This is a genomic window from Nocardioides sp. NPDC051685 (assembly GCF_044453405.1).
Lineage (GTDB): Bacteria > Actinomycetota > Actinomycetes > Propionibacteriales > Nocardioidaceae > Nocardioides.
Window position 1 is genome coordinate 800024 of the sequence record NZ_JBITCR010000001.1, and the last position, 57501, is coordinate 857524.

General features: G+C 69.5%; 51 protein-coding genes (2 of these 51 only partly in view). 21 read left to right on the forward strand and 30 right to left on the reverse strand.

Going from position 1 to position 57501, the window contains the following annotated elements; translation table 11 throughout:
- Positions 1 to 226 carry the beginning of a LacI family DNA-binding transcriptional regulator gene (locus ACIA03_RS03890; RefSeq protein WP_160026416.1) on the reverse strand. It extends 812 nt beyond the left edge of the window, so only the first 226 of its 1038 coding nucleotides appear in the window; its start codon is at positions 224 to 226; the stop codon falls past the left edge of the window.
- Between the two features lie 122 nt (positions 227 to 348).
- Between ACIA03_RS03890 and radA the strand changes: the two genes are divergently transcribed.
- Both radA and disA read left to right on the forward strand, forming a co-directional pair.
- Positions 349 to 1734, forward strand: coding sequence for a DNA repair protein RadA (gene radA, locus ACIA03_RS03895; protein WP_396979429.1), 1386 nt, complete (start codon positions 349 to 351; stop codon positions 1732 to 1734).
- A gap of 88 nt (positions 1735 to 1822) precedes the next feature.
- The gene (disA, locus tag ACIA03_RS03900) at positions 1823 to 2905 is read left to right on the forward strand and encodes a DNA integrity scanning diadenylate cyclase DisA (protein ID WP_052693162.1); all 1083 of its coding nucleotides are present in this window, start codon (positions 1823 to 1825) and stop codon (positions 2903 to 2905) included.
- 121 nt (positions 2906 to 3026) lie between these two features.
- Here the strand turns inward: disA and ACIA03_RS03905 are convergent, their stop codons facing one another.
- Positions 3027 to 3749, reverse strand: coding sequence for a hypothetical protein (locus ACIA03_RS03905; protein WP_396979431.1), 723 nt, complete (start codon positions 3747 to 3749; stop codon positions 3027 to 3029).
- 74 nt (positions 3750 to 3823) lie between these two features.
- On the opposite strand from ACIA03_RS03905, the gene ACIA03_RS03910 reads away from it, so the two are divergent.
- Positions 3824 to 4696 (forward strand): A/G-specific adenine glycosylase, encoded by an 873-nt coding sequence (locus ACIA03_RS03910; protein ID WP_396979885.1) that lies wholly within the window; start codon positions 3824 to 3826, stop codon positions 4694 to 4696.
- Between the two features lie 129 nt (positions 4697 to 4825).
- Here the strand turns inward: ACIA03_RS03910 and ACIA03_RS03915 are convergent, their stop codons facing one another.
- The 8 genes from ACIA03_RS03915 to ACIA03_RS03950 form a co-directional block, all read right to left on the reverse strand.
- The gene (locus tag ACIA03_RS03915) at positions 4826 to 7414 is read right to left on the reverse strand and encodes an ATP-dependent Clp protease ATP-binding subunit (protein WP_396979433.1); all 2589 of its coding nucleotides are present in this window, start codon (positions 7412 to 7414) and stop codon (positions 4826 to 4828) included.
- 214 nt (positions 7415 to 7628) lie between these two features.
- Positions 7629 to 7976 (reverse strand): Lsr2 family protein, encoded by a 348-nt coding sequence (locus ACIA03_RS03920; RefSeq protein ID WP_396979435.1) that lies wholly within the window; start codon positions 7974 to 7976, stop codon positions 7629 to 7631.
- Between the two features lie 96 nt (positions 7977 to 8072).
- The gene (locus ACIA03_RS03925) at positions 8073 to 8855 is read right to left on the reverse strand and encodes a type III pantothenate kinase (RefSeq protein ID WP_396979436.1); all 783 of its coding nucleotides are present in this window, start codon (positions 8853 to 8855) and stop codon (positions 8073 to 8075) included.
- An 11-nt stretch (positions 8856 to 8866) separates the two neighbouring features.
- Positions 8867 to 9796, reverse strand: a complete 930-nt coding sequence (gene nadC, locus ACIA03_RS03930; RefSeq protein ID WP_396979438.1) for a carboxylating nicotinate-nucleotide diphosphorylase — start codon at positions 9794 to 9796, stop codon at positions 8867 to 8869.
- Positions 9796 to 11466 (reverse strand): L-aspartate oxidase, encoded by a 1671-nt coding sequence (locus ACIA03_RS03935; RefSeq protein ID WP_396979439.1) that lies wholly within the window; start codon positions 11464 to 11466, stop codon positions 9796 to 9798. The genes nadC and ACIA03_RS03935 overlap by 1 nt, the downstream gene beginning before the upstream one ends.
- Before the next feature lie 9 nt (positions 11467 to 11475).
- Complete coding sequence (gene panD / locus ACIA03_RS03940; RefSeq protein ID WP_396979441.1) at positions 11476 to 11901, reverse strand: aspartate 1-decarboxylase; 426 nt, start codon at positions 11899 to 11901, stop codon at positions 11476 to 11478.
- Positions 11898 to 12764, reverse strand: a complete 867-nt coding sequence (panC, locus tag ACIA03_RS03945; RefSeq protein WP_396979443.1) for a pantoate--beta-alanine ligase — start codon at positions 12762 to 12764, stop codon at positions 11898 to 11900. The genes panD and panC overlap by 4 nt, the downstream gene beginning before the upstream one ends.
- Entirely contained in the window at positions 12764 to 13684 is a 921-nt protein-coding gene (locus tag ACIA03_RS03950) for a Rossmann-like and DUF2520 domain-containing protein (RefSeq protein WP_396979445.1), read from the reverse strand. The genes panC and ACIA03_RS03950 overlap by 1 nt, the downstream gene beginning before the upstream one ends.
- 302 nt (positions 13685 to 13986) lie before the next feature.
- On the opposite strand from ACIA03_RS03950, the gene ACIA03_RS03955 reads away from it, so the two are divergent.
- The 3 genes from ACIA03_RS03955 to ACIA03_RS03965 are packed head-to-tail and all read left to right on the forward strand — an operon-like array spanning position 13987 to position 18103.
- The gene (locus tag ACIA03_RS03955; protein ID WP_396979447.1) at positions 13987 to 15402 is read left to right on the forward strand and encodes an SDR family NAD(P)-dependent oxidoreductase; all 1416 of its coding nucleotides are present in this window, start codon (positions 13987 to 13989) and stop codon (positions 15400 to 15402) included.
- Between the two features lie 4 nt (positions 15403 to 15406).
- The gene (locus ACIA03_RS03960; protein WP_396979449.1) at positions 15407 to 16564 is read left to right on the forward strand and encodes an acyltransferase family protein; all 1158 of its coding nucleotides are present in this window, start codon (positions 15407 to 15409) and stop codon (positions 16562 to 16564) included.
- A 39-nt stretch (positions 16565 to 16603) separates the two neighbouring features.
- Positions 16604 to 18103 carry a class I SAM-dependent methyltransferase gene (locus ACIA03_RS03965; protein ID WP_396979451.1) on the forward strand — a complete coding sequence of 500 codons (1500 nt, stop codon included), beginning with the start codon at positions 16604 to 16606 and terminating at the stop codon, positions 18101 to 18103.
- Here the strand turns inward: ACIA03_RS03965 and ACIA03_RS03970 are convergent, their stop codons facing one another.
- Positions 18104 to 20041: a glycosyltransferase gene (locus tag ACIA03_RS03970; protein WP_396979453.1), complete on the reverse strand. Its 1938-nt coding sequence runs from the start codon at positions 20039 to 20041 to the stop codon at positions 18104 to 18106.
- Between the two features lie 147 nt (positions 20042 to 20188).
- On the opposite strand from ACIA03_RS03970, the gene ACIA03_RS03975 reads away from it, so the two are divergent.
- A complete protein-coding gene (locus ACIA03_RS03975; RefSeq protein ID WP_396979455.1) occupies positions 20189 to 22534 on the forward strand; it encodes a hypothetical protein in 2346 nt (781 codons plus the stop codon).
- Positions 22535 to 22616: 82 nt separating this feature from the next.
- Here the strand turns inward: ACIA03_RS03975 and ACIA03_RS03980 are convergent, their stop codons facing one another.
- The 6 genes from ACIA03_RS03980 to ACIA03_RS04005 form a co-directional block, all read right to left on the reverse strand.
- Positions 22617 to 26171: a CDP-glycerol glycerophosphotransferase family protein gene (locus ACIA03_RS03980; protein WP_396979457.1), complete on the reverse strand. Its 3555-nt coding sequence runs from the start codon at positions 26169 to 26171 to the stop codon at positions 22617 to 22619.
- Positions 26172 to 26237: 66 nt separating this feature from the next.
- A complete protein-coding gene (locus ACIA03_RS03985) occupies positions 26238 to 26639 on the reverse strand; it encodes a hypothetical protein (RefSeq protein ID WP_396979459.1) in 402 nt (133 codons plus the stop codon).
- On the reverse strand, positions 26639 to 27385 hold the full coding sequence (locus ACIA03_RS03990; protein WP_396979461.1) for an SDR family NAD(P)-dependent oxidoreductase: 747 nt from the start codon (positions 27383 to 27385) through the stop codon (positions 26639 to 26641). The genes ACIA03_RS03985 and ACIA03_RS03990 overlap by 1 nt, the downstream gene beginning before the upstream one ends.
- Entirely contained in the window at positions 27378 to 28601 is a 1224-nt protein-coding gene (locus ACIA03_RS03995) for an AMP-binding protein (protein WP_396979463.1), read from the reverse strand. The genes ACIA03_RS03990 and ACIA03_RS03995 overlap by 8 nt, the downstream gene beginning before the upstream one ends.
- On the reverse strand, positions 28598 to 28849 hold the full coding sequence (locus ACIA03_RS04000; RefSeq protein WP_396979465.1) for a phosphopantetheine-binding protein: 252 nt from the start codon (positions 28847 to 28849) through the stop codon (positions 28598 to 28600). Before ACIA03_RS04000 ends, ACIA03_RS03995 begins: the two co-directional genes overlap by 4 nt.
- Positions 28850 to 29365: 516 nt before the next feature.
- Positions 29366 to 30118 (reverse strand): hypothetical protein, encoded by a 753-nt coding sequence (locus tag ACIA03_RS04005; protein ID WP_396979467.1) that lies wholly within the window; start codon positions 30116 to 30118, stop codon positions 29366 to 29368.
- A 34-nt stretch (positions 30119 to 30152) separates the two neighbouring features.
- On the opposite strand from ACIA03_RS04005, the gene ACIA03_RS04010 reads away from it, so the two are divergent.
- The 3 genes from ACIA03_RS04010 to pseI all read left to right on the forward strand — a co-directional run bounded on the left by ACIA03_RS04010 (position 30153) and on the right by pseI (position 32538).
- Complete coding sequence (locus ACIA03_RS04010; RefSeq protein WP_396979469.1) at positions 30153 to 30737, forward strand: HNH endonuclease signature motif containing protein; 585 nt, start codon at positions 30153 to 30155, stop codon at positions 30735 to 30737.
- Between the two features lie 126 nt (positions 30738 to 30863).
- Positions 30864 to 31400 (forward strand): GNAT family N-acetyltransferase, encoded by a 537-nt coding sequence (locus ACIA03_RS04015; RefSeq protein ID WP_396979471.1) that lies wholly within the window; start codon positions 30864 to 30866, stop codon positions 31398 to 31400.
- Between the two features lie 82 nt (positions 31401 to 31482).
- A complete protein-coding gene (gene pseI / locus ACIA03_RS04020) occupies positions 31483 to 32538 on the forward strand; it encodes a pseudaminic acid synthase (RefSeq protein ID WP_396979473.1) in 1056 nt (351 codons plus the stop codon).
- 6 nt (positions 32539 to 32544) lie between these two features.
- On the opposite strand, the gene ACIA03_RS04025 is transcribed toward pseI, so the two are convergent.
- Positions 32545 to 33609 carry a PseG/SpsG family protein gene (locus tag ACIA03_RS04025; protein ID WP_396979475.1) on the reverse strand — a complete coding sequence of 355 codons (1065 nt, stop codon included), beginning with the start codon at positions 33607 to 33609 and terminating at the stop codon, positions 32545 to 32547.
- Positions 33610 to 33717: 108 nt separating this feature from the next.
- Between ACIA03_RS04025 and pseB the strand changes: the two genes are divergently transcribed.
- The 4 genes from pseB (at position 33718) to ACIA03_RS04045 (ending at position 37808) form a co-directional block, all read left to right on the forward strand.
- Complete coding sequence (pseB, locus tag ACIA03_RS04030; protein ID WP_396979477.1) at positions 33718 to 34746, forward strand: UDP-N-acetylglucosamine 4,6-dehydratase (inverting); 1029 nt, start codon at positions 33718 to 33720, stop codon at positions 34744 to 34746.
- A 2-nt stretch (positions 34747 to 34748) separates the two neighbouring features.
- On the forward strand, positions 34749 to 35870 hold the full coding sequence (gene pseC, locus ACIA03_RS04035) for a UDP-4-amino-4,6-dideoxy-N-acetyl-beta-L-altrosamine transaminase (RefSeq protein ID WP_396979479.1): 1122 nt from the start codon (positions 34749 to 34751) through the stop codon (positions 35868 to 35870).
- Positions 35867 to 36589, forward strand: a complete 723-nt coding sequence (locus ACIA03_RS04040) for a cytidylyltransferase domain-containing protein (protein ID WP_396979481.1) — start codon at positions 35867 to 35869, stop codon at positions 36587 to 36589. The genes pseC and ACIA03_RS04040 overlap by 4 nt, the downstream gene beginning before the upstream one ends.
- A gap of 76 nt (positions 36590 to 36665) precedes the next feature.
- Positions 36666 to 37808, forward strand: a complete 1143-nt coding sequence (locus ACIA03_RS04045; protein ID WP_396979483.1) for a hypothetical protein — start codon at positions 36666 to 36668, stop codon at positions 37806 to 37808.
- 15 nt (positions 37809 to 37823) lie between these two features.
- On the opposite strand, the gene ACIA03_RS04050 is transcribed toward ACIA03_RS04045, so the two are convergent.
- A complete protein-coding gene (locus tag ACIA03_RS04050; RefSeq protein WP_396979485.1) occupies positions 37824 to 40127 on the reverse strand; it encodes a hypothetical protein in 2304 nt (767 codons plus the stop codon).
- Positions 40128 to 40200: 73 nt separating this feature from the next.
- Between ACIA03_RS04050 and ACIA03_RS04055 the strand changes: the two genes are divergently transcribed.
- From ACIA03_RS04055 to ACIA03_RS04075, 5 genes are read left to right on the forward strand one after another with little or no spacing between them, the layout of a single operon-like run.
- Positions 40201 to 41199: a glycosyltransferase gene (locus tag ACIA03_RS04055; protein WP_396979487.1), complete on the forward strand. Its 999-nt coding sequence runs from the start codon at positions 40201 to 40203 to the stop codon at positions 41197 to 41199.
- On the forward strand, positions 41196 to 42200 hold the full coding sequence (locus ACIA03_RS04060; RefSeq protein ID WP_396979489.1) for an NAD-dependent epimerase/dehydratase family protein: 1005 nt from the start codon (positions 41196 to 41198) through the stop codon (positions 42198 to 42200). Before ACIA03_RS04055 ends, ACIA03_RS04060 begins: the two co-directional genes overlap by 4 nt.
- Positions 42197 to 42982: a class I SAM-dependent methyltransferase gene (locus ACIA03_RS04065; protein ID WP_396979491.1), complete on the forward strand. Its 786-nt coding sequence runs from the start codon at positions 42197 to 42199 to the stop codon at positions 42980 to 42982. Before ACIA03_RS04060 ends, ACIA03_RS04065 begins: the two co-directional genes overlap by 4 nt.
- Positions 42983 to 42985: 3 nt before the next feature.
- The gene (locus ACIA03_RS04070; RefSeq protein WP_396979493.1) at positions 42986 to 43825 is read left to right on the forward strand and encodes a hypothetical protein; all 840 of its coding nucleotides are present in this window, start codon (positions 42986 to 42988) and stop codon (positions 43823 to 43825) included.
- Positions 43822 to 45456 carry a hypothetical protein gene (locus tag ACIA03_RS04075; RefSeq protein WP_396979495.1) on the forward strand — a complete coding sequence of 545 codons (1635 nt, stop codon included), beginning with the start codon at positions 43822 to 43824 and terminating at the stop codon, positions 45454 to 45456. The genes ACIA03_RS04070 and ACIA03_RS04075 overlap by 4 nt, the downstream gene beginning before the upstream one ends.
- Positions 45457 to 45470: 14 nt before the next feature.
- Here the strand turns inward: ACIA03_RS04075 and ACIA03_RS04080 are convergent, their stop codons facing one another.
- The 8 genes from ACIA03_RS04080 to folP form a co-directional block, all read right to left on the reverse strand.
- Positions 45471 to 47777, reverse strand: coding sequence for a glycosyltransferase (locus ACIA03_RS04080; RefSeq protein WP_396979497.1), 2307 nt, complete (start codon positions 47775 to 47777; stop codon positions 45471 to 45473).
- A complete protein-coding gene (locus tag ACIA03_RS04085; RefSeq protein WP_396979499.1) occupies positions 47770 to 48144 on the reverse strand; it encodes a hypothetical protein in 375 nt (124 codons plus the stop codon). Before ACIA03_RS04085 ends, ACIA03_RS04080 begins: the two co-directional genes overlap by 8 nt.
- Complete coding sequence (locus tag ACIA03_RS04090; RefSeq protein ID WP_396979500.1) at positions 48135 to 48815, reverse strand: hypothetical protein; 681 nt, start codon at positions 48813 to 48815, stop codon at positions 48135 to 48137. The genes ACIA03_RS04085 and ACIA03_RS04090 overlap by 10 nt, the downstream gene beginning before the upstream one ends.
- A gap of 225 nt (positions 48816 to 49040) precedes the next feature.
- The gene (locus ACIA03_RS04095; protein ID WP_141796021.1) at positions 49041 to 49634 is read right to left on the reverse strand and encodes a hypothetical protein; all 594 of its coding nucleotides are present in this window, start codon (positions 49632 to 49634) and stop codon (positions 49041 to 49043) included.
- Between the two features lie 15 nt (positions 49635 to 49649).
- Positions 49650 to 50087 carry a DUF3180 domain-containing protein gene (locus ACIA03_RS04100; RefSeq protein ID WP_396979502.1) on the reverse strand — a complete coding sequence of 146 codons (438 nt, stop codon included), beginning with the start codon at positions 50085 to 50087 and terminating at the stop codon, positions 49650 to 49652.
- An 82-nt stretch (positions 50088 to 50169) separates the two neighbouring features.
- A complete protein-coding gene (gene folK, locus ACIA03_RS04105) occupies positions 50170 to 50736 on the reverse strand; it encodes a 2-amino-4-hydroxy-6-hydroxymethyldihydropteridine diphosphokinase (protein ID WP_396979504.1) in 567 nt (188 codons plus the stop codon).
- Positions 50733 to 51113, reverse strand: coding sequence for a dihydroneopterin aldolase (gene folB / locus ACIA03_RS04110; protein ID WP_396979506.1), 381 nt, complete (start codon positions 51111 to 51113; stop codon positions 50733 to 50735). Before folB ends, folK begins: the two co-directional genes overlap by 4 nt.
- Complete coding sequence (gene folP, locus ACIA03_RS04115; protein ID WP_396979508.1) at positions 51110 to 51916, reverse strand: dihydropteroate synthase; 807 nt, start codon at positions 51914 to 51916, stop codon at positions 51110 to 51112. The genes folB and folP overlap by 4 nt, the downstream gene beginning before the upstream one ends.
- 75 nt (positions 51917 to 51991) lie before the next feature.
- Between folP and ACIA03_RS04120 the strand changes: the two genes are divergently transcribed.
- Positions 51992 to 53515, forward strand: coding sequence for a polysaccharide pyruvyl transferase family protein (locus tag ACIA03_RS04120; protein ID WP_396979509.1), 1524 nt, complete (start codon positions 51992 to 51994; stop codon positions 53513 to 53515).
- Positions 53516 to 53528: 13 nt separating this feature from the next.
- On the opposite strand, the gene folE is transcribed toward ACIA03_RS04120, so the two are convergent.
- Both folE and ftsH read right to left on the reverse strand, forming a co-directional pair.
- The gene (gene folE / locus ACIA03_RS04125) at positions 53529 to 54167 is read right to left on the reverse strand and encodes a GTP cyclohydrolase I FolE (RefSeq protein WP_396979511.1); all 639 of its coding nucleotides are present in this window, start codon (positions 54165 to 54167) and stop codon (positions 53529 to 53531) included.
- A 12-nt stretch (positions 54168 to 54179) separates the two neighbouring features.
- On the reverse strand, positions 54180 to 56231 hold the full coding sequence (gene ftsH, locus ACIA03_RS04130; RefSeq protein WP_396979513.1) for an ATP-dependent zinc metalloprotease FtsH: 2052 nt from the start codon (positions 56229 to 56231) through the stop codon (positions 54180 to 54182).
- Between the two features lie 168 nt (positions 56232 to 56399).
- On the opposite strand from ftsH, the gene ACIA03_RS04135 reads away from it, so the two are divergent.
- Positions 56400 to 57203 carry a hypothetical protein gene (locus ACIA03_RS04135; RefSeq protein ID WP_396979515.1) on the forward strand — a complete coding sequence of 268 codons (804 nt, stop codon included), beginning with the start codon at positions 56400 to 56402 and terminating at the stop codon, positions 57201 to 57203.
- A gap of 33 nt (positions 57204 to 57236) precedes the next feature.
- On the opposite strand, the gene hpt is transcribed toward ACIA03_RS04135, so the two are convergent.
- Positions 57237 to 57501, reverse strand: partial view of a hypoxanthine phosphoribosyltransferase gene (hpt, locus tag ACIA03_RS04140; protein ID WP_328528386.1) — the 3' end only. 287 nt of this gene lie beyond the right edge of the window; the window shows 265 of its 552 coding nt (coding positions 288–552); its start codon lies off the right edge, out of view; it ends in the stop codon at positions 57237 to 57239.

Below are 57501 nucleotides of genomic sequence, written 5' to 3' on the forward strand. Positions count from 1 at the left end.
CGATCAGGTGGCTCGCTCTGGTCCGCAGGCTCCGGGCGGCGCGGTTGGGCTGGTAGCCGAGCTTGTCGATCGCATCCTGCACCCGGGCCAAGGTGTCGGCACGCAGCAGATCGGGGTTGTTGACCGCGTTGGACACCGTCTGCCGGGACACGCCGGCCAGCTCCGCGACGTCCGCCAGGGTCGGCGGAGCGGCCGAGATATGACCGCCGGAACGCGGCACCGCCACGCTCTGCCTCCCTTGATGCCGATGTGGAACTCTGGATCGTTCCAAGCCATGGTAACCAAGCATGACCCGTCGCGATCCTATCGGTCCCAGAACTGTCGGTGCTGTGCTCTAGGTTGCTGACCATGGCTACCGCTCGTTCGTCCAAACGCGCCACCTACCGCTGCTCCGAGTGTGGGTGGGAGACCGCGAAGTGGGTCGGCCGCTGCGGCGAGTGCCAGGCCTGGGGGTCGGTCGCCGAGACGGCAGCCCCGATCGGACGTACGCAGGCTGCCCCCGTCTCCACCGCGGCGGTGCCGATCGGCAAGGTGTCGGTGACCGAGTCGGAGCGGCGTACGTCGGGGGTGCCGGAGCTCGATCGCGTCCTCGGCGGCGGGCTGGTGCCCGGGGCCGCGATCCTGCTGGCCGGCGAGCCGGGCGTCGGGAAGTCGACGTTGCTGCTCGAGGTGGCGGCGCAGACGGCGCGCTACGGGCGCCGGGCGCTGTATGTGACCGGTGAGGAGTCGGCCTCGCAGGTGCGCCTGCGGGCCGACCGGACCAACGCGATCCAGGACGAGCTCTACCTCGCCGCCGAGACCGACCTCGGGGCGGTGCTGACCCACATCGAGGAGAGCCGGCCCGAGCTCATCGTCGTCGACTCCGTGCAGACCATCGGCGCCTCCGGCGTCGAGGGGGTTCCCGGCGGGGTCACCCAGGTGCGCGAGGTGGCGGCGGCGCTGATCAGGGTGGCCAAGACCCGCAACATCACCACCGTCGTGGTCGGGCACGTGACCAAGGACGGCGCGATCGCCGGGCCGCGGGTGCTCGAGCACCTGGTCGACGTGGTCCTCCACTTCGAGGGTGCCCGCGACTCCCGTTTCCGGATGGTGCGGGCGATGAAGAACCGCTTCGGCCCGGTCGACGAGGTGGGCTGCTTCGACCTGTCCTCGGAGGGCATCGTGGCGGTCACCGATCCGTCGGGCCTCTTCGTCGAGACCCATCACGTCTCGGTCCCCGGCACGTGCGTCACCGTCACGATGGAGGGCCGCCGGCCGCTGCTCGCCGAGATCCAGGCGCTGACCGTGCTCGGTGCGGAGGAGCGGGCGAAGCGTACGACCTCGGGGTTGGACGGCTCCCGGCTCGCGATGATCCTCGCCGTGCTGCAGCGCCACGCGCGGGTCGGCCTCTCCGGTCGCGACGTCTTCGCCTCGACCGTCGGCGGGGCCCGGATCAGCGACCCGGCCGCCGACCTGGCGATGGCGCTCTCGGTGGCGTCGAGCCACACCGGCACGCCGACGCCACGCGGGGTGGTGGCGCTCGGCGAGATCGGCCTCGCCGGCGAGCTGCGGCGGGTGCGCGATCTCGACCAGCGGCTCTCCGAAGCGGCGCGGCTCGGGTTCACGGTCGCGGTCGTTCCCGCCGACCCCGGGGCGCCGGTGCCCAACCGCCCCAACGAGCGCGAAGTCGACGGGATGCGTGTCTTTGAGGTGCACAGCATCAGTGCTGCGCTGGAATTCCTGCGCTTGGTGTGATCGGCTTGGTGACTCGTGGCCGAACGTTCTCGGCATTACGGTTGGATCCACGGTTAGAATCACCTCATCCCACTCCGAAAGGATTCTCGTGCCCGCCGACCGCACCGCGGACTCCATCCGACTGCGCGAGACGCTTGCTCTGATCGCGCCCGGGACGCCGCTGCGTGACGGGCTCGAGCGCATCCTTCGCGGCCGGACCGGCGCGCTGATCGTGCTCGGCCACGACAAGATGGTCGACGGCATCTCGACCGGTGGCTTCACCCTCGACGTCCCGTTCACCTCCACCGGCCTGCGCGAGCTTGCCAAGATGGATGGGGCGATCATCGTCGACGACTCGCTGAGCCGCATCGTGCAGGCCGCCGTCCACCTGATGCCCGACCACACCATCCCCTCGACCGAGACCGGCACCCGGCACCGCACCGCCGACCGGGTCGCGAAGCAGACCGGTCACCCGGTGATCTCGGTGTCCCAGTCGATGCAGATCATCGCTGCGTACGTCGGGGAGACCCGCCACGTCCTCGAGGACTCCGGCCAGATCCTCTCCCGCGCCAACCAGGCGCTGGCGACCCTGGAGCGCTACAAGCTGCGGCTCGACGAGGTGGCCTCGACCCTGTCGGCGCTGGAGATCGAGGATCTGGTGACCGTGCGCGACGTGGCCGTCGTGGCCCAGCGCCTGGAGATGGTCACCCGTATCGCCCGCGAGATCGAGGACTACGTGCTCGAGCTCGGCACCGACGGCCGGCTGCTGTCCCTCCAGCTGGAGGAGCTCATCACCGGCGTCGACGCTGAGCGCGAGATGGTCATCCGCGACTACCTCCCCCGCGGCCGGCGCGCGCGTTCGCCCGAAGAGCTGCTCGCCGAGCTCGAGGCGCTCAACTCCGCCGAGCTCGTCGACCCCGCCGCCACCGCCCGGGTCCTTGGCCTGACCACCTCCGACGCCCTGGACGGCGCCGTAGCCCCGCGCGGCTACCGCCTCCTCGCCAAGGTCCCCCGCCTCCCACCCGCCGTCGTCGACCGCCTCGTCGACCACTTCGGCACCCTCCAGAAGCTCCTCTCCGCCAGCGTCGACGACCTCCAGGCCGTCGAGGGCGTCGGCGAGCTCCGCGCCCGCTCCGTACGCGAAGGCCTCTCCCGCCTCGCCGAGTCCACCATCCTCGAGCGCTACGTCTGACCCCCCCCTGCCGAGACGTCACTTACGTCGGCCGAGACGTCACTTACGTCGGTCGAGTTGGCACGAGCTGCCAACTCGACCGTCCTAGTTGACGTCTCGGCCGTCCTAGTTGACGTCTCGGCTATCTGGTGACCGGAGAGTCGGGTTCCGTACGCGACAGGGCGGTGCCGGGCTTGTAGAGGCCGAAGGTGGCCGAGGCAGGTTCGCCACCGAGGGCGGCGGCGACGATCACGAAGAAGTTCGGCTTCACCCACGGGCCGTGACCGGTGCACTCGCCGGCGACGACGCGGCGGCCGGTCCAGGTGAGGGGCAGGGTGGTGACCACGTCGCGGCGTACGACGATCTCCTTGGTCGGCACCGCCTTGGGACAGTCGACCGTGGACCAGACCAGGTCACCGCCCTTCTGCGAGATCCGCACCTGAAGGGCGTCGGCGGACAGCTTCCACGTGCACGCCGACGCCTTCACCGTGCGCAGTTGCAGCGGGATGGTGACGTTGTCGTAGGAGTAGCCGTCGGAGACGGCGGGCTCGACGACGATGTCGGAAGGCGAGCATTCGCCGGCCGGCTCCGGCGGCGCGCTGCTCTTCGGCTTCTTGGGCTTTCCCGCGTTGCCCGCGTTGCCCGCCTTCTTCGACGGCGTCGCGCTGGGCGTCGGCGTGACCGTCACGGTCGCCGTCGGCTCGTCGGCCACAGGCTTGGCAGTGTCGTCGACCCCGTCGGAACCGCTGAGGAAGAAACGTGAGATCCCGACGATCAGGAGCAGGACGATGCCGAGCACCGCCAGCCGTCGGCGCCAGTAGACCGAGGCCGGCAGTCGTCCTCCAGTCCTTCTCGCACGGGCCATAGGCGACACCGTAATGACCTCGCGCGCAGGTTTCGGGGTGCCACTCCGTGACAATACCTGTCGCACGGCACAATCTGGGTGTGACCGATCTGCACGACGCCGTTCTGGACTGGTACGACGCCAACGCCCGCGACCTCCCCTGGCGCTCCGCGACCGCGACACCGTGGTCGGTGATGGTCAGCGAGTTCATGCTCCAGCAGACCCCGGTCTCCCGCGTGCTCCCGGTCCACGAGGCCTGGCTGGAACGCTGGCCGACCCCCGCCGACCTGGCCGCGGAGCCGACCGGCGAGGCCGTCCGCGCCTGGGGGCGCCTCGGCTATCCCCGTCGAGCGCTGCGGCTGCACGCGGCCGCCACCGCGATCGTCGAACACCACGGCGGCGAGGTCCCCGACTCCTATGACGAGCTCATCGCACTCCCCGGCGTGGGCGACTACACCGCGGCGGCGATCGCCACCTTCGCCTACGGCAAGCGCCACGTGGTCCTCGACACAAACGTACGCCGGGTCTTCGCCAGGACGCTCAGCGGCGTCGAGTTCCCCGCGCAGTCGGTGAACAAAGCCGAGCGCGAGCTGGCCGCCGCCGTGCTCCCCCAGGACGAGCCCACCGCCGCCACCTGGTCCGTCGCCGTCATGGAGCTCGGTGCCCTCATCTGCACGGCCGCCAACCCGTCCTGCGCCCGCTGCCCCGTCGCGAACCTGTGCGCTTGGCGCGCCGCCGGCCACCCGGCGTACGACGGCCCTCCCCGCAAGGTCCAGACCTGGGCCGGCACCGACCGCCAGTGCCGAGGCCGCCTGCTGGCCGTTCTCCGCGACGCCGACTCCCCCGTCCACCGCAGCCGTCTCGACGTCGTCTGGTCCGACGAGACCCAACGCAAACGAGCCCTGGAGGGCCTCCTGAAGGACAATCTGGCCACCGAGGTAGAACCAGACTTCTTCGCCCTCCCCTAACCCCGCCGAGAAGTCAGTTTCTGACCGCGAAAGGTCACTTTCTGGCGTACGACAAAAGAAGCAACGCCGAGTGGCCAGAATTTCTGACCACTCGGCGTCGATAACTGACTTCTCGACGTCAGAAAGTGACTACTCGCCTTCGGTGGGCTTCGGCTTCTCGATGTTGATCGGCTCGTCCTGGTCGGGGAGCTCGATATCGGCCACCGTCGCGCCCTCGAGAGGGGGAACGTCCGGGATGGAGGAGCGCTTCTGACCCTCGAAGGTGAACTTCGCGGCAGCACCCTCACCCTCGACGCCCACGAGGACGATCGAGCCGGGGCCGATGTCGCCGTAGAGCATCTTCTCGGCGAGCACGTCCTCGATCTCGCGCTGCACCGTGCGGCGCAGCGGGCGAGCGCCCAGGACCGGGTCGAAGCCTCGCGTGGCGAGCAGCTCCTTCGCGGCCGTGGTGAGCTCGATGCCCATGTCGCGGTCCTTGAGGCGGATCTCGACGGAAGCGATCATGTTGTCGACCATCGAGATGATCTGCTCCTTCGACAGCGGCGGGAACACGATCACCTCGTCGACACGGTTGAGGAACTCCGGACGGAAGTGCTGCTTGAGCTCGTCGGAGACCTTCGACTTCATCTTCTCGTAGGAGCCCGCGACGTCGCTGGCCTGGGAGAAGCCCAGGTTGACCGACTTCGCGATGTCCCGGGTGCCGAGGTTGGTGGTCATGATGATGACGGTGTTCTTGAAGTCGACCACGCGGCCCTGGGAGTCGGTCAGGCGACCTTCCTCCAGGATCTGCAGCAGCGAGTTGAAGATGTCCGGGTGGGCCTTCTCGACCTCGTCGAAGAGAACCACGGAGAACGGCTTGCGGCGCACCTTCTCGGTGAGCTGGCCACCCTCCTCGTAGCCGACGTAGCCCGGAGGCGAACCGAAGAGCCGCGAGACGGTGTGCTTCTCGCCGAACTCCGACATGTCGAGCTGGATCAGCGCGTCCTCGTCGCCGAAGAGGAACTCGGCGAGCGTCTTGGACAGCCAGGTCTTACCGACACCGGAGGGACCGGCGAAGATGAACGAACCGCCGGGGCGCTTCGGGTCCTTCAGACCGGCACGCGTACGCCGGATGGCACGGGACAGGGCCTTGACCGCCTGGTCCTGGCCGATGACGCGCTTGTGGAGCTCCTCCTCCATGCGGAGCAGTCGCGCGGACTCCTCCTCGTTGACCTGCACGATCGGGATGCCGGTCGCCACGGCGAGAACCTCGGCGATCAGCTCCTCGTCGACCTCGGCGACCTCGTCCATGTCGCCGGCACGCCAGGCCTTCTCACGCTCGGCCTTCTTGGCGATGAGCTGCTTCTCCTCATCGCGCAGACGGGCTGCCGCCTCGAAGTCCTGGCCGTCGATCGCGGCCTCCTTGCGCTGACGGACGTCGGCGATCTTGTCGTCGTACTCCCGCAGGTCGGCGGGGGCCGTCATCCGGCGGATCCGCAGGCGCGAGCCGGCCTCGTCGATCAGGTCGATCGCCTTGTCCGGCAGGAAGCGGTCGGAGATGTAACGGTCAGCCATGGTGACCGCCGAGACCAGGGCCTCGTCGGTGATCGTCACCCGGTGGTGGGCCTCGTAGCGGTCGCGGATGCCCTTGAGCATCTCGATCGCGACCGCGATCGACGGCTCGGGCACCTGGATCGGCTGGAAACGACGCTCGAGAGCGGCGTCCTTCTCCAGGTATTTCCGGTATTCGTCGAGCGTGGTCGCACCGATGGTCTGCAGCTCACCGCGGGCCAGCATCGGCTTCAGGATGCTCGCCGCGTCGATGGCGCCCTCGGCCGCACCGGCACCGACGAGGGTGTGGATCTCGTCGATGAACAGCACGATGTCGCCGCGGGTCTTGATCTCCTTGAGCACCTTCTTGAGACGCTCCTCGAAGTCACCGCGGTAGCGCGAACCGGCCACCAGCGCACCCAGGTCGAGCGTGTAGATCTGCTTGTCCTTGAGCGTCTCGGGGACGTTGCCCTTGACGATGTCCTGGGCCAGCCCCTCGACGATCGACGTCTTGCCGACGCCGGGCTCACCGATGAGGACCGGGTTGTTCTTCGTACGCCGCGACAGCACCTGCATCACGCGCTCGATCTGGGCCTCGCGACCGATGATCGGGTCGAGCTTGCCCTCGCGGGCGTCCTGGGTCAGGTTGCGGCCGAACTGGTCGAGCACGAGGCTGGACGAAGGAGCCTCGGTCGAGGTGGTGCCGGTCGACGCGGTGGCACCGGAGGTGCCGGACTGGCCCTCCTTGCCCTGGAAGCCCGAGAGCAGCTGGATGACCTGCTGGCGGACCCGGTTGAGGTCGGCGCCGAGCTTCTGCAGCACCTGGGCGGCGACGCCCTCACCCTCACGGATCAGGCCGAGCAGGATGTGCTCGGTGCCGATGTAGGAGTGGCCGAGCTGCAGCGCCTCGCGCAGGGACAGCTCGAGCACCTTCTTGGCACGCGGCGTGAACGGGATGTGCCCGGACGGCGCCTGCTGGCCCTGGCCGATGATCTCCTCGACCTGGTTGCGCACCGCCTCGAGCGAGATGTCGAGGGACTCGAGGGCCTTGGCAGCAACGCCCTCGCCCTCGTGGATCAGGCCGAGCAGGATGTGCTCGGTCCCGATGTAGTTGTGGGAGAGCATGCGGGCCTCTTCCTGGGCCAGCACGACCACCCGGCGGGCTCGGTCAGTGAACCGCTCGAACATGTACGCATCTCTCCTAAGAATTCTGGGGCGTCACCAAGATTCAACCCCGAAGACAGCCTACGCGTTCCCGACAACACAACGCGATCCGTGCGCTGAGAGCGAACACGCGTTCCGTAGGCCGGACAGCGCCGCCGGCGGCGGACCACACACAAAGGCGGCTGCCGCGCCCCGGAGGGCGCGGCAGCCGCTCGTTCGCTGCGGTGAGACCCGCTGGTCAGTGAGCCGCTTCGAAAGCCGCCCTGACGTCGGCCGGAATGCGACCGCGGTCGGGGACGGTGTAGCCGTTGGCCTTGCCCCACTCACGCATGACCTTCGGGGTCGACCCACCGGCGGCGGGTGCCTTCTTGGCGCTCCCACGACGACCGCTCACCTTCTGCGCGTGGCCGACGAAGAGAGCGAGAGAGTCACGAAGCTTTGCCGCATTGGCATCGCTGAGATCAATCTCGTAGGACGTGCCGTCCAGGGCAAAAGACACCGTCTCTGCAGCTTCCGAGCCGTCGATGTCATCCTCGAGGATGATCTGAACCTTCTTAGCCATGTTCCTACCTTCACTGCTCTTCACCCGGAAACGGGCCGAATATAGCCATCGCCGTTAAGCGAGATGCCCATAGCATTACATACGATCCAGATGAATCAACAGGGCGCCATACTGAAAATACTAACGAAGGACATTTCGCTGGAATATGAGCTCCAGCCCTTGCATCGTCAGCCACGGAGAATGCGTCGAGAAACATTTACTCTCGCCCAGAACGAACTCCGCGAGATAGCCGGTCGCAATCACCGTCACCTCATCGGCGGAGACATCCAGCTCCGCGATGATCCGGGCGACCAGACCCTCGACCTGCGCGGCGACTCCGAAGACCATTCCGGACTGCAGCGCCTCGACCGTGTTCTTGGCGATCACCGACCGCGGACGGGCGAGCTCGACCTTCCGGAGCTGGGCTCCTCGCCGCCCCAGAGCCTCCAGCGACAGCTCGATCCCGGGCAGGATCGCACCACCTACGTACTGGCCGGCGGTGTTGACGACGTCGAAGGTCGTCGCCGTCCCGCCGAAGTCGACCACGATCGCGGGGCCGCCGTGGAGCGTCACAGCCGCGACCGCGTTGGCGATCCGGTCGGTGCCGACCTCGCGCGGGTTGTCCATGAGGATCGGGATGCCGGAGCGTACGCCCGGCTCCACCACCACGCTCTCGACCGAGCCCAGGTGGCGGGCGATCATCTCGCGCCACTCGTGCAGCACCGAGGGCACGGTCGCGCAGATCACGATCCCGGAGATGCCCGCCACCAGCGAGTCGCCCATGGTCCCCCGCAGCAACGCCCACCACTCGTCGGCGGTGCGGTGCTCGAGCGTGGAGACCCGCCAGTCCGCGGACACGACGCTATCGGCGATCAGCCCGAGAACCGTGTGGCTGTTGCCGATGTTGACCGCGAGCAGGGACATGGCGGGACGCCTCAGCCCTCGGACAGGTCGAAGCCGATGTCGAAGACCTTCACCGAGTGGGTCAGCGCACCGACGGAGAGATAGTCGACACCGGTCTCGGCGACCTCGCGGGCACGGTCCAGCGTCAGCCCGCCGGAGGCCTCGAGCACCGCACGGCCGGCGGTGATCTCGACGGCCTCCTTCATCATCGCGGTCGACATGTTGTCGAGCATGATCCGGCCGCAACCGGCTTCGAGGAGGGCGGTGAGCTCCTCGAGCGTGGTCACCTCGACCTCGATCGGCACGTCCGGATAGGCGAACTTCACGGCCTCGTAGGCCTGCACCGCGCCGCCCGCGGCGACGATGTGGTTGTCCTTGACCAGCGCCATGTCGGAGAGCGACATCCGATGGTTGGCGCCGCCGCCGCAACGGACGGCGTACTTCTCCAGCGCCCGGAAGCCCGGCAGGGTCTTGCGGGTGTCGAGGACCTGAGCGCCGGTGCCCTCCAGAGCCTCGGTCCACGCCGCGACGCCGGTGGCGACACCGGATAGGTGGGAGGCGTAGTTGAGAGCCGTACGCTCCGCGGTCAGCAGCCCGCGGGTCGGCCCGGCGATCCGCATGATGACGTCGCCGGCCTCCACCTTGGACCCGTCCTTGACGCGGTCGGTGACGGTGACGTGATCACCCATGACGTACGCGAAGACGAGCTCGGCCACGCCGAGGCCGGCCACCACGCCGTCCTCCCGGGCGGCGAAGACGCCGATCCCGGTCGAGTCGGGGGCGATCGTGGCCACGGAGGTCACGTCCTCACTGGGCATGTCACCTGGAGCGGCCGAGGGCAGGTCCTCGTCGAGAGCGAGCTCGACGGCGTCGTAGACCTCGCCGGCGTCCAGGCCGGCGTTGGTCAGCTCGTCGCGCAGCGGCTGCGGGATCTCGTCGAAGGGCACGCGTCGGATGGTCATCAGGCTCCTGCCATGGTGGACTGCGTTGAATTTTTCTGGGTCGGGTCGGTCGCTGGGGCCGGGGTGAAGCTGACGACAGTCTCGCCGTCCCGGAGCCGAACGTCGAAGTGGCCGGCGAACCCGGCGTCGTCGCGCTCGGCGAAGTCCTCGCGCCAGTGGGACCCGCGGGTCTCCTCACGCAGCAGCGCCGCCTTCGCCAGCGCGAGCGAGACGGTCAGCAGGTTGGTCGCCTCCCAGGCCGCCGGGTCGATCTCGGCCGCCGGGGTGCGCCCGAGCTGCTCGAGCTCGTCGACCGCCTCGGCGAGACCGGTCGCGTTGCGGAGCACGCCGACCTTGGTCGTCATCGTCTCCTGCAGCTGCTTGAGCGCGTCGCCGGGGACGAGCACCCGACCGGCGCCAGGGGCAGGATCCTCGAGCTGACGCAGCTCGCCGGGCAGCACCTCGGCGATCCGGCGCGAGAAGACCAGCCCCTCGAGCAGCGAGTTGGAGGCGAGCCGGTTGGCGCCGTGGACGCCGCTGCAGGCGACCTCACCGGTGGCGTAGAGCCCGGGGACGTTCGAACGTCCCCACAGGTCGGTGCGTACGCCGCCCGAGGCGTAGTGGCACGCCGGCGCGACGGGGATCAGGTCGGTGGACGGGTCGACGCCGTGCTGCTCGCAGGAGGCGAGAATGTTGGGGAAGCGCTTCTCCCAGAACTCGCGGCCGAGGTGACGGGCGTCGAGCCACATGTTGGGGTGGCCGGTCTCGAGCATCCGCTTCATGATCGCCTTGGAGACGATGTCACGCGGCGCGAGGTCGCCGAGCTCGTGCACGCCCTCCATGAGCCGGTCGCCGTCCCAGTCCACCAGGAAGGCGCCCTCGCCGCGTACGGCCTCGGAGATCAGCGGCTGCTGACCGCGGGAGTCCTCACCGAGATACATCACGGTCGGGTGGAACTGGACGAACTCGAGGTCGCGCAGCGTCGCACCGGCCCGCAGCGCGATCGCCATCCCGTCGGCGGTGGCGACGGCGGGGTTGGTGGTCTGGGAGAAGACCTGGCCGAGGCCACCGGAGGCCAGCACGACGGCCCGGGTACGCACGATCCCGACGCCGTCGGCATCGCCCTCGCCCATCACGTGGATGGTCAGCCCGGCCACGCCACCGTCGGCGGCGGTCAGCAGGTCGACGACCATGGCGTGCTCGAAGACCAGGATCTCGGGAGCGCGCCGGACCGCCTCCATCAGCGCGCGCTGGATCTCGGCGCCGGTCGCGTCGCCGTCGGCGTGCGCGATCCGGTCGCGGCGATGCCCGCCCTCGCGGGTCAGCGACAGGTTGCCGTCAGGGTCCTTGTCGAAGTCGGCACCCCACTCGATCAGCTCACGGACCGCCTCGGCGCCCTCACCGACCAGGACGCGTACGGCCTCCAGATCGCACGCCCCGGCGCCGGCCACGAGCGTGTCCGCCTCGTGCTGAGCAGGGGTGTCACCCTCGCCGAGGGCCGCCGCGATGCCGCCCTGGGCCCACTGCGTCGAGCCGGCCTGGAGGACGTCCTTGGTGACGACCGCGACCCGCTCGACCTGGTCCTTCAGCCGTAGCGCCGCGGTCAGACCGGCGATCCCCGAGCCCACCACGATCACGTCCGCCCACTCGGTCCAGCCCGGGTCGCGGGCGGAGAGCAGCTCGATATTCATAACGGCACGCTACTGCGTGAGAACGAGCGGCCCACGCATCTGGTCGGTCCCTGGAACCGGCTCGCTCCTGTCCGAGCCGAGCGCGACGACGTGGTTGGCCTCGTCGACGTGCACGACATGCGGCTCGAAGGCGCGAGCCTCCTCGGTGGTCATCTGCGCGTACGCGATGAGGATGACCAGGTCGCCGGGGTGGACCAGGTGGGCGGCGGCGCCGTTGATACCGAGTACGCCGCTGCCGCGCTCGCCTGCGATCGTGTAGGTCTCCAGCCGGGCACCGTTGGTGATGTCGACGATGGAGACCAGCTCGCCGGGGAGGATGTCCGCGGCGTCGAGGAGGTCGGCGTCGACGGTGACCGAGCCGACGTAGTGGAGGTCTGCCTGGGTGACCGTGGCGCGGTGGATCTTGCCGGTCATCATGGTGCGCAGACGAGTCATCGGGATGCTCCGATCGTGAGGCTCATGTTGTCGATGAGTCGGGTCGTGCCGACCCGGGCGGCGATGAGGATCCGGGCTTCGGTGGCCGGCTCCGGGTTGGTGGGCAGTGCAGCCAGAGCAGGGTCGGTGACCACGAGGTAATCGACGTCGACCCCCTTCGCCCGGCGCAGCTCGGCGCGGGCCGCGTGGAGCGCGGCGTCGACACCGTGCTCGGCCTCGCGCTGCGCGGCGTAGAGCGCCCGCGACAGCGTCGTCGCCTCCTCCCGCTGCTCGGGCGAGAGGTAGCGGTTGCGCGAGGAGAGGGCCAGGCCGTCGGGGTCCCGCTGCGTCGGTGCGCCGATCACGTCGACGCCGAGGCACAGGTCGGCCGACATCCGGCGGATCAGCGCGAGCTGCTGGTAGTCCTTCTCACCGAAGACGGCGACGTCGGCCTTGACCAGCCCGAACAGCTTCGCGACGACGGTGAGCACACCGCCGAAGTGGCCCGGCCGGGTCTTGCCCTCGAGCACGTCGGCGAGCGGTCCGGGGGCCACGGTGACCTGCGGATCACCACCCGGGTAGACCTCGTCCACCGACGGCGCGAAGACGACGTCGACGCCCTCCCGCTCGCAGACCTCGAGGTCCGCCTCGAGCGTGCGCGGGTAGCGGTCGAGGTCCTCGCCCGCGCCGAACTGCAGCGGGTTGACGAAGATCGACACCACGACAGGGCCGCCGCCGACCCGCTCGCGGGCTACGCGCATCAGCGAGGCGTGGCCCTCGTGGAGTGCGCCCATCGTGGGCACGAACCCGACGGGGGTGCCTTCGCGGCGGGCGGAGTCGAGGAGCTTCGCGAGCTCCTCGCGGGTGGAGGCGAGAACGGTCATCACTGGTTCCAGAGGTGGGCGGGCCGCGGCAGCGGCTGCACGGCAGCACGGTCCGCCTCGTCGAGCAGGTTCTTGATCTTGAGCGCCCGGATGGGCAGCAGCCGCCCGTCGGAGACGGCGCGGTCGAGCGTGGCCCGCGCCATGGAGACGTACGACGCCAGGGTCTGCGGAGCGTTGGTGCGGATGTCGTCGAGGTGGGCGGCCACCGTGCCGACGTCGCCGCGGACGATCGGGCCGGTCAGCGCCGCGTCGCCGTGGTCCAGGGCGTTGTCGAGGGCGGCGGTCAGCAGCGGACGCAGCGTGCCGGCGGGGTCGGTCGCGCCGGCGGCGGCGAGGATCTCCATCGCCTCGGTGACCAGGGTGACCAGATGGTTCGCGCCGTGGGCGAGACCGGCGTGGTAGAGCGTCCGCATCTCCTCGGGCACCCACATCGGCTTGCCACCGAGGTCGTGGACCAGCGCCTCGGCGAAGGCCCGGTCGGCAGGCGTGGCGGCGGTCAGGCCGAAGACGCAGCCGGACAGACGGCCGAGGTCGACCGACGTGCCGGAGAACGTCATCGCCGGGTGGACGGCCATCACGTGGGCGCCGATCGCGGCGGCCGGCTCGAGGATCGCCAGGCCGTGGCGGCCGGAGGTGTGGGCGACGTACATCCCCGGTCGGATCGCACCGGCATCGACCATCGTCCGGACGACGTTGCCGAGCATGTCGTCGGGGACGGTGAGAAGAAGGAGGTCGCAGGCGCGGGCGACGGCGGTCGGCTTCTCGACCGGGACACCCGGGAGAAGCGAGGCGATGCGTGCGCGAGAGGCGTCGGACTCTCCGGCGACCGCGACGATCTCATGGCCGGCGGACCGAAGTGCTGCTGCAAGGACGGCCCCGACGCGACCCGCGCCGACGACGCCCACCCTGAGTGGGTTCATGGTTGTAGACCTTTCGTTCCAGTCCCTCCGACCACTCCCCCGTGTGAGCGGAGCCGGGATGGGTACCAGACGTTGTGCCTGCCTGCTCAGCCACCGTGACCGAGCCGAAACAAAGGTACGCCGCCGGTCACCCTTCCGAAACATCAAGCTGGCGTGACTGCCATCACACCGGCGGCGGCCATGCCGCGGATCACACGCTGAACCAACGGCTGGGTATCACCTCTCCCCCAGCATTGGAGTCATCCGCGAGCATCGTGGAAGAATCCACCCCTCCTCGTCATCTACCTAGGGGTTAGAGTTCAGTGCTTCGTAACGTTGCCGTGCTGCTTGCCGGCGGTGTGGGCTCCCGTGTGGGTCTCGACATCCCGAAGCAGCTCATCAAGATCGCAGGGATGCCGATCATGGAGCACACCCTCGGCGTGCTCGACCGCCACCCGGAGATCGACGAGATCATCATCCTGATGGCCCCCGGCCACCTCGACGCCGTGCACGCGATGACCCGAGACGGCCGCTACCCGAAGGTCTCCAAGATCCTCGAGGGTGCCGAGACCCGCAACGAGACGACCAAGCGCGCCCTGGCCGCCCTCCCCGAGGGCGAGGACTGCAACGTACTCCTCCACGACGCCGTGCGTCCGCTGCTCAGCGAGGACGTGATCACCGACTGCTTCAAGGCGCTGGTGACCTACCAGGCCGTCGACGTGGCGATCCCGTCCGCGGACACGATCATCGAGCTCAACGACGACAACACCATCGCGCAGATCCCGGACCGCTCGCGGCTGCGCCGCGGCCAGACCCCGCAGGCCTTCCTCGCCTCGACCCTGAAGCGGGCCTACGAGATCGCCGACCAGGACCCGAAGTTCAAGGCGACCGACGACTGCAGCGTCGTGCTGAAATACCTGCCCGACACCAAGATCTGGGTGGTCGACGGCCACGAGCAGAACATGAAGGTCACCGAGCCGATCGACGTCTACATCGCCGACAAGCTCTTCCAGCTCACCGCTCACCAGCAGTTCCCGCAGAAGGCCGAGGCCGACTACCGGGCCGCCCTCGAGGGCAAGAACATGGTCGTCTTCGGCGGCAGCTACGGCATCGGCGCCGACATCGCGGAGCTGGCCGAGTCCTTCGGCGCCAACGTCGCCTCCTACAGCCGCTCGGCCACCAACACCGACGTCGCCAAGCGGGCCGACATCGTCGCCGCGGCGGCCGACGCCGGCAAGCGCTTCGGCTCGATCGACTTCGTGGTCAACACGGCCGGTGTGCTGCCGCGTGGCGAGCTCGCCACCGTGTCCGAGGAGACGATCTACAACGCGACCGAGATCAACTACATCGCGCCGGTCCTGATCGCCCAGGAGTTCTTCCCCTACCTCGCCCGCGCGAAGGGGTCGCTGCTCTTCTTCACCTCGAGCTCCTACACCCGCGGTCGCCGCGGCTACGCGCTCTACTCCTCCGCCAAGGCGGCCACCGTCAACCTGACCCAGGCGCTCGCCGACGAGTGGGCCGACCAGGGCGTACGCGTCAACGCGATCAACCCCGAGCGCACCGCGACCCCGATGCGCACCAAGGCGTTCGGTCAGGAGCCGTCGCACACGCTCCTGGAGTCGAAGGCGGTCGCCCGGGCGTCGCTGGAGACCCTGATCGCGTCGAGCACCGGCCACGTCATCGACCTGCGCCGCATCGACCCGATCCAGGAGGCCCTGGACGCCGCGGCGGGGAACTGACCAGATGACCAGCGCCCCGACCAGCGCCCCGGCCAGCGCCTCGACCGCCCCCGCGGACACCGCCCCCGCCGCCTCCGAAACAGCTCCCGCACCCAAGAAGGCCGTACGCCGCTCCCGGCTCGGCGCGCTCGACGCGCTCCGGTTCCTCGCGGCAGCCGTCGTCGTGGGCTACCACCTGACCGGGATCTCGACCCCCTACTGGGGCGTCGACCCCCGCGAGGTCTTCCCGACCCTCAACCACGTCACCCGCTACGGCTACCTCGGCGTGGAGCTCTTCTTCATCATCAGCGGCTTCGTCATCCTGATGACCGCGTGGGGACGGGACCTGCCCCGCTTCGTCTCCTCCCGCGTCGCCCGGCTGTTCCCGGCCTACTGGGTCGCGGTGATCATCACGCTGATCCTCCAGGCCTACTGGAAGGGCGGGCGCGACCAGGGCTTCGTGGGCGGCCTGATCAACATGACGATGACCCAGGACGCCTGGGACGTACTCAGTGCCCAGGGTGCGTTCTGGACGCTCTGGATCGAGCTCAAGTTCTACCTGCTGATCGGGATCTTCCTGCTCCTGGGGATCACCAAGCAGCGGGTCATCGCGGTCGTCTTCCTGTGGCCGCTGATCGCCCAGATCGCCCGTGCGACCGACTCCGGTGTGCTCAACTCGCTGCTCTTCGCCGAGTACGCGCCGTTCTTCGCGATGGGCATGGCGCTGTTCCTGATCTACCGGTTCGGCAACTCGTTCATCGCCTGGCTCGCGGTGGCCTACAACGTGATCCTCGGCATCCGCCAGGCGACGGACTACGCCGACCGGGCGACGGAGCTCGTCGGCGCCACCGTCTCGCCGGCGGTCACCGGCTGGGCGATCGTGGCGTTCGCGGCGCTCGTCTGGCTCGTCTCGGCCGGCCCGTTGGGCCGGGTGGAGGCGCGCTTCCTGACGACGCTCGGGGCGTTGACGTACCCGCTCTACCTGATCCACGCGCAGTTCGCGTTCTGGGTGATCGACACGTTCCACGGCCGCTACGACGAGTACGTCGTCCTGGCCGCCGCGGTGTCGACCGCCCTCGTGCTGGCCATCGCGCTCCACTACCTCGTCGAGCGCCGCCTGCACGATCCGGTGCGCGACGCCGTCTTGCGCGGATTACGAGAGACGCCGCTTCAACAGCGCTAATGTCGCTCCATGCGGCCCCGACGCGTCAATCCTTCCCGAGTGCGACTGCGCCAGGAGATGGCGCGTTTCGCCCGAGGCACCAAGCGTGGCATGCGCGTCCTCGACGCCGGGGCCGGCCGTTCCCCTTACCGCGGGCTGTTCAAGCACGCCCGCTACGAGGCCGCTGACTTCGCACAGCTGAGCTCGGCGTACGCACCCCTGGACTACGTCTGCGACATCACCGACATCCCCGTCGACGACGGGACGTTCGACCGGGTGATCTGCAACCAGGTCCTCGAGCACGTGCCCGAGCCGGAGAAGGCCGTCGCCGAGCTCTACCGGGTGCTCAAGCCCGGTGGCCGGATCTTCCTCTCCGCGCCGCTCTTCTTCGCCGAGCACCAGAAGCCCTACGACTTCTTCCGCTACACCCAGTTCTCATTGCGGAAGATGTTCGAGGACACGGGGTTCGAGATCGCCCGGATGAACTGGCTCGAGGGCTACTTCGGGACGGTCGCCTACAGCTATCAGCTGATGGCGAAGAACCTCCCCGAGAGCATCGACGAGCTCCGTGGTCGGGGACTGCGCTGGAGGCTCGCCTACATCGCCCCGATCGTGCTCCTCAACCGGAAGCTCGCCGTCCGGCTCAGCCGCCTCTATGCGCGGCTGGAGGTCTCTGGCGCGCGCTTCGAGCGGGGGATGCCGAAGAACTACGTCGTGGTCGCACGCAAACCCTTCACGGAGACGCCCACCGCATCGACCCAGCCGGAGACCCAGCCGGAGGTCGAGCAGAAGGCCGCCCGGACGGCCGCCGACCTCGAGGCCGAGGTCGAGCGGCTGAGGGCGGAGACCATCCGCACCCGGGAGTCGGTACGCGACCCGCTGGCCGACCTCCCGCTCCCCGCCGAGGTCCGCACCGTCCTCGACGGGGTCCGCGCCGAGCACCTCACCTACCTCAAGCCCGAGAACCTGCAGGTGCTCGCGCGCCAGGTGCTGGACGCCGACCTGCAGGACCGGCCGGGACTCATCATCGAGACCGGGGCGGCGCTCGGTGGCTCTGCGATCGTGATGGCGGCGGCGAAGGACCCGAAGCGGCCGATGAAGGTCTACGACGTGTTCGGGATGATCCCGGAGCCGTCCGAGCGCGACGGCCAGGACGTGCACCAGCGCTATCGGACGATCGTCAGCGGCGCCTCGAAGGGGATCGGCGGGGAGACCTACTACGGCTACCGCGACAACCTCTACGACGAGGTCAGCGAGTCGTTCGCCCGCCACGGGATCAAGCCGGCGGAGCACAACGTCGAGCTGGTGCAGGGCCTGTTCCAGGACACGCTGCGGATCGACGAGCCGGTCGCCTTCGCCCACCTCGACGGCGACTGGTACGAGTCGACGATGACCTGCCTGGAGCGGATCGTCCCTCACCTGGTCGTGGGCGGCCGGATCGTCCTGGACGACTACTTCCACTACAGCGGGTGCCGCGACGCGGTCGACGAGTACTTCCAGGACCGGTCAGGGTTCAGGCTGGAGCGGCGGATGAAGCTGCATGTCGTCCGCACCGGCTGATCAGCGTCGCTGCAGGTGAAGCACGTCGTTCGGACCGAACGACACCTCGAAGTTCGGCCGTACGTCACGGGGCCGGCCGAGCCGGGTCTGCCAGTTCCAGTTGTGGACGGTGAACCGGAGCCGCAGGTCCAGGTTCCGGGAGTCCGCGGAGAACTCCTCGAAGACCTCCGCCAGGTCGAACCGGGAGGCGAGCCGGAAGGCGCCCCGGCCCTCGGGCGACACCTCGAGCGGCAGCGAGGCGACCTCGCCGGTCTCGTTGCAGACGGCGTCGAGGGTGACGATGCGGTCGGCCATCACGCCCTTGGGCCACTCGCCCATCACGTGGAGCGTGGCGTCGAACCGGAGCGTACGGGAGTCACGGAAGGCGGCCGAGCTCGCCTGGGTGCGTCCCAGCCGGCTGGCCGGACCCGGGAGGCGGGTGGCGACGCCCTCGGGCATCGGCCGCGCCCAGCCGAGGGCGTGGACGTCGAGCCGGGCACGTGCCTTCTCGATCCGGCCCGGCCGCTGCGCGACCGCGCCCTCGAAGGCGACCCGCCAGTCCTCGAGGAAGGCGCGCCAGGTGTGCTTGCTCGCCTTCTCCAGCGCCTTGCGGGACATCTCGGCCACCATCTCGGGGGCGTCGATCATCCGGATGCAGCGGTCGGCGACGGCGTCGATGTCCTCGGCCTCGACGATGAAGCCGTCGACACCGTCGCTGATCTGCTCGCGCGGACCGTAGTTGATGTCGTAGCTGATCACCGGGCAGCCGAAGGAGAGCGACTCGAGGGTGGCGAGGGGGTAGCCCTCGTTGACGCTGGTCATGATGAAGCCGGTGGCGTGCAGCAGCGCTTCCTTGGCCCGCGGGTCGTGACCCATGAGCTGGACGTTCTTGCCGACGTCGAGGGTCTCGATCAGGTCGGCGAGCGGCTTGTAGAGCTTGCCGTCGCCGTAGATGTGGAACTTGGCCTCGGGCCGCTTCTCGATCACCTTCGCGAAGGCCCTGATGGCGTGCTCGAGGCGCTTCTGCGGCTCGAGCCGGGAGACCGCGACGAACGTGGCCGGCTCCCGCTGGGGCATCGTCTCGGGCAGCTCCGGCAGCTCGACCGGGTTGGGTACGACGAACCGGTGCGAGGTCGAGCCGTAGCGCATCGCGATGTGCTCGGACTGACGATGGGTCAGGTTGACCAGGGCGTCGTACTCGTGGATGTTGTCGAGCAGCGGCGCGTACTTGCCCGAGAGCTGGGAGTTCCAGCGCCGCTCCTTCACGACATGGTTGTTGTGCATGAGGTGGAGGAAGTAGAAGCGGTCGTCCTGGCGGGGCATGACGTCACGCAGCGCGAACCGGGAGTCGGTCACGAAGAAGACCCGCTCGGCGTCGCCGGCGAGCAGCTCGAACCAGTGCCACAACCAGCCGCCGACGGTCTCCCAGGACCGGATCGGAAGCCCCTCGGCGTCGGTGATGATGTAGGGCACCCGGGACGCGACCGGGGCACCCGGCCCGGGCGCGCGCAGGTAGATCGACCCGTCGGCGCGACGGTAGTCGCGCGCCAGGTCCTTCCCCGACTGCGAGTGAGCGGTGTAGTAGACCGTGCCGTCCGGGTGGAGTACGTCCGAGGTGGTCGTGCCGGGCACCTCGGCCAGACGCCCGCCGAGCGCGGCGACGGACTCGTCGGGCTCGTCGGTGGGGGTGTGCTGGCGATACCACTCGTAGAGGTTGAGCAACTCCATGCCCTCGATCAGCTGGCCCGACTGGCGCAGCACCTCGCGAACCTCGTCGTAGACGGGCTTCGACTCGGTGGTCAGCAGCGTGGTCGGGATCCCGGTGTGCTGGGTGATCAGGCGGTTGCGCATGATCATCGCCCGGGTCTGCCCACCGAACTTTGTCGCGATCTCGTTGCACATCGTGAGGTAGCGGCCCTCGGGGAGCGCGACCTGCTCGTGGGAGTTGGGGATCGGCATGCGCAGAGGTTAGTCGGCGTCTTTGGGGATTGCCGATTCTTCGGGCAGGATATCCGGTCTGGATCATAGGGGGGACCGTGTGAACGGACCGCGAACAACGCGGCTCCGCCCAACGACAATGCGTCGAACCATCAATGAAGGAGTCCCATGGCCAGCCCAGCTCGACGACTCGCTCGCCAGCTGCTTCCCGAGCGCCTGCGTCAGAGCCTGACCGCCCGGGTCCCGTCCATCTCGGAGGGCGCACCGCAGCCGGAGAAGCCGGCACCGATCTCGATCGAGGTCGGGCCGCTCGTCGTCGCCGCTGACCTCGACGGTGCGGTCAACGCCGCCGGTGGTGGCTTCTACGAGCGCGCCTGGGCCCTTTTCCAGGGCGTCCCGGTGGAGGCGTGGGCCGTCGCGGCCGCCGACGAGTACGTCATGTCCGGCCTCCACGTCGACCCCGACGCCACCCGCGCGACCCTGCGCGACCTCGCCGAGTCCGGCGCTGCGTACGTTCCGGGGCGCGCGTGGCTCGCGATGACCAGCCGCGTCTTCGGCTTCGGCGACCAGGAGCTGGCCCGCAGTCTCTACGCCCGGCTCGACGAGGCCGTCGGCGACGGCACCAAGGGCGACACCAAGTGGGTCGTCGAGAGCCGTGACTGGCTGCGCTCGTGGGTGGCGGCCGACAACGACGAGCCCGACGGCCCCGACGTGCCGGAGGGCACCGTCTCCTACGCCGTCGTCGACTACGGCCACCCCGGCCGCTCCCGCGCCTCGGCCAACATCGGCGACCACGTCCAGACCGTCGCCTCCCTCGGTCACGTGGTGCGCCACAAGGACCTGGAGTTCACCGGCGAGTCCGAGCTCGACGACCTCGCCAACCGGCTGCGCGACCGGGTCCGCCCCGAGCGCGTCCGCGAGGGCCTCTCCGCCAAGGTCCAGCTGATGACCCTGCAGCGCGACGCGTCGATGTACCAGCCGGTCCCGAAGGACACCTGGATGCTCGGCTTCGGGTGGTACATGCACCCCATCTTCGAGATGCGCTACGGGATGCCGTTCCACAAGAACCTGCGCCCGATCTTCGTCTCGTTCCACTGCAGCACCCGCGCCATGATGACCGACGAGACGATCGAGTACCTCAAGAAGTACGCCCCGATCGGCTGCCGCGACTGGACGACCGTCGACATCCTGCTCTCCGTCGGCGTGCCCGCCTTCTTCTCCGGCTGCCTCACCACCACGGTCTCGACGGTCTTCCCCGACGCGGAGGAGCTGCCCGGGCCCGACGCTCCGGTCGGCTACGTCGACGTCTTCGACGGCTCCATCCCCGAGGGCGCCCCGACCTACGCCCAGGGCGGCCTCGACGAGGTCCGGTTCCGCCCGTTCGTGCAGAACATCGACGACGCGATCACGATGCTCGAGGGCTACCGTCGCGACCACCGGAAGCTGGTCACCAGCCGCCTGCACTGCTACCTGCCCGGTCGCAGCATCGGCATCGACATCGACTTCCGCCCGAAGAACCTCTCCGACCCGCGCTTCGCCGGCCTCAACCCGCTCACGCCGGACGAGTTCGACGGCATCCGGGAGAGCATGAACGACCGGCTCGAGAAGATCCTCACCAAGATCTTCTCCGGCGCGAGCGTCGAGGAGGTCTACGCGCAGTGGCGCGAGATGAACGCCGCCGAGGTCGAGATCGCCCGCGAGCGCCGGGCCGGCGCCCGCAAGGTCGGTGAGCTGGTCAGCTCGATCGCCGAGGACGTACGCAGCAACCCGGTCAACACCCCGGAGCAGGTCCCGGCCGACGCCATCCACGTCGCCGTCTCGGCCCGCCCCAAGCAGCGCCCGAAGCTGCGCCGGCTGATCAAGTCCATCGCCGCCTACTCGTCCCGTCCGGTCCACCTGTGGGTCCAGACCGGTGGCGCCGACCTGCGGCTCGACGAGCTCGCCCGGCCGGGGATCACGCTCAGCGCGCTGGACGTGTCCGGCTTCGACGGCATCAAGCAGCCCGACGGCAGCACGCTCCCGATCGGCCAGGTCGAGCGGCTCGTGGTCGCCGACCTGCTCCCCGACGTCGACAAGCTCGTCATCCTCCCGGTCTCGGCCGTGCTGACCGAGGACATCGCCGGCCTGGCCGACACCGACCTGGAGGGCAACCTGCTGGCTGCCACCGACGTCGTCGGCACCCGCGCGGTCAGCGGCTTCCAGCAGATCCACGCCGCCGCCAACAAGCAGGCCGAGCGCACCACCGAGGCGGCCGAGCTGCGTCGGGACGGCCACCAGCGGCACGCCTTCGACTTCGACGCCTTCGACATCGAGGTGCTCGTGCTCGACGCCGCTCAGTGGCGTGACAAGGGCCTGCTCGCCTCGCTGGCGCCCTACGTCGAGACGTACGGGATGACCTACCGCAACGTGCTCCTCCTCGAGGTCGGCCCGCACCGCGCGGTCCTGCCCGAGCGCTGGAACGCGATCCCCAACAAGACCTCTGTGAACAAGCCGGCTCTGGCCCGGCTGCCGTGATCCTGGGCTGAGCCCTAAAGAGCAGCGATGGCGCGGTCCCCGCAAGGGGCCGCGCCATCGCTGTCTCTGTCCGAGGCCGGCCTCAGGGCTTGTCGAAGAACCTCTCGACGACCCGCTCGGTCGCCTTGCCGTCCTGGGTGTACTGGTACTTGGCGTTGAACGCGGCGATCCGGTCGCGGTGCTCGGCCTCGAGCTTGTCCAGGTCGGACAGGGCCGCGACGACCTCCTCGGCGGTGTCGAGCATCGGCCCGGGGGCGGTGTCGGCGTAGTCGTAGAGGAAGCCGCGGATGCCGCCGGTGTAGTCGGACAGATCCGGCACCAGGAACACCATCGGCCGCCCGGTGAGGGCGAAGTCGAAACGCAGGCTGGAGTAGTCGAGCACCGCGGCGTCGGAGGCCAGGATCAGGTCGTTGATCTCCGGGTAGTCGGTGACGTCGATGATCCGGGCGGTGCGCTCGCTGCGCTCGCTCCCCTTGGAGTTGAACCGGTGACCGCGCAGCAGGATGACGTACTCGTCGCCCAGCGCCTCGCTGGCCGCGACCACGTCGAGGTGCTCGACCATCTTCGCCGAGCGGTAGTTGAGCGCCAGGTGGTCCCGCCAGGTCGGGGCGTAGAGGATCACCTTCTGGTCGGAGCCGATGCCGAGCAGGTTGCGGGTCCGCTCGCGGTCCTCCTCCGCCGAGGGGCCGACCAGCGCGTCGTCGCGCGGGTAGCCCTCGCTGTGGATCGGGCCGTCGTAGGCGTACTCCTCGCGGTAGTAGCGGTCCATCTCCGGCGTCGGGGTGAGGATCAGGTCCCACCCAGCGGTCGTGCGGTCGAGCTCGGCCTCGCAGCGCAGCGGCGAGAACATCTTCGCGCGCCACATCCGCAGACCCATCGACTTGGCCGGGTAGCCGTGGAAGGTCTGCAGGAACCGCTGCCCCTCCCGCTTGTGCCACCAGCGGTCGAAGTCGATGTTCTGGACGAGGTATTTCGCGGTGCCGATGACCCGGTACCACTCCGGGCTCTGCAGCACGACCGGGACGCCGCCCTCGGGCACCCGGGACGCGTGGTCGGCGACGCCCCAGTAGAGGGTCAGGTCGGGCCGGGTGCGCCGCAGGTGCTCGTGGATCGCGAGCTGGGAGTCGGTGGCGGTCGAGCCGGCGTAGGTCGAGAGGTAGACCGCGGACTCGTCGATCGGCTCCTCGGCCGCCAGAACGCGCTCGCGGGCGAGGTTGTGGGCGTAGCTGCCGGCGTGGTCGACGGGGATCGGCGGCTGCAGCGAGACGCCGGGGCCGCTGCCGTTGACCGGACGCAGCCGGACCTCGTCACTGGTCTGGAACTCGGCCTGGTGCTCGAGGAACGCGGTGGTGTGGCGTACGTTGCCGCTGCGCTTGGCTCCGCAGGTGAGCTGGAACTGGTAGACGCCGCTGGGCAGGACGGACTCGCCCAGGCCCCACTCGTCCCAGCGCAGCGTGAAGACGACCTCGAACTCGGGGGCGCCGGTGTCGATCTTGACGGTCTCGCTGTGCCGCGAGCCGGAGAGGGTCAGGCGGGCGTGCTTCGGGACCGAGCTGAGCCAGTGGCCGCGCACCGTGATGCGGCCCTCGCCGAGCTCGACCCGGTCGAGCGCGACGGTGTCGGCCACCTCGATGATCTGGGCGTAGCCGCGGCCGTCTCGCGAGGCCAGCACGCTGCCACCGCGTTCGCCGGTCCACGGCTCACCGAGCGGGTCGGGCCAGACGATCCGGCCGGAGGTCCCGTCGTGGAGCGTCTCCAGCCGCCAGGCGGCGGGTGCCCCGGGCTCGACGGCGCCGTGGGCGGGGAGGGTGAGCGTGACCTTGCCGTCGTGGACGGGCGCCTCGACGCGTACGCCGCCACCGATCGCCCGCACGGCCTGCGGAAGCTCACCGGCGAGCGTCAGGGAGACGGTGCGGCCGTCGACCTGCGTCTGCTCCAGCAAGGTGGCCGGCGTCGGGACGGCGCGGAAGCTGAGCTGGTCGGCGTAGCGGTCGGCGGCCACCGACAGGCCGACGGAGGTGTGGACGCGGGGCCGGTAGCGCGTCGCCAGGTTGCCCGCCGGGCCGCGGGTGTCGATCTGGACCTCGCTGGTGGTGCGGACGACACCGTCGACACCGATGGTGACCTCGAGGTGCCAGCGGCCGGCGGTGAGCCGGGTGAGGTCGATCTCGGTGCGGCACCCGCCCGGGCGGTAGTCCTGGTATTTGTGACCGATGGTCATGTTGGCCTGCGCGTCGTAGCGCGGCGTCACGGTCAGCTCGATCGGGTCGGGGAGCACGGTGTCGGGATCGCTGGCGAAGCCGTCCTCGTCGTCCATGTCGACCAGATCCGGCACCAGCCGGGCGGTGAGGAACGGGGTCGTCTCGGCGAGGTCGACGAGCTCGATCCGCGCCACCAGGTCGACCACGACCCGGTCGGAGTCGAGGGGACGTACGTCGCGCACCAGCACCCGCGCCGGGGTCTCGTGCTCGTTGAGCGTGGTCACGGCCGCGGGCAGATCCGTGTCGGGGAAGATCCCGTGGACCTGGCCGCCGGCGACCCGCGTGCGCAGGTTGCCCCGCTCGAACCAGCGGGACGCGACGAACGCGGTGAGCTCCTCGCGCTGGTCGGCGAGGAGGTAGGTCAGCCGGGCCCGCACCTCGACCGGCAGCTTGAGCCACACCTCGGGCGAGACGTCACGCTCGATCTCGACGACGAGGTCGCGCAGGCCGGTCCACTGCTCGGCGCTCATCCGCTCGACGTCGCCGAGGATGGTGTTGGCACGGCCGGCAAGGCCGCCGAGGGCCCAGTGGTCGCGCAGGCCGGAGCCCATCTCGCCGATCGCGACCCACGTCGACCGGGTCTGCTCGATCCACTCCTCCATCCCGAGGGTCTGGTCGTGGAGCTGCTCGACCGGGGTGCCGTCGGCGCGGTCCATGTCCACGCACACCGGCGCGGTGACCACGTCGAAGCGGCTGGCCTTCAGGTAGCCGTCGAAACCCACCGCGTCGGCACCGCCCCGGCCACCGAAGCTGAAGCCCTGCCGGCGCCAGAACGAGGTGCGGAAGAGCCGGTTGCTCACGCCGACATCGCTCAGCGCCACCGGGAACTCGTCCAGGGTGAGTCCGGATCGGTTCTCCGCGTGCACGAGGTCGTAGGCCGGGACCACCGGCGGGGAGAGGCGCTGGCGGCTCTCGATGCGACCGACCGCGAGATCGGAGCCGCTGGCCTCCAGCGAGGTCACCAGCGTACGAATCGCGTTCTGGGTGAGGAGGTCGGCAGCGAGCAGGAAGCAGACATAGGTTCCCCGGGCCACCCGACCGCCACGGTCGCGGGCCTCGGCCTGCGTCGAGGAGCTGTCCAGCAGTCGCAGGCGGTAGTCGTCGGGGAGGTCGGCGAGGATCTGGTCGCTCACCACGCTGGCCTGGCCGTAGGGCGCGATGAGGATCTCGAGCGTCGTATGGGTCTGCTCGCGCACGGAGAGCAGCGATTCGGCGAGGTACTGCTTGTCCTGGTCGGTCACCGTCACCACGACCGAGACGAGCGGGCCGCGCTCGTGGCCGAGAACGCGATGCCCGGCGTCACGAGCCAGTCGACGGACGCCCTGGGGCATCCTTCGTTCGGCGCGACGAAGGACGTCGACGATTCCCTGACCCATGCACATTCCCTCTCGGTTCGGGGGCGACCCGGATGACGCACCCACGAATCTGATCGAACCCAGAGGTTACAGGCGAACGAACAGTCTCCCGCACTCCGGCCGATACCCCGAGGGGCTCCCTGACCGCTCGAGCGTGCCGATCGACACCACGATGCCGCCCGGCAGACGTACGGTGCTCAGGTGCACGCCCGCGCCGGGGTCGTCGGCCATCAGGTCCACCAGGTCGAGGACCCCGCGGCCGGTGAGCTTCGCGACGCACTCCGCCCGGGTCCATCGTTCCCAGAACCCCTCGGTGCCGAACCGCCGCGCGAGAGCCGCCGGGACCGTACGCTCCACCTCGGCGTCGACCGCCACCGGGACGTCGTGGGAGCCCGTCCAGGCGACCACCCGGCCGTCGTGGAGGTGGCTGCGGGCGCGATATCCGGCGAGCTCGGCATCGCTGCCGACGCGGAGTCGGCCTTCCGGCATCAGATCGAGCCGCCGCCGTCGATGACGATCGACTGACCGTTGATGTTGGTCTGCTCGAGCAGCAGCATCCGCACGGTCGGCACGACGTCCTCGGGCGTGGTCATCGCGCCCGAGGGCGTACGCCGCGCGATCGACTCGAGCTGGTTGGCGCCGAGCACCGCGGACATCTCCGAGGCGAAGAACCCGGGCGCGACCGCATTGGCCAGCACCCGGCCACCGAGCTCACGGGCCAGCGAGCGGGTCGCCGCGTCCAGACCTCCCTTGGTGGCCGAGTAGGCCACCAGGCCCTGATAGCCGCGCTGGCCACAGATCGAGGTCACGTTGACGACCCGGCCTTTCAGGCCCTTGCCGATCAGCCGCCGCAGCACGAACCGGGTCAGCACCAGCGGCGCGGTCAGGTTGGTCTCGATGATCTGCGCGATCCGGTCAGAGGAGGTGTGCACGTGCAGCGAGTCCTGCCCGATCGCGGCGTTGTTGACCAGCCCGTCGATGACGCCGAGCTTCGCCTCGACCTCCTTGACGAACGCCTGAGCCGCCTTCTCGTCGGTCACGTCGACCGGGCCGACGTGGGTGGCGTCGGGGAACTTCTCGGCGAGCGCCTCCATCTCCTGGGTCACCGTGCGAGCGAAGGCGGCGACCTTCACGCCACGCTCGAGCAGGTCGGTGACGATCGCGAGACCGAGACCGCGCGAGGCGCCGGAGACCAGCACGACGGAGGAGGGCGGGATGGGTTCGAAGTCAGACATCGCTCTTCAGCGTCTCCTTGGCCGGGATCTCGGCGAGCATCTTGATGCGCCGCGGGACGGCGTACTCGGGCAGCCGCTCGGCCGCCCAACGGATCAGGTCGTCGGGGGTCAGGTCCGCATCCTCGCCGGCGACCACGTCGGCGACGACCATGGTGCCGACCAGAGGCGCCTTGCGGCCACGCACCGCCGCCCAGGCGACGGACGGGTGGGACTGCAGCAGGTCACGGACGGCGCCGGCGGACACCTTGGAGCCACCGACGTTGAGCTCGTCGCGGTCCAGGCGACCGGTGACCAGCACCCGGCCGTCCTCGATGCGGGCGGCGTCGCCGGTGCGTACGGCGCCGGCCATCTCCGCCCCCGAGGCGTCGGTGCCGTGGTGCGGTGAGGTGATCACCAGCTCGCCGTCGACCACCGACAGCCGCGGGCGGCCGGGTACGTCGCGGTCCAGCCACTCCACCGGGAACCCGGCGCGGCCGTCGTGGACGACGATCGAGGCGCCCACCTCGGAGGAGGCGTAGATCCAGGACACCCGCGCGTCCGGGAAGGCCTCGCCGAGCTGCGTCAGCACGGCCTGGTCGACGGGTTCACCACCGAGCGTGACCTGCTCGAGCGGCAGCTTCTGCAGCTCGGCGCCGTGGCGCATCAACGTACGCCGCCAGAAGGTCGGGGTCCCGGAGACGGCGGTGACGCCGTGCTCGAGCGCGGGCGTCACCCAGTCGTCCAGGTCGGCCGGGTCGACCAGCACCAGGTCCTGACCAGGCACGCCGAGCCCGAGGGTGATCACCTGCCACCAGGCGTAGGTGCCGGGCGAGTAGGGGCACAGCCAGGTGCGCGGCGCCAGCTCACCGGTCACGGTCGAGAGCGACGCCAGGGTGTGACCGACCCGCTTGGGCCGTCCGGTCGACCCGGAGGTGAGCAGCCAGACCCGGCCGTCCTCGGCCGTGCGGGGACCGGTCGCCTCCTGGATGTCGTCGCCGGCGACGAGGTCGAACCCGGCCCCACGCAGCTCCTCGGCGAGGGACTCGTCGAGCCGTCCGGCGGCGACGACCAGCAGCTCGCCGCCGTCCTTCAGCCCGGCGACCGCCGGCAGGGCGTCGACGCTGTGCTCCACCACGTGGGCCGTCGGCGCCGGCCGCGGGGCGGCCTGCTGGACGAGCTCGCCCCAGGTCGTACGCCGCCCCGTCCGGGCATCGACGACGAGGTTGTCGGCGATCACTGCCCCTGGATCTCCACGAGCAGGTCGAGCACGTCCCCGATCGTCTCGATCGCGCGGAGTCCGGCCGCCTCGAAGTTGAGCTCGTCACCGATCTCGTCCTCGACCCGGAGCGCGAGCTCGGAGAAGTCGAGGGAGCGGAAACCGATGTCCGCCAGCTTCGCGGTGTCGTCGTCCGGAAGGGTCTTCCCCTGCACGGCCAACACCTCGGCCATGAGCTTGCGGACCGCCGGTCGGTCAAGAGTCTCCATGGCCTCGGACCATATCGTGACGGGCTGCTGTGGGGCCTCGCCGCTGAGGTGTTTCGGGGCGCATCGGCGGTCGCGCCGGGTCCTCGTCGGTCGAGCCGCGAGGCCGTTCGCGGCCGAGCGTGTCGAGACCGACACGGTCGCTTGTCGTGCTCCGATGTGCCTGTGCGGGGTTCGGATCTGGTCTGGGGTCGCTTGTTGGGCTGGTGTGTTCTTCGCTGCCGCGGTGTTTGGCCGCCGACCCTTATAGGAGGGTCTTCGAGGTGGCGTCCGGCGTCAAGGACGCCCTTCGGGCGCCGGCTTCGCCGGCCGCCTTCGGCGGTCCTGGACCCCGGACGCCACCTCGAAAAAATTTGGCTGGCTGTCGGGTCGACGGCCAGCCCTGTCGGGCTTTGGCTTGGGTTGGGAGCCGGCCATCAGCAGTGCCGGCTGGTCGCCTTCGGAAGGGCTGGCGCGATGCGCCAAACAGAGCTTTGAATTTGGCGTGAATATGCCACTTGACCTGCGGAAATACTGTTCTCAAGAAGCGCTGGATTTGGTAAAATATCGGGCATGGAAGCACTCCTCGACCCCGACGACACCAGCGGCGATCTGCTGGCCGCGGTGCGTACGTCTCGGGCGGTCGCGGAACAGGCTGACCGGGACGTGTTGATCGCTGCCGCGCGGTTCGCGGCGCTGCACTCGGTCCAGGATCACGGAGAGTCGGCGCGGTTGGACGGGGACAGGTTCGGGGACCGGATGCTGCCCCTCGCCGGGCCTGGGGCACCACTCGTTTCCGAAGCCGCCGCCGTCGAGTTCGCCGCGGTGTTGGGCCGCTCCACGCAGGCGGGGAAGAAGTTCCTCGGGGACGCAGTCGAACTGCGCTACCGGCTCAAGCATGTGTGGGCACGGATCCTGGACGGATCCCTCCTCGCCTGGCGGGCACGGCGGATCGCCGACCTGACCCGAGGGCTCGATCCCGATGCCGCCGCGTGGGTCGACCAGCAGATCGGACCGTATGCCCACCAGGTCGGCACCCGGCAGCTGGAACGGATGATCACCCAGGCCGCCGCCCTGTTCGAGCCCGACGTCGCTGCTGCGGTCGCCGAGCAGGATGCGGTCGAGCACCGGACGGTCACCATCCGCACCAGCGACCTGCCCTTCACCCCGGCCGGCACCGAACAAGGACAAGCCGTGCTCGCACTCGGCTACCTCGACGGGGTCCTCGACGCCGCTGACGCCCTCGACCTCGAGCAAGCCGTCGCGGCGATCGCCCACGGGCTCCTCGACCACGACGACTACGCCGACGCGAGCCTGGACGTGCGACGTGCGACGTGCGGCCGCGCTCGGAGTCCTCGGGCGGGCGTACAACTCCGGCACCCTCGACGGCGTCCCCGGGATCGCCCGGGTGGTCGAGCTCGTGATCCACACCGACACCCGCGACCTGGCCGGCACCGGGCTGGTCCGCCTCGCCAACACCCGAGGCCTGGCCAGCATCGAACGCATCGAGCAGTGGGCCACCACCCCCGGCACCGTCGTCAAGCCGATCGTCGTGGTCGACCTGGCCGAAGACATCGAAGCCACCGGCTACGTCCCGACAGCCCGACAGCGCCGCCAGGCCGCGTTGATCCACGAGAAGTGCTCCTTCCCCTACTGCCAGGCCCGCGCCGAGCACTGCGACCTCGACCACCGAGTCGCTCACGCCGACGGTGGCCCGACCAGCAGCCAGAACCTCACCCCGCTGTGTCGGCGACACCACCGGATGAAAACCCACCACGGCTGGCGCTACCACCGCCTCCGAGCAGGGGTCTACCGATGGCGAAGCCCCCACGGCTACCAATACATCGTCACCCCGACCGGCACGGTCGATGTCAGCAACGACCTCGACCCACCGTACGAACTCGCCGCCTGACGACCATCCCACGCCGGTTCAGCTCAGATCCACCGATCTCGGTTGAACGCGGAGGCGAGAGATCGCGCGAGTACGGCCACCTCTGAGTAACGTGTGCGCGTATTCCGATGACGTCTGAGGAGACCGATGTTGCGACGGGCGACCGCCGACGACCTGCCAAACATGCTCGTGTGGCGCAACCAGGACGCCAACCGGTCGGTGAGCATCAACCAGCACCTGATCACCGCCGAGGAGCACGCCGCCTGGTGGTCCCGGGTCACCCAGGACCCGTCGCGGCGGGTGCTGATGTTCGAGTACGCCGCCCGCCCCCTCGGCGTGGTGACCTTCTTCGACCACGACCCCGTCGCCAGGTCGGCGTCCTGGGGCTTCTACCTCGACCACGACGGCACCGCCGCCGACGGCACCGCGCTGCTGGCGTGGACCAATATCATGCGTGAGGCCGTGGCGTACGCCTTCGCCCCCGAGCCGGACGGGCTCGACGTCGACGTGCTCGAGGGCGAGGTCCTCCCCCACAACGAGTCGGTGCGGGCGATGAACCGCCGGTTGGGATTCACCGAGGGCGAGCCCTACGAACAGACCGTCGACGGCGGCTCGGTGACAGCGATCCCGGTCCGTCTGCACCGCGACGACCGACCCACCCGACGTTCCGGCAAGGAGCAGTAATGAGCGAGCGTCAGCGAGCGACAATCAGATCTTTCATCGGGCCGCGTCCGTATTCTGGCGCTCGCGCTACGGAGGTGGCCCGATGACCACCCACGAGATCGCCGTCGGCGACCGGCTGATCGGCCCCGGCCACGAGCCGTTCGTGATCGCGGAGATGTCCGGCAACCACGGCGGCGACCTGGAGCGGGCGCTCGACATCGTCCGCGCCGCGGGCGAGGCCGGCGCGCACGCGCTCAAGATCCAGACCTACACCGCCGACACCATCACCCTCGACGTCGACACCCCCGCCTTCCGGCTCTCGGCGGACCACCCGCTGTGGCCCAACCGCCGCCTCCACGAGCTCTACGAGGAGGCGCACACGCCGTGGCAGTGGCACGAGCCGATCTTCGCGCTGGCCTCCGAGCTGGGCATGATCCCGTTCTCCGCCGCCTTCGACCCGACCGCGGTCGACTTCCTGGTCGGGCTCGGCGTCCCGATGCTGAAGTCGGCCTCGTCCGAGATCACCGACCTGCCGCTGGTCCGGGCGATCGCCGAGACCGGGCTGCCGACGATCATCTCCACCGGCACGGCGACCCTCGCCGAGATCGACGCGGCGGTGCGTACGGCCCGGGCGACCGGCAACGAGGACCTCGTCGTGCTGGCCTGCACCGCGTCCTACCCGGCTCCGCCGGAGGCCTCCAACCTCCGCGGGATCCCGGTGCTGCGTGACGGGCTCGACGTCGCGGTCGGCCTCTCCGACCACACCCTCGGTATCGGTGCCTCGGTCGCGGCCGTCGCTCTCGGCGCGTGCGTGATCGAGAAGCACATCACGCTCTCGCGCGCGGACGGTGCCGTCGACTCCGACTTCTCCCTGGAGCCGGACGAGTTCGCCTCGCTGGTCCGCGAGACCAGGATCGCCTGGCAGGCGCTCGGCGAGGCCCGGATCGGCCCGAAGTCCGCCGAGCGCGAGGGCCTGCGGTTCCGTCGCTCGCTCTTCGTCACCCGCGACGTACGTGCAGGGGAGAAGGTCGGGCCGGACAACGTACGCTCCGTCCGCCCTGCCGACGGGCTGCCGCCGGGCGACGTCGACATCGTCTTCGGCCGCACCTTCACCCAGGACGTCCCGGCCGGCACCCCGCTCAGCTGGGATCTCGTCTAGAGCGGTCTACACAGGGTCGCGGTCGAGGGCCAGGAGCGCGTCGGCGACGCGCGCCGGTCCTCGGCCGTCGACCGTGGCCCAGCAGGCGGCGCGCAACCGCTCCCGCAGACGTACGTCCCCCAGGAGCGCGCGCAGTCGGGCCACAGCAGCCTCGGGGTCGCCGTCGAGCTCGGCGAGGGTGGCGATCCCGACGGCCAGCCCGTCCTGGTCCATCCGGACGTACGCGTCCTGCTGGTTGTCGGCGACGCAGACGAACCCGACCGCCGCACCGAGGCAGAAGAGCTCCCAGGCCGAGGTCCCGGCGGCACTGAGCACCACGTCCGCGTCGGCGACGAGCTCGGCCAGGGTGTCGGTCGGCCCGATCACGTGGACGGCCTGTCCGGGGACCGGCACGATGCCGGCGATCTCCTCGGCCAGCTCCGGGGTGGCGGCGATGGCGGTCAGCTCCACGGCGATCCCCGTGCGTACGACCAGACGCACGATCCCCGGTGAGACCCCGAAGGCGTCCGTGCCGCCGAAGAACGCCAGCACCCGCAGGGGCGTGTGCTCGTCGGCGGCGGCCTTGGGCGCGTCCGGCCGTTGCCGGGCGATGTCACGCCGCTGCTGGGCGTAGGCAAGACCGCCGAGATGCCGGGACCCCTCGGGGAGGGCCCAGGCGGCGGTCTCGGCGCCGAGGTTCTGGTCCAGGTAGAGGTCGGCGACCCGGTCGCCGGGGTCGCCGTCGGTGAGCGCCAGCAGCGGCCAGCGTTCCCGCAGGTCGGCGTAGACGGATGTCGGGAGACGGTAGGAGTCCACCACCACCGACGACGGCTCGATGCGGGCGAGGACATCGAGGACGTCGCGGGGATCGCCCGGTCCCGGTGACGCGATCTCGATCCCCCGGCGCCGCACCTGCTCGGCCGCCCAGGGCACCCGGTCCAGGTCCGCGACCATCACCACCCGCGCTCCGCGGGCGACGAGCTCCTCCCCGAGCGCCAGGCAGCGCATGACGTGGCCGATCCCGACCTCGGGACCGGCGTCGCACACCATCGCCACCAGGCGACGCTCGTCCTCGGGCGATCCCATGGACATGACTGCGCAACCTCCCGGATCCGGCCGTTTATGACTAACGGCACATGTCACCTTTTCCGCGCCGTATCGTTGGCGCAGCAGATGAGGCCCACACTAGAGAGCACCCCTGTGACCCTGCCGAATTCGGAAGTCAGAGAGTCCCCCGCCAACCACCCTCTCGATGGGGCAAGCGTCCTGGTCACCGGCGGGACCGGCTCGTTCGGGAAGGCGTTCATCCGCCACGTACTCGACAACCTCAACCCGAGGCGCGTGATCATCTTCTCGCGCGACGAGCTGAAGCAGTACGAGTGCCGCCAGCTGTTCGGCGACGACCCGAGGCTGCGCTGGTTCATCGGCGACGTCCGCGATCGCGACCGACTGCACCGGGCGCTCCACGACGTCGACTACGTCGTCCACGCCGCGGCGCTCAAGCAGGTCGACACCGGGGAGTACAACCCCTTCGAGTTCATCAAGACCAACGTCCTGGGCTCCCAGAACGTCGTCGAGGCCTCCATCGACGCCGGCGTCAAGAAGGTGGTCGCCCTCTCGACGGACAAGGCCTCCTCGCCGATCAACCTCTACGGCGCGACCAAGCTGACCGCCGACAAGATCTTCATCCTCGGCAACAACTACGCCGCCTCCTACGACACCCGGTTCTCCGTGGTGCGCTACGGCAACGTGACCGGCTCGCGCGGGTCGATCATCCCGAAGTGGAAGGCGATGGCCGAGCGCGGCGAGCCGCTCGGGATCACCGACATGCGGTGCACCCGGTTCCTGATCACGCTGCCGCAGGCGGTGCAGATGGTGCTCGACACCTTCGAGCTCATGCAGGGCGGCGAGCTGCTCGTCCCGCACATCCCCTCCCACAAGGTCGTCGACCTGGCGAAGGCGGTCGCCCCCGACGCCACCTTCGTCGACATCGGCCTGCGCCCCGGCGAGAAGCTCCACGAGGAGATGATCAGCCCGGAGGAGGGCCGCCGCGCGGTCAGCATCCGCGACGGGAAGTACTACGTGATCGAGCCGGAGAACCCCCAGTGGGGCTACAAGCCGATCATGGACGCCGTGCCGGTCCCCGACGGCTTCCACTGCGCCTCGGACAAGAACGACATCTGGTACGACGCCGACGACCTCCGCGCGGTTCTGGAGTCGGGGATCTGAGCATGCTGCCCTACGGCCGCCAGTCGGTCTCCGAGGAAGACATCGAGGCAGTCACGGCGATCCTGCGTGGCGACTGGCTCACCACGGGGCCCACGGTCGCCGCGTTCGAGCAGGCGCTCTCCGACCTGGTCGGTGGGCACCGGGCGGTCTCGTGCACCTCTGGCACCGCTGCCCTCCACATCGCCTACGCCGCCGCCGGGGTGGGCCCCGGCGACGAGGTCGTCACCACGCCGATGACGTTCGTCGCGACCGCGTCGGGAGCCTCGCTGCTCGGCGCGAAGGTCGTCTTCGCCGACGTCGAGGAGGACACCGCCCTCATCGACCCGGCCGCGGTCGACGCGCTCGTGACCGACCGCACCAAGGTCGTCGCCGCGGTCGACTACGCAGGCCACCCGGCCGACTACGCCGCGCTGCAGCCGATCGCCGACCGGGTCGGCGCGCTGACCCTCGGCGACGCGGCCCACTCGATCGGCGGCTTCGCCGGCGGCCGCCCGGTCGGCGACCTGGCCGACCTGACCACGCTGTCGTTCTTCCCGACCAAGAACCTCACCACCGGCGAGGGCGGCGCGGTCGTCGCCAAGGACGCCGCCATCGCGCAGCGGGCCCACGAGTTCCACTTCGTGGGGCTGGTGCGTGACCCCGACCGGTTCCGGATCGAGGACGAGGGACCGTGGCACCAGGAGGTCCACGAGTTCGGGCTCAACTACCGGCTCACCGACCTGCAGTGCGCCTTCGGCCTCTCCCAGCTCGCCCGGCTGGCCGGGTTCAAGCAGCGGCGCGCGGAGATCACCGCCCGCTACAACAGCGCGCTCGCCGACGTCGACGGGCTGCGGCTGCCGGTCCAGCGTGAGGGCGTCGACCCGGCGTGGCACCTCTACCCGGTGCGGATCCTCGAGGACCGGCGGCGCGAGGTCTTCGAGAAGATGCGGGCAGCCGGCATCGGCGTACAGGTCAACTACATCCCGGTCTACTGGCACCCGGTCTACGCGGACCTGGGCTACCGGCGCGGGATGTGCCCGAACGCGGAGGCGTTCTACGCCGAGGAGATCTCCCTGCCGCTGTTCCCCGACCTGACCGACGACCAGGTCGACCAGGTCATCGAGACGCTGGTCGGAGTCCTGTGAAGACCGCGGTCATCACCCAGGCACGCATGACCAGCACCCGCCTCCCGGGCAAGGTGCTTCTCGAGGCGGCGGGTGTCACGATGCTCGAGCACCACCTCGCCCGGCTCACCGCGGCCGGACTCCCGGTGATCGTCGCGACGACGACCAACGTCGACGACGACCCGGTCGCCGTCCTGGCCGACAAGCTCGGTGCCGGGGTGGTCCGCGGCAGCGAGCACGACGTGCTGTCGCGCTTCGCGCTGGCGGTGCGGGAGTTCCAGCCCGATGTCGTCGTCCGGGTGACCAGCGACTGCCCCTTGATCGACGGCGAGGTCGTACGCCGCGGCATCGACGCCTGGGTCGCCGCCGGCGATCCCGCGCTCTATGCCAGCAACGCCCTGGAGCGCACCTACCCACGGGGGCTCGACTTCGAGGTCTTCTCCGCGGCGGCGCTGCTGGAGGCCGACAGGCTCGCGACCGAGACGCCGCACCGCGAGCACGTCACCCCGTGGCTCTACACCGACAGCACCCGGCCCAAGCTCAACCTGCCGTGGGAACGGGATGCCTCGGCGTACCGGATCACTCTGGACACCCCGGAGGACCTCCGGCTCCTGCAGATCCTCATCGAGGACCACGACGCCCACCGTCTCGACACCCGTGGTCTCGTCGCCCTCCTGGAGGACCGTCCCGAGCTGGTCGCGATCAATGCTCAGATCGAGCAGAAGAAGCTCGGCCAATAAGCCCCTGCCGGTAATATTCGGGCAAGGCGGGACGTCGCGCCGCTCTCCATCCCAGCAGCGACATTTGGAGAGCTACATGCAGAAGACTCTGATCGTCCATTCCGGCACCTTCAAGACCGGGAGCACGGCGATCCAGACCTTCCTTGCCCGCGCAAGCCGCGAGGGGAAGCTCCCGGGCGAGGTGGCCTATCCCACGATCGGCCGGGGCACGCACAGCGTCCAGCACCAGAACCTCTACTCCCAGCTCCTCGGCGAGGTCCTCTTCTCGCCCGCCCTCGGCACCTGGGAGCAGCTCGTCGAGTCGATCGCCTCGGGCAGCGCCGAGACCACGGTGATCTCGTGCGAGTCGTTCTCGCTGCTCAAGCCCGAGCACATCAGCGCGATCGGCGACTACGCGCGCCAGGCGGGCGCGAAGGTCATGTGGGTCCACTACGTCCGCGACCAGGCGACCTTCTACAACGCCTTCTACGTCGAGCGGCTGATGGTGATGAGACCCGAGCACGCCGAGCTGGTCGACCTCCCCTTCGAGGACTTCCGCGAGTGGTCGCCGCTCGACATGAGCTTCCTCCACTACGGGCAGTTCGCGGACACCATCACCAGCGCCATCCCGGACGTCGACCTCCGCCTGCGCCCCTTCGTCCGCAAGGAGCTCCGCGACGGGAACGCCGTGGCCGACTTCCTCAGCACGTGCGAGCTCCCGATCCAGGGCACCGGGGCCACCTCGACCAACGTCGGGTCCGGCTGGCGGACCGTCGAGACCGCGCGCCACCTGGCCCCGATCGTGGCGGCGGCACCGATGCGGGGCCGGCTCCGAGGCGTCGACTCCTGGAAGGCCACCCGGCTGCGGTGGATCCAGATCCTCCGTGGCGAGTTCGTCACCAGGGCCACCCAGCTCGGCTGGAACGACACCAGCGCGGTCTACATGACCCCCGAGTTCCGCCAGGAGCTCCTCGACGACTATCGCGAGGACAACCTCCTCATCGGCAAGCTCGGCGGCTTCTCCTTCACCGACATGATCGAGAACAGCACCTTCCCCGACTACAACATCGGCGACTACGCCGATATCCCGGGCGACGAGGTGATGCAGGTCGTGAAGCTGGTCATGCAGGGTCTGCACACGATCCCGGAGGAGATCCAGCAGGAGGTCGAGGACGCGCGCGCCCGTCGCAGGGAAGCGGAGGCCCAGCGGGGGCGGCTCCGTCGCCTCCTGCGCCGGTGACCGAGGCGTGATCGATCAGCGCAGGTCGAACACGGAGTACAGCCCGCGCTTGAAGCGCGGCTGACCAAGCTCGCGGCGCAGGCCCGGCAGGTCGGCCCGATAGCGACGGTCGACGACGATCCAGTCGACCCCGTGCTCGTCGCGCAGCGTGGCGATCGTGGCCGGTGACGGGTGTGTGATCGCGGCATCGTTGGCCTCGAGCAGCTGCGGGTCCCAGAACGGCAGGTACGCCGAGTTGTTGAGGTCCGTGGACGGCAGCCCGACCACGAGCGGATCGATGTAGGCCCAGCCCTCCACCAGGACCCGGCGCTCGGCGTACGCCGCGATCCAGAAGTTCCGGCGGTCGCAGTCGGGCACGGGCAGCCCGATGCAGTGGGCGTTGGTCGCGATCAGGGCGTCCGGGTGCGAGCGGTCACGGACGAACCGGGCGGCGGCGACTCCACCCGGGCCGATGATGTCGGTGGCGGCACCTCGGGGAACCGAGTCGCCAGCCACCGCGAGAGCGACGGTCTGCGGAGCGCCGGCGACCACGACGCCCAGCATCAACGCTGCGACGGCCGGGAGCGCAGCGATCGCCGAGCGCCTGGCGTAGACGAGCACGATGACGACGGCGACGGCGAGCACCAACAGCCCGACGACGAGCTGGGTCAGCAACGTCGAGGTGAAGACCGAGCCGGTCGCCGGCATGTCATCGCCCACCAACAGTCTCGCCGCCACGAGCGCGAGCCAGCCGAGCGCCGCGCAGCCGACGATCCGGACGCCATCGCGCCACGACATGACGCCGGGGTTGATGTCCGACAGCGCGACAGCCGTCGCGACGGCGAAGAACCCGCTGGCTCCCAGGAGGAAGTAGGCCTGGCTCAGCGCCGGATGGCTCAGGACCATGAACGCGCCGGCACCGGCGGCCCACGGGCCGGCCAGGAACACGAACTCGGGCCGTCGCCAGCCGCCGCGCACCAAGCCGACGATCACCGGCACTGTGACCAGGACGAACCCGATGGTGAAGCAGATCCAGATCGTCACCGGCGCGGAGGCGGGGAGGATCTCGCCCTCCGGCAGCATCAGGATTCCCAACCGCTGGACGGTGCTCCCGTTCAGGTCGATGCCAGTCGCCCGGGTGCCGCCGCCGTAGAACACCTGCTGCGCGACCAGGAAGACGCCGACGGCCGAGCCGAGCAGAGCGCCCAGGGTGAGAACCGTCTGCTTGCGGCGCAGCACAGCCGAGATCACGAGTGCCAGGAGCAGGCCCGCGATGATCGTCGGCAGGGCGGACGACTTCGCCCCGGCCACAGCGATCATGACGACGATCATCAGCGGCCACACCTGCCATCGCCGCTGCTCGCCCCGGATCACCTCGACGACCAGCACCATCAGGACCATCTGGAGCGGCATCACGAACGCGTGCGTCGGACTGTTGAACATGCGGACGACGGAGTCGAAGCCCAGCTGCGCAGGACTGACCAGGCTCGTCCAGCCGAAGAAGTCCGGGGTCGCTCCCATGATGAGGACGAGCGCAGCGACGAAGCCGGGCCATGCCCGTCCGGTGAGACGTGTGGCCGCTGCGTACGCTCCGGCGACCGCGAGCACGACCAGCAGTGCCGTCGACAGGCTGCGCAGGAGCACGACGAGCTCGAGGTGGGTGACCGTCGCCGCCGACGCGAGGTGCACGTAGACCAGCCAGTGGTAGAAGAGCGGGGTGCCGTCCACCCACGGCATCTGGGCCGGAAAGTGGTGCAGCAGGTCGCCGGCGATCGCGAGGTGGAAGGGCTCGTCGACGTAGGGCGACCGCACCGCGTCGATCGGCCGGTGGGACCACACCCGCTTCGCGACCAGCAGGAGCTGTACGCACACCACCGCCGCGCCGGCCCACGACCACAGACTCGCCCGACCGATCACCACGGGCGCGATCCGCCGGCGCCGCCAGACGACGACCGTCACACCGACGAGCACCGCGACCGGGTAGGCGTAGATCAGCTGGGTGAGATCGAAGAGCCGCAGCAGAAGATAGAGCGGCAGCTCGAGGACGAGCCCGAGGATGGTGCCGAGCACCAGGTCGTTGCCGATCGTCGGTCCCGGTCTCGCGACCGCACGCCACACCACGGTCCCTGGGAAGGTGAGGAACGCCAGGACGTACCCGGTGAAGAGCAGCGCGCCACCGAGGTCGACTCCCGCGACACGAATCGCGAGGACGAGCGTCACGCCCACGACCAGCGCGCCCGGGAGGAGTCCCGACCAGGAACCACCGGAGATCGAGAACATGCGGTCCGAGGAAGGCTTCGCGGCAGGCGCGACGCCCACGGTTGCCGGGTCTGCAGTCACCCGGGAGATCATGCCAACAAAACGCCTACACGGAGTACACCGAAGGCCCTCCGAATGCGCTATTTTCCTAGCAATGTCCCCCACCCACACCGTCTCCGTCGTCATCCCGGTCTACCGCGGTGCCGAGACGCTTCCGGACGTGGTGAGCGAGGTCGTCGACCTCGCTGAACCGTTCGTCACCCCGAACGGGCACCAGGGACGCATCACCGAGATCCTCCTGGTCCACGACCACGGCCCGGACACGTCCGATGTCGCCATGCGCCAGCTCGCCGAGAAGTACGACATCGTTCGCCCGATCTGGCTGAGCCGCAACTTCGGGCAGCACGCCGCGACCCTCGCCGGCCTGGCGTCGTCGGGATCTGACTGGATCGTCACGATGGACGAGGACGGCCAGCACGACCCGGCCCACATCCTGCCGATGCTCGACACCGCGCTCCGGGAGCGGGCCGCCCTCGTCTACGCCCGCCCCACCAACGCGGCACCCCACGGCCCGCTGCGCAACCTGACCTCGCGCGGCTCGAAGGTGGTCGTCGACCGTCTCATGCCCGGCGGGAGCGCCCGGCAGTTCAACAGCTTCCGGCTGATCCTGGGCGAGTACGGCCGCAGCGTGTCCGCCTACGCCGCCAACGGGGTCTACCTCGACGTCGCGCTGAGCTGGGTGATCTCGGACGTGGCGACGTGCCCGGTGGAGCTGCGCGAGGAGGGCGAGCGGCCCTCCGGCTACAACTACCGCTCCCTGATGTCGCACTTCTGGCGGATGGTGCTCACCGGCGGCACCCGTCTGCTGCGGGCGGTCAGCATCTGCGGCGCCCTGCTCGCCGCCTCCGGCATCGTGCTCGCGGTCGTGCTGGTCGTCGCTCGCCTCGCCGGCGGAGTCCCGGTGCAGGGCTGGACCTCGTTGATGGCGGCCGTCCTGGTCTGCTCCGGCGCCATCATGCTCACCCTCGGAGTGATCGCCGAATACCTCGGTGTCTCCGTCAACATGGCCATGGGCAAGCCGCTCTACGTCATCGTCAGCGACCCCGCGAACGGCCCGCTTCGCGACGACCCCGCGCCCGGCCGCCCGGAGTGAGCGACACCCCGCGCCCCGGCAGACCGCCCACGCTCGTGGTCGGTGGTGGTGGCCTGCTCGGCCGCCACGTACGGACCGCGTTCGAGCGCAGCGGGGCGTCCGTGCGGACCGTCAGCGTGCCCTGGCACGACCCGGTCGCCGCCCGCGCCGTGCTGCGATCCGAGCTCACGTCCTTCGTCGACTCCTCGCCGGACGACCGTCTCAACATCGCCTGGTGCGCCGGTGCGGGCGTCGTGGCCACCCCGGCGGACGAGCTCGAGGCCGAGGTGGCGCTCTTCCGCGACGTGCTCGCCGACCTGCGGCCGGCGCTCCGGCCCACCACCCGGCTTGCCTTCTTCTTCGCCTCCTCCGCCGGCGGCGTCTACGCCGGCTCGGCCGATCCCCCCTTCACCGAGCTCTCCGAGCCTCGGCCGCTGGTGGCGTACGGCAGGGCCAAGCTGGCCATGGAGGAGTCCCTGACCGCGTTCTGCGCCGAGACCGGGTCCGTGGCGCTCCTCGGCCGGATCACCAACCTCTACGGGCCCGGCCAGAAGCTCTCCAAGCCCCAGGGCCTCGTCTCTCAGCTGTGCCTGGCGCAGCTGCGTGGCACGCCGCTGCCGGTCTGGGTCTCGTTCGACACAATCCGGGACTATCTCTATGTCGGCGACTGCGCCGAGATGATCGTCGACGCTCTCGACGGGCTCCACGAGCACGTCGAGCGTGCCGGATCGAACGCCGTCGTCAAGATCTTGGCCACCGGCACCGGGGTGACCCTCTCGGCCGTCATCGGAGAGACCAACCGGGTCTTCCGACGACGGGCGAGGCTGCGTATCCCGGGAGCCGGCTCGCCCGGCCAGGCACGCGACCTGCGCGTCCGCAGCGTCGTGTGGCCGGAGCTCGACCGACGGACGCAGACGCCCTTCTCGGTCGGCGTGCGTCGCATCGCCGATGAGATCGGGCTGGCCTACGCTGCTGGTACCTCCGCACTTCCGACCCACGTGAGCGAGATCTCCATCCGATGACCGAAACGGGCATGCTGCTGGGCGCCAGGACCGGCGGCTCTCCCTCGATCGCCCAGAGCGACTACTGGTGGTACCGGGCGCGCACCCGCATCCTCGAGACCGTCATGAAGCCGTACGTCGGGGCACCACGCCGCCTCCTCGACGTCGGCAGCGCCGACGGACCGAGCGTCACCTGGCTGCGGGGCACCGCCGAGCACCACGTCTCGCTGGACGTCGACCCGCGTGGCCTGGCCGACGGCGGGGTGTGCGGCTCCGCGACCGGGCTCCCCTTCGCGGACGGCTCCTTCGACGTGGTCGCGGCCTTCGACGTCATCGAGCACTGCGATCCCGAGGCCACAGCCCTGGCCGAGATCGAGCGGGTTCTCGCCCCCGGCGGCCGCCTCCTCATGTCCGTGCCTGCCTACACCTGGGCCTGGACGGGCCACGACGACCTCAATCACCACTATCGGCGCTACACCCGGCGGCGGGCGGTGGAAGCGGTCAGGGCGGCCGGGCTCTCGCCCGTCCGTGCGACGTACGGCTTCGCGGGCACGTTTCCGATGTTCGCCGCGCAACGCCTGGTCACGCGGTTCAAGGAGCGCGGTCCGGCCGGTGCCCAGCAGCTCGCCGACGGCGGCGTCGCACCGCTCCCCGAGGTCTCACCTGCGGTCGAGAAGGTGCTGCTCGGCGCCACGCGCATCGACGAGCGCCTGTTGACCCGGCTCGACCTGCCGTTCGGCTCCTCGGTGCTGCTGGTCGCGGTCAAGACCGATCGAACCCGTTCGCTAGTTCTCGGAGACTGAGACTTGGACACGAGCAATCACTGGTATGGACACGCCCACATCCTCTCGGAGTACTGCGGCCTCTCCTTCGAGGAGCCCCGCACGATCTGGGGCGTGCTCCAGCACGGCTGGAACCTGCTGCACGGGTTCGGCCCGGGCCACGAGCCGCCCTACGGCTTCCCCAAGTTCGTCTGGTCCCACGCGAACCTGCGCCGGGGCCAGTCGGTCGGCTGGCGTGACTATGCCGTGATCGGTGCTCCGTGGAACTACCTGCTCGAGCTCAAGAAGGAGGTCGAGCCCGTTCCCGCGGCCGATGAGCGCGAGGGCACGATCTTCTACCCGTTCCACACCTGGGACCACGGCCAGGTCAGCGGCGATCACGACCGTCTGATCGCGGAGATCCGGGACACCGAGGACGGCCCGGTGACCGTGTGCCTCTACTGGATCGAATACGACATGCCCGAGATCCGGCGCCGCTACGAGGACGCCGGCTTCCGGGTCATCTGCCACGGCAAGCGAGGCACGTTGCGCCAGGGCACGGACATCCGCTTCCTGCACAAGCAGTACGCCGAGCAGATCCGCCACCGTCGGGTCGCCTCCAACCGCCTGACCACGGCGATCTTCTACGGCGCGTCGGTCGGTGCCGAGGTCGCGGTCTACGGCGACCCGATGGTCTTCGCCGACGTCAGGGACGCCAGCGTCCGGGACGGGAACGAGCAGGCCAAGCGGCTGTTCCCCGAGTTCCACGGGGTAGAGACCGACGCAGAGGAAGTACGCGCCACCACCGTGCGCGAGCTCGGGCTGGATGCCATGGCGTCGCCTGCTGAGCTGCGCGCGCTCTTCGGATGGGAGATCACTGGATGAACGACACCGCCACGCCTTCGAAGGTCGCCGCCTACGGCGTCGTCTCCGGGGACATGTACGACTGGTCCGACATGAGCGGCGCCCGTGCCCTCCCCCGCGGACCGGTTCTGACCCGATTCGCCGTGGCGACGGCGACCGGTGCCTCCCATCTGCTCGTCGTCGGCCCGCACGACCTCGACCTGCTCGACGCGGTCGTCGACCGAGCGGCGAAGACGACCGTCGTCCTCCGCACGCATGCCGATGCGGAGCTCGTGTCCGAGCGCTACGCCGGCAGGTCTGTCGACGTCGTCTGCGGTGATCTGCGTGCCTGGACCCCCGACCAGCCGGTCGACGCCGTGCTCGCGCTGGACGGGTTCGGACGGGTCGCGACGATCGACGCCACCCCGGCGGACTGGCATGCGATCTCCGAGCACCTCCCCGGCCTCACGACCCGCGACTCCCGTCTGGCGGTGGTCGTCCCCAACCCCGGATCTCCGCTCGCCCAGCTCCGGACCGTCACCCCGGAAGCCTCCAACGAGGATGCCGACTGGTCGTTCCCGATCCATGACCGGGCGAACCCGCGAAGCCTCGCGGAGGCGAGCGCACGGTTCGGGGGGCTCGGCTACACGCTGTGGCCCGACATCGGTGCTCCCACCTTGGCCGCGGCTCCCGAAGCCTGTTCGACGGCGCTCGCCATCGCCCACGGCCGGCCCTCCGACACCCCGACGCTGCGCGAGGTCCAGCCTGCGCTGGGCCACGCGCTGGACACCGTGGGAGCCGCGGCGGCCGCCGGCGGTTGGCTGGTCACGCGGGGCCTCGAGACGATCCCGTCCGTCGTCGGTGTCGACCGGACCGGCGAGGAGACGTCCTGGGCCGCTGCCGATCGGTCCTGGCTGGTCGAAGCCATGCGCGACTCGGCACGCCGGGACGCGTCGGGTCTTCGCCGTCACGTACACCAGCTGCGCGACGCGGTGGCCGGCGCGCCCGAGCGATGGTGCGGTCTCCAGGTCGACGAGATCGGCCTCGACGCCGACCACGTCGTGCCCATCCACGAGTCGGCGGTGAAGCTCGGCGAGTCGGCCGACGAGATCCTCCTGGGACTGCTGGACGAGCTTGCTGCGTACCTGTGCGCCGCGGGGTGGCGTCACCCCTGGCCCGCCGGTCGCGGCCGGGACGAGCTCACCGTCCTGCTCGCGGCGACCATCGACATGGCGGTGACCCCCGCCGAGGTTCGCCAGGTACGTCGGCAGCGAGAGTCCTCGCTCTCGTCGACCGGCATGACGCCCGTGGTCGCAGATCGGCAGACGCCGCAGGGCGCCGATCCGAGCGAGCTGCGGAAGCTGATGGACGAGAACGAGGCGCTGCGTGGTCAGGTGACCTGGTTCAAGCAGCAGATGCGTCAGCGTCAGACGATGACCCACGAGGTCCGCACAGCAGCCCGACGCGATGTCGCGGCACTGAACAGTCGCATCAAGGAGCTGGAGGACCAGCTGGGCGCCCTGCGGGCGACACCCGCCAACCGGGTCGCCAAGCGAGCCTCAGCCGTCCCCGGGCGGGCCCGCACCCGCCTCGGACGCATCCCCGGAGCCCGGCGCGCGGCGCGTCTGCTCAGGAGGGTTCGCGGCGCGATCCGGCGGGTGGCCAGGCGGTAGCGGCGCTCAACCGGTCACGCGTCAGCAGGCGGGGCCGGCGTGAGCCGCAGGTGGATCTCGTCCGACCACCCGAACTCGAGCTTCGCCGCCTCGGCGGCGAGGGGCTGAGGCACGCGTTCGGACAGCTCACGGGCCACGACGATCGGCTTGTGCTCGCGGCCGTCGAGCAGCGACCATCGCGACGTCTCGCCGGCACCGTGATCGACCGCGGTGGCCCGCAACGTACCGATCGGCACGGTGATCAGGAAGACCCCGTCCCGGTCGGTCACGTCCAGGGAGACGTCGAGGGGTCTCTCCGGGGTCGGCCAGGTCCGCAGCAGGGCGCCGGTGGACTCCAGCCGAGGACCGTCGGGGCCGCGCAGGACCAGATCCTCACCCTGCCACCAGGCGTCATGGACGACAGGACGGTCGGCGGTCGCGGTGATGACGAAGGAACCGTTCGGGTCGCGGGTGGCGTTCACCGCGCGCCCCTTCATCAGAGACCGGGAGCCGAGGAAGTCCGGGTGCACCGGTAGCTGAGACGTACGTCCCTTCCGGACCAGCTTCACCCGGGTCGGCACGATCTCCTCCATGGGCATGTCCAGTCCGGACTTCTCGAGAACGGCCTCGACGGGCACGGTCAGCCGCCACGGGGTGATGCCGCGGTCGCCCCGCTCGCCGATCGTCAACGGGTGGGTCACCACCGAGCCGCTGCGGTCGGTCAGCGTCAGCTCCGCGTGCTCGGGAGCAGCGCCTCGGAACGCGCCGCGGATCTCGATCTCGTCACCGAGGTCCGTGGTGTGGTCCACCCACGCGTCCGGAAGGTCACGAACGGTGACCCCGAATCCCCCGGGGAGGCGTCCCGGACGGCACCAGCGGTTGCCGATGCGCCGCCAGCCCTGCCACCGCTCGCGTCCGTCACCCGAGGTCGTCACCTGGATCACGTCTCGGACATCGCGGTTGCGGATGCTGATCATCAGCCGCCACTGGCGATCGCCTGCGAGCCGAGAAGGATCGATGCTCAGCTCCAGCGTGGACCTGTCCACCTGGCCGAACGGGATCGCGCGCGGCCGCGCGACGTGCTCGACCGGGATCTTGGTGCCGGCGGGGCTCTCCAGCCACACCTTGAAGCGCGTCCGCGGCGCGAGCGGGAGAGTGTTGATACCGATGTTGACGCGAGCAACGACCCGGGAGCCGCTCCACCAGGCCTCGGTCGCCACCGCCTTGGCCTTCATGTACGCCGGGGCCAGGCGGAACACCGAGTCGGGGACGCCGACCGCAGCGTCCTCGAAGGACGGGAGCTTCGCGTACCAGCCGTCCCGACGACGGGCCAGCGGCGCCTGGGTGCCGTTCTCGGCCCGATAGCGGGTCAACGAGGTCAGCGCGTCACGCTGACGACGCTTCAGCAGGTCGAACACCAGCCGCTCGAACGGTCCCTGCCGGTTGAGGATCGCGTCGTCGATGTGGGCCAGGTAGCGCTCGGCGAGGTCGAAGATGCGCGCGGACTCGACGGCCGGGTGGTCTTCGATCGACCGGGCGAGCACCTGGACGTCCGTCGCGGTCAGATGCGACTTCACCAGGTCTGCCAGGTAGGGCGCGTGCTCGTCGACCATCTCGAACAGCATCTCGGCCGAACGTACGCGATCACCGAGGTTGTCGAGGTTCCAGTGGCTCTGCGTGATCGAGGCCTCGCCACCGTCGCGGTGCCGCCAGTAGTAGACCGGGTCGGCGAGAACGTCGACCTGCCGGGCGCGGATGTGCGCTGCCAGGGCGACCGGGTAGTCCTCGTAGAGCATGTCCGGGTAGCTGAGGCCGGCCGAGTCCCAGAAGTCGCGCCGGTAGACCTTGTTCCAGATGTAGCGGTCGATGCCCAGGATGTGGGTGCGGCTGCAGTGGGTCGCGATCCGGGTGGTGACGAACGGTCGGCGGTGGGACCACGACTGCCAGACCGACACCGAGTCGAAGCGGCGGGCATTGCCGGCCACGAAGTCGGAGCCCGATCGCGCCAACGTGTCCGTCATCAGCTGGTAGGCGTACTCCGGCACGTAGTCGTCGGCGTCCACGAAGGCGAGCAGGTCGCCACTGCTGTTCTCGACGCCGATGTTGCGCGCGACACCGACACCGACCTTCGCCGAACTGACCACCCGGAACCGGGGATCGCTCGAGGCGAACCGATCCGCGATCTCCGCGGATCCATCGGTGGACGCGTCGTCGACCATGACCACCTCGAAGTCCGAGAAGGTCTGGCTGCGAAGCGACTCCAAGCAGGCCTGGAAGTAGGGCTCGACGTTGTGGAACGGGATGACGATGCTCAGCGCAGCCCGCGACGCGCTCTCAGCCAACGCGGTTACCGTCCTCGAGCCGTCGCAGCCGCTCCTCGAAACGCGTGGCAGCGGTGATGCGGGCCCGGATCTGCTCCTGCTGACGCTGGATCTCGGCCCAGACCGCGGCGGTGTCGGCGTTGCCGCCCGCCTCGGCGCCCGTCGCGACGTTGCCCCGCTCGACGGCGTCGCGCAGCGTCTCCAGGCGCGCCTCGAGGGCCGCGACCTGCGGGCTGACCCGAGCGAGCTCGCGCTCGAGGTCGGCGATGCGGACCCGCTGCCGGTCCGTGATCGCACGGAGCTCCTCGATGACGGCCAGAACTTTCTCCGCGTCGGCGGCGGACCGGACCTTTCTGATCACCTCGCCGCGCAGTCGGTTCAACGCCATAGAGACACCCGTTCCTCCTTGAGCCAGTCAGACATCACCCGCGCCTCTGCCTCGATCCGATGCTCCGGACCGACCGGCGAAGTGCCGCCGACCTGGTAGGTCCACTCCCTCTGCCCGGGGTTGTCGACGAACGAGAACCCCGACAGCCGGATCTCCGACTCCGGGAACAGGTTGACCGCCAGCCATGCGGCGGTGAACCCCGTGGTCGGGGCGAGCTTCTCGGTGCGCCAAGGGATGTCGAGCTCATCGCCGATGCGAGGGAGCACCTCGGCATTGGGGATCGGCACGAAACCCAGATCGGGAGGCCAGGACATCGGCCACACCTCGGGACGGCCGTGGAAGCGCATCGGCTCGGCGAGGAGGTAGAGGCGCTCGCGGTAGCGGTCGAAGGTGAACCGGGTCGTGCGGGTGATCCGGTTCCAGATCACCACATCCGCCCGCGACCCCTGGGCGCGCGGTGCGCCGGGCACGTCCAGCACGAAGCTGTTGACCCGGATGACCAGGTCGGAGTCGTCGATCGCCTGCGCCCGGTCGTCGCTGGGGCCCAGAGGGGCATTCCCGAGCACGGCGACCGAGGCCACCGGCGCTCTCCTGGCGTACGTCGTCATCAGGTCACGCAGGTGGTCGAGGCCATCAGTGATCGTGACTGCCCTTTCGGCGATCAACGTCACCGGCTTCCCCTTTCGACGACCTTTGTCGCAGCATCACCAGAGATCGAGGGGACGCGACAGGCGCGTTACCCGTTCCAGGAAATCATAACGAGCCAGGGGCCCTGCAGTTACCCACCGGAGTACCTGATCGAGCGTCACGGCGCATATCCAGGCGTGCGGAAGCAGACCACGGTGACGACTGTTGAAATCCCGTCACCGTTCGTACATCTGCGCGTCGATCAGGGGTCAGGCGGACTGGGCGCCGGTCCAGCTCGTACGCTCGGCCTCCAGCTCGGCACGCACGGCGTCCAACTCCGACTCGAGCTCGGCGACCCGGATCGCCGCCTCGGCGGCATCGGCCTCGACCGCCTGGAGGCGGGCCTCGAGCTGCTCGCCGCGCAGCTCGGCCTGGGCGGCCCGGCGGGCCTCCTCGCCACGGCGGCGGACGGCCTCGGCGGCGCGCTGGTGAGCTGCGGCCAGGGCGGCCTCGAGCTCCTCGACGGCCTGGACACGGTCGGCGAGCTTGGCGTCCATGTGCTCGCGGAACTCGGCGTTCTCCTCGGCCCGCTTCTCGGACTCGACGCGGAAGGCCTGGGCCTGCTCGGCGCGGTCGCGCGCCCAGTCGCGGCGGGTCTGGAGCAGCTCGGAGTGGGTGATCTTGGTTGCGGCAGCGCCGAGGGCGAGCCCGAGAACGGCAGCGAGCACGACAACCAGCCAGGACCCGGAGGCCACCGCAGCGGTGATCGTGATGGCGGCCAGCGCCAGCAGGGCTACAGCAACCGTCAGGCGTGTGCTGCGCTGACGCCTGCGTGTGACTGAAGTTGCGGATGGGGAAGGCATGCTTCCACGGTACGGCTAGTTTTCATCCGGTTTGCGGACCCGGCACGCGTGTTCGAGGAGTCGCGCGGCGATGACGATCGCGATCCCGGCCACGGCCGCCAGGGCCGAACGCACCAGTCGCTCACCTGCGGCCGTGTTGGCGTCGTAGCCCAGCCAGCTCACCGCGTAGCCCAGATAGCCGCCGGCGAGAAGGGCGCCGACCAGGGTGCATGCACGGGCGAGCACCAGCCGGTTGACCGCCTGATGAGCCTCGATGCGCTCGCCACGTACCTGCAGCTGACGGTGGGTGACCCAGGCGGTGACGCCCAGCGCTCCGGCGATCAGCAGCAGCACCAGCGGCTGCGCCCAGGTGATGACCGGGGCCACCCCCCGCCAGCTCTCCCAGACCGGGTGGGCCAGCCAGCCGCCGACGATCCCGATGATCGCCCACGCCGTGATCGCTCCACCCGACATCGGGCGGAGCCGGCGCTCATCGTCGGCGCGATCCTTCTCAGGACCCTCGTCGGGGTCCTCGGGTGCTGTGTTCAGATCCGGCTCAGAGCTCGAGGACGAGGTCGTCGCGGCGGGTGATGCCGGTCTGGTCCGACTTCTCCAGCAGCTCGGAGATCGGACCAACGCCCGGGAGGTCCGCACTCGGCTCCAGGTCGAGCCACGGCTTGAGCACGAAGGCGCGCTGGTGCGCACGCGGGTGCGGCAGCGTCAGCGACTCCTCCTCGATGATCTTGTCGCCGACCGAGATGACGTCGATGTCGAGCGTGCGCGGCTCGTTGAAGATGCCGCTGCGCGAGCGGCCGTAGGCGTCCTCGATGGTGAGCGCACGGTCGAGCAGGCGCGTCGGGGTGAGGGTGGTGTCGGCGAGGACGATCGCGTTGAGGTACAGCTCGGCATCCTCCGGCGAGTCGACCGGCTCGGTCTCGTAGACCGGCGAGATCGTGGTCACCCAGACGTCCGGGGTCTCGGCGAGCGTGTTCAACGCGTCCTGCAGATTTGCCAACCGGTCCCCGAGATTGGAGCCCAGAGACAGCACCGCCCGCCGGATCGGCCGCATCTCCCCGGTGAGCGTGTCGGCGTCGATGATGTACGGGTTGGGTACCTCTGTCACGTGCTCTGCCTCCGGGTGATCGTCAGGGTGACGTCTTTGAACGTCGCTTCGATAGGCGCCCCCGGTTTGTGAACCGTAACACGTACCCAAAATACGCGGATGTCTGCAAGGCAAATGTCCGCGATCCGCTGGGCAAGCGTTTCGATGAGGTCCACCGGGTCGCGCTCAACATTGGTTTTGACCGCCATTGCGAGACTTCCGTAATCCACGGTGTCTTGCAAGTCGTCCGTCGCCGCGGCCTTGCGGGAGTCGGTGCCGATGACCAGGTCGATGATGAACTTCTGCCCCTCACGGCGCTCGAAATCGAACACTCCGTGGTGGCCGAAGCACTCCAGGCCGAGAATCTGAATTTCGTCCGCAGGTTCTGCGATGTTCATCGAATCGTCTCCAATTTACTTGCCGCCGCGAGGGCGTCCTTGGCGGCACGGACGTCATGTACACGTGTGGCCCAGACACCACGTTGCGCGAGAAAGACGGTGATCGCATCGTGGGCACTCTCGCGCTCGGTCACCGGACGCAGCGTGCCGTCGGGGGCGGCCAGCAGGCGGCCGAGGAACGTCTTGCGGCTGGCCCCGATGAGCACCGGGAAGCCGAGCTTGTGGAACTCCTCCACACCCGCCAGCAGCCGCCAGTTGTCATCGGCCGTCTTGGAGAAGCCGAGCCCCGGGTCGATCACGATCTTGTCGTCGTAGATCCCCGCAGCTCGCGCCGCCTCGATCCGCTGCTCCAGCTCCTTCTTGACCGTGGCGACCACGCCGTCGGCGTAGACGAGATGATCCTGGTTCTGCATCTCGGTCGAGTGCGCGCGCCAGTGCATGATGACGTACGTCGCGCCATGATCGGCCGCGACCTTCAGGATCCCCGGGTCGGCCAGACCGCCCGAGACGTCGTTGATGATCCTGGCTCCAGCCTTGAGGGCAGCCTCCGCGACCTCGGGGCGCATCGTGTCGACCGAGAGCCTCGCCCCTTCCTGGGCCAGCGTCTCGATGACGGGCACCACGCGGGCCAGCTCGTCGGCCACCAGCGGTCTGGTCGCCCCCGGCCGGGTCGACTCGCCGCCGATGTCGAGCAAGTCCGCCCCTTGTTCCAGGAGCATGTGTCCATGAGCCACCGCATCATCGGTCGCCAAGAACCGTCCGCCGTCGCTGAACGAGTCGGGCGTAACGTTGACGATCCCCATGACCTGCACGCTCCGACCCTATCCGGCCGCCTGGGAGGGTGGGACTCGACCATGGCGGCCGCCCCAGGAGGCATCGTGGCCAAGATTCTGATCCGCTCAGCGAGGGACCCGTTCGACGTGATCGAGGCGGACGACCCGCGCGCGTGGGGCATCGGTTTCTATGGCACGAACGTCGGCAACCTCCTCTTCGCCGACTCCACCCACCGGCTCCTCAGCGTGCCCGGAACCGAGATCGTCGCCAACCGGTTCGCCCATGAGCGACGGGCCTTCACTGCCGATGAGGTCGCCGCGACCAACGACGAGTACGACCACTTCGTGGTGCCCCTGGCCAACGCCCTCAGGCCGGAGTTCACCCGGCCGCTGACCCGCCTGACCGCCTTCATCGAGCAGCTCTCCATCCCGACCACCATCGTCGGCATCGGTGCGCAGCTCTCCCTCGAAGAGCTCGACACTCCTCCCGGCGACGAGCTCGCGGCTCTGCACCGGCGATTCATGAACAGCGTCCTCGAACGGTCCTCCAAGGTCGGCGTGCGCGGTGAGATCACCGCCGAATACCTGCGCCGGCTCGGCTACGGCGACGAGCACGTCGAGATCATCGGTTGCCCGTCGATCTACCTCAACGGCCCGGAGCTCACCGTCCGCGACGAACGCTCCATCCCGATCGCCGACGACGACCCGGTGGCCGTCTCGATGAGCCCGCTCACCTCGCCCTGGTTCGAGACGTACGTCGATGCCTTCGCCGATCGGCACCCGCGCATGACGTACGTCGGCCAGACCCACCACGACTTCGCGATGCTCCAGTGGGGACGGCACCGTCAGCCCGAGATGGGGATCGACCGGGACCACCGGCTCTACTTCGAGGACCGGACCCGGATGTTCCTCGACGCCGGATCCTGGATGCGGTTCCTGGCGACCCAGCGGTTCGCCTTCGGCACCCGCATCCACGGCAACGTCGCCGCGGTGCTCGCCGGCACCCCGGCCATGGTCATCGCCCACGACTCCCGGGTGCTGGAGCTGTGCGACTACCACGGTCTGCCCTACACGATGCTCGACTCCATACTCGACTCATCCAGGGCGAAGACCACGGTCGACGAGCTCTACCAGGCAGCCGACTACACCGCCTTCCACAACCGCCTGGACGAGGGCTGGAAGCGACTGACCGCGTTCCTCGACGACGCCGGCCTGGCGAACGTCTCACAGCCCGGCCAGACGAGCGCGGCGTACGACGCCGAGCTCGCCGCGCTCGAGCCGGCGGCACCTGTCGTCACGCTCCGCGGGTCGGGCGATGACGCCCTGCGGCGCATCGAGGATCGGATCCACGCCCTCAAGATCGCCTCCGAGCACGCCGAGGTCTCCACGAAGCGCCGGGAGAAGGAGCTGGAGAAGAAGCTCGCCGCGTCGGCGAAGAGCCACGGCAAGCGGATCGCGGCGCTCGAGGCGACCACGCGCAAGCAGCAGACCCGGATCGAACGGCAAGCCGGCCGCCTGGGCCGCCAGCGGGCCCTGATCCAGGAGCTGCGCACGGACCTCGCTCGTCACCAGGAACGGGCGGGCCTGCGCGGCTTCGTCCGGCGGCTTCGCCGCCGGCTGGGTCGCTAGTGCTCGCGATCCCCTAGCGGGTGCCGCCCCGGATCAGGGCCATCGCCTCGGCCCGGGTGGTGGCGTTGGAGCGCATCGAGCCGCGTACGGCGCTGGTGATCGTGCGCGCTCCGGCCTTCTTGACGCCGCGCATGGTCATGCAGAGGTGCTCGGCCTCGATCACCACGATGACGCCGCGCGCCTCGAGGATCTCGGTGAGGGCGTCGGCCACCTGGGTGGTGAGCCGCTCCTGCACCTGCGGTCGCTTGGCGTAGACGTCGACCAGCCTGGCCAGCTTGGACAGGCCGGTGATCTTGCCGGACTCGGCCGGGATGTAGCCGACGTGGGCGACGCCGGTGAACGGCACCAGGTGGTGCTCGCACATCGACCACAGCTCGATGTCACGGACCAGGACCATCTCGTCGTGGCCGAGGTCGAACGTCGTGGTGAGCACGTCCGTGGGCTCCTGGTGGAGCCCTCGGGTCACCTCTTGGTAGGCGCGGGCGACCCTGGCGGGCGTCTCGAGCAGCCCTTCGCGGTCGGGATCCTCCCCGATCGCGTAGAGCAGCTCGCGCACGGCCGCCTCGGCCCGCTTCTGGTCGAACGGGGGAACGTCCGCCACGTCCCGCTCGGGGACGTGGACGGGCGCTACATCATCAAAGGTGTCAGACATGTGTTCCGTCGATCAGGCAGGCGGGGTGGCCTCGGGCGAGCTGGCCTCGGTCGGCTTGGTCGGGTCGACTCCGTTGGTGGACTGGACACCGGACTGCTGACCAGCGGCGCGGACCGCCTTGGCGAGGTTCTCCTTGTCGCGCTCGACGATCCACCGCGGGATCTCGACCGCGGGGCGGTCGGAGGGACGGCGGGTGTCGGATCCGGTCCAGGCCGGACGCGGGTCGCGGCGGCGCAGCGGCTCGAAGATCTCGGCGACCTCGTGCTTCGACAGCGTCTCCTTCTCGAGGAGCTGCAGGACCAGGTTGTCGAGGACGTCCCGGTTCTCCTCGAGGATGTCGAAGGCCTCCTGGTGCGCGGTCGCGAGGAGCTTCTTGGTCTCGTCATCGACGATGGCCGCGACCTCCTCGGAGTAGTTGCGCTGGTGGCCGATGTCACGGCCCAGGAACGGCTCCCCGTTGGACTCCCCGAGCTTGATGGCACCGAGGCGCTCGGTCATGCCGAACTGGGTGACCATCGCACGAGCGAGGTTGGTCGCCTTCTCGATGTCGTTGCCGGCACCCGTGGTCGGGTCGTGGAAGATGAGCTCCTCCGCGGCACGGCCACCGAGCATGTAGGAGAGCTTGTTGAGCATCGCCGAGCGGGTCTGGCTGTATTGGTCGTCGTCGGGCATCACCAGGTTGTAGCCGAGCGCCTTGCCGCGCGGCAGGATCGTGATCTTCTGGACCACGTCCGGGCCCGGCAGGGCTGCGGCGACCAGCGCGTGGCCACCCTCGTGGTAGGCGGTGATGAGCTTCTCCTGCTCGCTCATCAGACGCGTGCGCTTCTGCGGGCCGGCGATGACCCGGTCGATGGCCTCGTCGAGCGCCTTGTTGGTGATCAGCTTCTGGTCACTGCGAGCGGTCAGCAGCGCGGCCTCGTTGAGCACGTTGGCCAGGTCGGCACCGGAGAACCCGGGGGTCCGTCGGGCGACCGAGTCGAGGTCGATGTCGCCGGCCAGCGGCTTGCCGCGGGCATGGACCTGGAGGATCTTCTCGCGACCGGCGAGGTCGGGAGCGTCCACCTGGATCTGGCGGTCGAAGCGGCCCGGGCGCAGCAGCGCCGGGTCGAGCACGTCGGGACGGTTGGTGGCCGCGATCAGGATGACCCCGCCGCGTACGTCGAAGCCGTCCATCTCCACGAGGAGCTGGTTCAGCGTCTGCTCGCGCTCGTCGTGGCCACCGCCCATGCCGGCGCCGCGGTGACGGCCGACGGCGTCGATCTCGTCGATGAAGACGATGGCGGGAGCGTTCTCCTTGGCCTGCTCGAACAGGTCGCGGACACGGCTCGCACCGACACCGACGAACATCTCGACGAAGTCGGAACCGGAGATCGAGTAGAACGGCACGCCGGCCTCGCCCGCGACGGCACGCGCGAGCAGGGTCTTACCGGTGCCCGGCTGACCGTAGAGCAGCACGCCCTTGGGGATCTTGGCGCCGACGGCCTGGAACTTCGCCGGCTCCTGCAGGAACTCCTTGATCTCCTGGAGCTCCTCGACGGCCTCGTCGGCACCGGCGACGTCGGCGAACGTCGTCTTCGGCATGTCCTTGGTGATCAGCTTCGCCTTGGACTTGGCGAACTGCATGACCCCGCGGCCGCCACCGCCCTGGACCGAGTTCATCAGGAACAGGAACAGCACGATGATCAGCACGAACGGAAGCAGGAAGCTCAGGATCGAGCCGAGCACGGAGGGCTTGGCGACCTCGGAGTTGAACTCCTTGAGGTTGTCCCCCTCGGCCTCGGTCTTGCGCACCATCGCGATGAGCGCTTCCTGGTCGCCGTCGACCCACGACGTGGTGACCTCGGCGCTGCCCTTGCGGGCATCCTTGGTCAGGGTCGCCTTGATCTCCTGGTCGCCGTCGACGAACGTGATCTCCTTGACCTGGTCCTTCTGAATGTATTCAGTCAGCTCGCTGGTCGTGATCTCGTCGCCGCCGCTGCGAGGGGCCAGGTACTGCAGCGCCAGGATCACACCGAGCACTGCCAGGATGATCCACAGCCAGGGACCTTTGAATATGCGCTTCACAGGCTTCTTTCAACCGTTACGGGGTCAGACACGCACGCAGGGGAGCGTGCTCGTCATTTAGAACGACGGTACACGCCAAATCGTGCCCGATCCCATCTGTGCGTTCCGCTCTCGGCGAAAGCGGCGATCCGACGAGGGGCCGGAACGAAACCGCCCTAAGGTGTCGACATGGTCGAAAGTAAAACCTCGGCACCGGGCTCCACCGGCGGCTCCGGCAGCCGTCTCGCCGTGGTTCTGGTCGTGGTGCTGCTCGTGCTCCTGGTCGTCCTCGTGGTCGCTGCCGGGGCGGTCGCCTGGCGGCTGGTGGCGCAGGGGTCCGATGACGTACCTGCTCCGGCGGCCTCGCCGAGCGCGGCCCCGCCGAGCGCGGCCCCGCCGAGCGGGGCCCCGCCGAGCGCGGCCCCGCCGACGCCAGTCGCACCCGTACCGGTCCCGGACGGCGCCTGGAAGTCGGTGACCTCGGCCAAGGACCGGATGACCTACGACGTACCTCCGAACTGGGAGCCGGGTCCGGACACACTGGCCGGGTTCGAGTCGCCCGCCGGTGAGGTCACAGCGCTCATGCACGGCATCGCGACCTACGGCTCGGGCTGGTGCGACGACGACTGGCACACCCTCGTCGGGTTCGTCACGCCTGGCTCGATCTCCGACAAGGGTTCGATCGAGGCCACCGCGATGCACTGGGCCAAGGCGGCAGCTCAGGACGACGGCGGCAGCAACCCGACCGGATCGCTCGCCGAGCCACGGACGGTGAAGGTCGACGGTGGCCGGACCGCCGCGACGGCGGTGACCGCCACGGCCACGCCGCTCAGCCAGACGTGTCCGGTGCCGTCCATCGAGGTGACCGTGGTGTCGGTGTCCACGCCCCCCGGCCAGGCGCTCTTCGTGGTCGTCGCCGACCGGGGCGCCGAGGGGTCGAACCCGGACGCAGCGCTGGCGAAGGTGATCGCCAGCCTGCGTCCGGCCCGCTGAGACTCAGCTGCGCATATTGCTTCGGGCTCCGCTTCAGCTGTAGATGTGCGGCGCGAGGGTCGAGATGTCGCGCAGGTTGCGGTACTTCTCGTTGAAGTCGAGGCCGTAGCCGACGACGAACTCGTCGGGGATGTCCCAGCCGACGTACTTCACCTCGACCGGCATGCTGACCGCCTCGGGCTTGCGGAGCAGGGTGACGATCTCGAGGCTCGCCGGGCCACGGCTGTTCAGGTTGGAGGTCAGCCAGGTCAGGGTCAGGCCGGAGTCGATGATCTCGTCGACGACGAGCACGTGCTTG

What these genes read in the sequence shown, in the direction of transcription:
- radA (WP_396979429.1), top strand. Translation starts at nt 349, where the DNA reads ATGGCTACCGCTCGTTCGTCCAAACGCGCCACCTACCGCTGCTCCGAG.
- ACIA03_RS03905 (WP_396979431.1), bottom strand. Translation starts at nt 3,749, where the DNA reads ATGGCCCGTGCGAGAAGGACTGGAGGACGACTGCCGGCCTCGGTCTAC.
- ACIA03_RS03915 (WP_396979433.1), bottom strand. Translation starts at nt 7,414, where the DNA reads ATGTTCGAGCGGTTCACTGACCGAGCCCGCCGGGTGGTCGTGCTGGCC.
- ACIA03_RS03925 (WP_396979436.1), bottom strand. Translation starts at nt 8,855, where the DNA reads ATGTCCCTGCTCGCGGTCAACATCGGCAACAGCCACACGGTTCTCGGG.
- nadC (WP_396979438.1), bottom strand. Translation starts at nt 9,796, where the DNA reads ATGACCATCCGACGCGTGCCCTTCGACGAGATCCCGCAGCCGCTGCGC.
- ACIA03_RS03935 (WP_396979439.1), bottom strand. Translation starts at nt 11,466, where the DNA reads ATGAATATCGAGCTGCTCTCCGCCCGCGACCCGGGCTGGACCGAGTGG.
- panD (WP_396979441.1), bottom strand. Translation starts at nt 11,901, where the DNA reads ATGACTCGTCTGCGCACCATGATGACCGGCAAGATCCACCGCGCCACG.
- panC (WP_396979443.1), bottom strand. Translation starts at nt 12,764, where the DNA reads ATGACCGTTCTCGCCTCCACCCGCGAGGAGCTCGCGAAGCTCCTCGAC.
- ACIA03_RS03950 (WP_396979445.1), bottom strand. Translation starts at nt 13,684, where the DNA reads ATGAACCCACTCAGGGTGGGCGTCGTCGGCGCGGGTCGCGTCGGGGCC.
- ACIA03_RS03960 (WP_396979449.1), top strand. Translation starts at nt 15,407, where the DNA reads ATGACCAGCGCCCCGACCAGCGCCCCGGCCAGCGCCTCGACCGCCCCC.
- ACIA03_RS03970 (WP_396979453.1), bottom strand. Translation starts at nt 20,041, where the DNA reads ATGCCGATCCCCAACTCCCACGAGCAGGTCGCGCTCCCCGAGGGCCGC.
- ACIA03_RS03975 (WP_396979455.1), top strand. Translation starts at nt 20,189, where the DNA reads ATGGCCAGCCCAGCTCGACGACTCGCTCGCCAGCTGCTTCCCGAGCGC.
- ACIA03_RS03980 (WP_396979457.1), bottom strand. Translation starts at nt 26,171, where the DNA reads ATGGGTCAGGGAATCGTCGACGTCCTTCGTCGCGCCGAACGAAGGATG.
- ACIA03_RS03985 (WP_396979459.1), bottom strand. Translation starts at nt 26,639, where the DNA reads ATGCCGGAAGGCCGACTCCGCGTCGGCAGCGATGCCGAGCTCGCCGGA.
- ACIA03_RS03990 (WP_396979461.1), bottom strand. Translation starts at nt 27,385, where the DNA reads ATGTCTGACTTCGAACCCATCCCGCCCTCCTCCGTCGTGCTGGTCTCC.
- ACIA03_RS04000 (WP_396979465.1), bottom strand. Translation starts at nt 28,849, where the DNA reads ATGGAGACTCTTGACCGACCGGCGGTCCGCAAGCTCATGGCCGAGGTG.
- ACIA03_RS04015 (WP_396979471.1), top strand. Translation starts at nt 30,864, where the DNA reads ATGTTGCGACGGGCGACCGCCGACGACCTGCCAAACATGCTCGTGTGG.
- pseI (WP_396979473.1), top strand. Translation starts at nt 31,483, where the DNA reads ATGACCACCCACGAGATCGCCGTCGGCGACCGGCTGATCGGCCCCGGC.
- ACIA03_RS04025 (WP_396979475.1), bottom strand. Translation starts at nt 33,609, where the DNA reads ATGTCCATGGGATCGCCCGAGGACGAGCGTCGCCTGGTGGCGATGGTG.
- pseC (WP_396979479.1), top strand. Translation starts at nt 34,749, where the DNA reads ATGCTGCCCTACGGCCGCCAGTCGGTCTCCGAGGAAGACATCGAGGCA.
- ACIA03_RS04045 (WP_396979483.1), top strand. Translation starts at nt 36,666, where the DNA reads ATGCAGAAGACTCTGATCGTCCATTCCGGCACCTTCAAGACCGGGAGC.
- ACIA03_RS04055 (WP_396979487.1), top strand. Translation starts at nt 40,201, where the DNA reads ATGTCCCCCACCCACACCGTCTCCGTCGTCATCCCGGTCTACCGCGGT.
- ACIA03_RS04065 (WP_396979491.1), top strand. Translation starts at nt 42,197, where the DNA reads ATGACCGAAACGGGCATGCTGCTGGGCGCCAGGACCGGCGGCTCTCCC.
- ACIA03_RS04075 (WP_396979495.1), top strand. Translation starts at nt 43,822, where the DNA reads ATGAACGACACCGCCACGCCTTCGAAGGTCGCCGCCTACGGCGTCGTC.
- ACIA03_RS04085 (WP_396979499.1), bottom strand. Translation starts at nt 48,144, where the DNA reads ATGGCGTTGAACCGACTGCGCGGCGAGGTGATCAGAAAGGTCCGGTCC.
- ACIA03_RS04095 (WP_141796021.1), bottom strand. Translation starts at nt 49,634, where the DNA reads ATGCCTTCCCCATCCGCAACTTCAGTCACACGCAGGCGTCAGCGCAGC.
- ACIA03_RS04100 (WP_396979502.1), bottom strand. Translation starts at nt 50,087, where the DNA reads ATGTCGGGTGGAGCGATCACGGCGTGGGCGATCATCGGGATCGTCGGC.
- folB (WP_396979506.1), bottom strand. Translation starts at nt 51,113, where the DNA reads ATGAACATCGCAGAACCTGCGGACGAAATTCAGATTCTCGGCCTGGAG.
- folP (WP_396979508.1), bottom strand. Translation starts at nt 51,916, where the DNA reads ATGGGGATCGTCAACGTTACGCCCGACTCGTTCAGCGACGGCGGACGG.
- folE (WP_396979511.1), bottom strand. Translation starts at nt 54,167, where the DNA reads ATGTCTGACACCTTTGATGATGTAGCGCCCGTCCACGTCCCCGAGCGG.
- ACIA03_RS04135 (WP_396979515.1), top strand. Translation starts at nt 56,400, where the DNA reads ATGGTCGAAAGTAAAACCTCGGCACCGGGCTCCACCGGCGGCTCCGGC.